We start from the raw sequence: 40,907 nt of genomic DNA on the forward strand, positions 1-40,907 counted from the left end.
AAGAGGGCCCGCTGCACCAGTTGGAGAAAGACCGAAGGGTAGAAAAACAGCAGAAGCGAGCAGAGAGCGGTGACGCTCAGCGGCAACAGGCAGTAAAGGGGCGCCTCGCGGATGCCGCCGGTGGCCTCCCCAGCCGGGGCCGGGGCGAAGAAACCCCGGTAGACAATGGGGAAAAAGTAGGCCGCGTTGAGCAGCGAGCTGCCGAGCAGCACCGCCACCAGAACCATCTGTTCGGCCTCTACCGCCCCGAGCAGAAGGTTCCACTTGCTGAGGAAGCCACCCAGGGGCGGCATGCCGATAATCGAAAGTGCGCCGAGAAAGAAGGCCGCATAGGTGACCGGCATTTTTCGGCCCAGACCATCCATCTCCGAGATGTATTTCTTGTGGCTGGCTACATAGATCGCCCCGGCGCAGAAAAAGAGGGTGATCTTGCCGAAGGCATGCATGGCGATGTGCAGCACGCCGCCGGTCATCCCCGCTGCGGAGACCATGCCGGCGCCGAGAATCATGTAGGAGAGCTGGCCGATGGTCGAATAGGCGAGCCGCCGCTTGAGATTGTCCTGGGTCAGGGCGACCAGGGAGGCGAACAGGATGGTGATGGAGACGAAGTAGGTCAGGGCCACGCCGAGGTCAAGACTCCGCAGCAGGTCGGGACCGAAAATATCGAAGATCACCCGCAGGATCGAGAAAACCCCGACCTTGACCACCGCCACGCCGTGCAAAAAGGAACTCACCGGCGTCGGTGCCACCATCGCCGCCGGCAGCCAGCCATGAAACGGCATCACCCCGGCCTTGGCGAAACCGAGCACGAACAGCAGCAGCAACAGGCTCAGGGTTGCCGGCGAGGCCTTGCCGGCAAGAATCCCGCCGTGGGTGAAGTCAAGGGTTCCGGTCAGCTGGTAAACGATCAGCATCGCCGGCAGCACCAGGCCGATGGAGGTGCCGAGGATGTAGGTCAGATACTTGCGCCCCGAGGCTCGCGCCTCGGCGTTCTGCTCGTGGGTGACCAGCGGATAGGTCGACAGCGAAAGGACCTCGTAGAAGAGGTACAGGGTCAGCAGGTTGGCGGAAAAGGCGACGCCGATGGTGGCGGCGATGGCGACAGCGAAGGAGGCGAAGTAACGGGTCTGGTCGTGCTCCTTGAGGGCCCGCATGTAGCCGATGGAATAGATGGAGGTGAAGATCCAGAGAAACGAGGCGACCAGCGCGAAAAACATCCCCAGGGCATCGACCCGCAACTGGATGGGCACGCCTGGCAACACCTCAGCCAGGGTGAGGACGAAACCACCACCAGCCAGCACTGCCGGCAACATCGAGGCGACTATAGTGAACATGCCGACGCCTGCCAGCAGTGTCCAGCTCTCACGCAGATTGGGAGTGCGTCCGGAGAGCATGATCGGCACGGTAGCGAGCAAGGGGAGCATGACGGCCGCCAGCGGCCAGAAGGAATGGGCGTAGACCATGATTTATCCAGCATCCATTAGGAAAGACATCAAGGGGAGCGTTATTACGGCCCTCCCCTGCAAGGCAGGCTAGAACCCTCCAGGAATCGCCATCCGGATCACCCCGCTGACCAGTGGCCCGGAGCCGAAACCGACCGCGATCAGAGCAAGCGCCGCCAGCACGACCGGTGCGAGCATCAGCAGCGGCGCTTCCTCAACCTGGAGCGCCGCATGCCCGTGGTCATGGCCGTGGCCGTGGCCCGCCTCGCCGGTGCGGAAGTAGGCGATCTCGATGATGCGGAAAAACAGCACCGCGTTCACCAGGCTGCTGAACAGCAAGGCCGCCACATATCCCCACTGCCCTGCCTCGATGCCGCCCAGCAGCAGGTACCATTTGCTGAAAAAACCGGCCGTCGGCGGTACCCCGATCATCGAAAAGGCGCCGACGGTGAAGGCGGCCATGGTAATCGGCATCCGCCGGTACAACCCCTTGAGGCGGCCAAACTCGAGACTGCCGGTGCGATAGGCGATGGCCGCGGCGGCCAGGAAGAGGCAGAGGGTCATCAAGGCATCGTTGACGATGTGCAGGATGGCTCCGGTCATTCCCTGGGTGTTGGCGAGCCAGACCCCGCCGACCATGTAGCCGACCTCGGCCACGATGATATAGGTCAGCATCCGCTTCAAATCCCGCTGGGCCAGGGCCAGGGCCGATGCGCAGACGATCCCCAGGGCCGCGGCCCAGACGATGAGCGATTGCACACCGGCATGCTGGACGAACTCGTATTCCGGGGAGAAGATGGAAAACATCACCCGGATCATCAGGAAGACCGTGACCTTGGTCATCAGCGGTGCGATCATCACACCGGCCCCGGATGGCGCCAGGGAATAGGCGTTGGGGAGCCAGCCGTGCAGGGGGAAGAAACCCATCTTGATCCACAGCCCGACCAGGATGAAGGCGAAGGCGGTGGCGAGGGCGGCGCCCGCCGGCATACCGGCAAGGATGCGGGCAATGTCCGCCATGTTCAGAGAGCCGGTGAGCAGATAGAGGTAGCCGACCCCCAGCAGATAAAAGCAGGCGCCAATCGAGCCCATGATGATGTAGTTGAAACTCGCCAGCGGCGCCCGGCCCCGGCCGATGCCGATCAGCCCGTAGGTGGTGATGGAGGTGATCTCCAGCAGGACGTAGAGATTGAAGGCGTCGCCGGTCAGCGCCAGCCCATTAAGGCCGGCGATGAGGATCAGGTACATGGTGAAGAAGAGATACTCGCGTCCCGGCAGCTCGCGCTCAACGCTCGGCAGGGCGGAGCAAGTCGCAGTCATGGCGACCGCCGAGATGAGGAGCAACATCAGGGCGCCAAGGGGATCGACCACCAATTCGATGCCGTAGGGTGCCCGCCAGCCGCCGACCACATAGTGCAGCGTTCCCTCGCGTAAGATCCGGGCCAGAACGAAGAAGGCGCCAATGGTGGAGAAGGCCAGGGAGCCGAGCACGATGGGCGCTATCCAGGTGCGGGAGGAACGCCCCAGAATGTTGACGAAGAAGGCGGCCAGCAGAGGCACCGCCATAACGAAAACGTGCAGGTTCTGTCCGCTCATCGGCCGACCTTCTCCAGGATCTCGTCTTCCTCCAGTGTCCCATACTCGCGATAGATACGCAGGAGCATGGCGAGGGCGACGCCGGTAACGCTCACCCCGACGACGATGGCGGTCAGCATCAGCACGTGCGGCAGGGGGTTGACGATCGTGGCCGGGTCCACCCCGTACTTCAAAGCTGTATATTTGTCGAGGATCGGAATGGCCCCGCCCCGTTTCACCCCGGTGGAGACATAGAACAAGATGATGGCGGTCTGGAAAATGTTCAGCCCGATCAGCTTCTTTACCAGGTTGCGCTTGCCGATCATGGCGTAGAAGCCGATCATCATCAGCACCACGTAGATCCAGTAGTTGTACTTGGCGACGATCTCCGCCACGATCCCGTCCATCTCAGAGTCCCTCATCCATGTTGCCGGCTGAACCGAGATCCCAGAAAAGGGATACCATGATGCTCATGACCGCCAGGCCCACGCCCAGTTCGACGATGAATACCCCAAGCGAGCGCCATTCCGCCGCTTCCATGGGGATGAGGACGGTAAAGGCGGTGTAATCGAGGAAGAGCCCGCCAAGGATGGCAGTCAAGGCCGCGGTTCCACAGTAGATGAGCACGCCGATATTGCCGACAATGGCGTTGGCGCGCTCGGAAAAACGGCCAAAGGAGGCGTCCAGACCGAAGACCAAGGCGTACAGGATGAAGGAGGCGCCGAGGGCCACCCCCCCCTGGAAACCACCGCCGGGGCTGTAATGCCCGTGGGCGATGACGTAAAGGCCGAAGAGCTGGATGAAAGGGACCATCAGCCGCACCGACATCTGGGTGATAAGGCTTTCGCCGATCAACTTCCCGCCGCGGCGTTCCTGCACGACTTTCACGTTTTCGACCTCCGCAGCACGCTGATCACAACCAGGCCGGCGCAGTAGATGACCACCGTCTCGAACATGGTGTCGTAGCCGCGGTAATCGGCCACCACCGCGGTAACGATGTTGGGGACGTGCGTTTCCGGCACCGTCTGCTGGATATAGTAAGGGGAAAGGTGGCGGTTGGGAGGAGACTCCGGATCTCCCCAGGCGGCAAAATCCTGCGTGCCGTAGAGGAGGATTGCCCCGGTGACGAGGGTTGCCAAAAGGGCCAGCGCTTTCAATCCTTGCTCCTTCGCGTGGTGCGCAGAATGGCGCCGATGAACAACACGGTACTGACTCCGGCACCGACCGTGGCCTCGGTAAAGGCGACGTCGACCGCCCCCATTTCCGCCCACAGCAGGCACATAAGGAAGCTGTAGACGCCGAAGATGACGGTGGCCGAAAGCAGGTCCCGCACGGAGATTGCGGCCACCGCGCAGATTACGACCAGAACCAGAATGAGCAGATCCAGTTGCCAGGTCATTTGGTCTTCTTCTCCTTGGTCCAAGGTTGAACCCCGCGGCTCAGCGCCGCCTCGGTGAGGGCGTGCGTAGCGGTGGGACTGGCGACAAAGATGAAGCCGGCGATCGCCAGAATCTTGATGCTGACCAGGACGTTGGCCAGGGTCAGCGGCTGCAGGTTGTAGAGGGCGATCCCGAACAGGACCAGGACCGCCGCCAGCGAGTCGCATTTGCCGGCGGCCTGCATCCGGGTGTAGAAATCCGGCAGGCGCAGCACCCCCAGTACCCCGGCGGCGAAAAAGAAGAGCCCCAGCACGATCAGGACGACAGCAATAGTGGTCATGCCTGACCCCCTTCACTCTCGTCTTCCAGGTGGACCGCCTTGCGCCTGAGGAAATACTTGGTCGCGCCGAGAGTGGCGATGAAATTGAGCAGCGCGTAAGCGATGGCGATGTCAACGAACATGCCGACATTGTTGTAGAGCAGGCCGATCAGCAGCAGCAGCACGGTGGTCTTGGTGCCGATCATGTTGCCGCCGAGGATCCGGTCGAGGACCGTCGGTCCGCCGACCGCCCGCACCAGGCAGAGAAGCATCAGCAGCAGCAGGACCAGGCCGGCGGCGAGGAAGAAATTCGGCATCAGACGCTCCTCTCCAGTGCCCGGGCCACTCGCTGCTCCATCTCGCCGGGCAACGACTCGGCCGAGCTGCGGGTCAGGGCATAGACGGTGAATTCGTCATCGTCGATGCTGACGGTGATGGTGGCCGGGGTCAGGGTGATCGACTGGGCGAAGGTAACCTTGGAGATGGGACGTTTCAGGGTGGTTTTGAAACGGATCAGGGAGGGATCGATCAGGTCGAGCATCCTGGGATGGAGCACGACGTAGGCCACATGAAGATTGGCCAGAACGATTTCCTTGAACAGATAAGGGAGATAGAGGAGGATTCCGACCAGGTCGCGTGTCCAGGTGCGTGCTTCGCCTTCCTTGAAGAGCAGGTCATGGCTGAAATGGGCCACCAGCAGACAGGAGAGGACGCCCAGGGAAAGATGAAAGGCGTCGAACATCCCCGACATGACCACCCAGAAGACAAGCATGACCAAAAAAGTGGCAACCCTGGCCATCACCGCAACCCTCGCAAAATAGATTAAAACAACGCTTTATCCCGCCGCGGAACAGTGTGCACTCGAAACGAGCGCCGACAGCGGTTAAGCGAATGAAGCCTCCAGCAAAATCGGGACCGGGCCCGCATGGCAGAAATAAAACGCCCGAGTTTTTTAGCATGCCTTGCCGAAAGAGGTCAAGCAAATCCGGCACGGCCGGTAGCCCTTGCCTCGATGCCCCCGCTACCGTATAATCGGACGCGCTTCGGGCACTTGCGGCCTGTGATTTTTTCAGAACGTTATTTTACCGAATCGAAAGTGGGGTTCTGATGGAGCGGAAAATTTGTGCGGCGACGGTGCAGTTCAACATCAGCATGGGAGGAATCGACCAGAACCTGCAGAAGGCCCTGGCGGGGATTCGCCGGGTTCGGGAAAAGGATGCCCGGCTGGCCGTCCTGCCGGAGATGTGGAGCACCGGCTACGACTACAAGCGCCTGGCGGCGCTGGCCGAGGAAACGCCGCGGGTGATTGCCGCCCTAGGTCAACTTACTGCCGAACTGGAAATGGTGGTGGTCGGCAGCCTGCCGGAGAAGGTCGATGGGACCATCTATAACACCGCCTGGGTCATCGACCGCGGCAAAGTCGCCGGCAGCTACCGCAAGCTCCACCTCTTCTCCACCATGGGCGAAGACCGTTTTCTCGGCGCCGGCGACCGGACTCTGGTCGTCCCTACGTCGGTGGGCCGGCTCGGGGTCGCCATCTGCTACGATCTACGCTTTCCCGAACTGTTCCGTAAACTGGCCCTCGAAGGGGCCGAAATCCTCTGCCTCCCCGCCGAGTGGCCGAAACCACGGCAGGAGCATTGGCGCACCCTGCTGCGGGCGCGGGCGATCGAGAACCAGTTTTTCGTCGCTGCCGCCAATTGCTGCGGTCTCCAGGGGAAGCTCGATTTCTTCGGCATGAGCCTGCTGATCTCCCCCCGCGGCGAAATCCTGGCAGAAGGCGGCGAGAGCGAAACCGAGCTCACCGCCCTTTTCGATTTCGAGGAGATGGCCTCCTACCGCTTCCAGATTCCCTGCTTCCGCGACCGCCGTCCCGAGGTCTACGGTACCCTGCCCTGAAGTCACGCCCCTGTTGGACACGAAGGCCCCGTTGGCCAAGCCAGCGGGGCCTTCATCTGTTCTGACCAAAACCTGTTTTGAAAACATTCATGTTGGTGAGCGTCGACACGTCTCTTCGGGACTATCCCTGTCCCGATCTTTGCCGAAAGCTTCGCCACAGGGAAATCGCCAGAGTCAATAGAGTCAGAGGGATCACGAACCCGGTCATCGCCTGGGTGAGCATCGAAAGCCCGTGATGCTGCATCGCCGTCAGTGCTATAAAAAGGGTGTAGGCGAGATAATAACCGAGGAAAAGCCCCCCTTCCCAGCGGGCGATGCGGTAGCCGGCAAGAAAGATGGGGAGACAGGCGACCGCGACGGCAATCATGACCGGCAGGTCAAAGGTCAGGGCGGTTGGCGGAACGGGCACCCCTTCGGGGGTCAGGGCAGCCGTCAGGCCGAGCACCGACAGAATATTGAAGATATTGCTCCCCACCACGTTGCCGACGGCAATATCCCGTTGGCCGCGCAGGCTCGCCAGCACCGAGGTGGCCAGCTCGGGCAACGAGGTCCCCACCGCCACCACGGTCAGGCCGATCACCAGATCGCTCACCCCGAAGAACGTCGCCACCGACACCGCTCCGTCGACGAGCCATTTCGAGCCGACCCCCAGCAGCACCAGCCCCCCCAGTATCTGAAGGATCTGCGCCCCTCGTCCCGAACGGCCGCCGGCCGGCGGGGCCGCCTCCGGGGACGCCTGCTCGCGGAGCTCCCGCCGGCTGCGGCGCACGGTCCAGACGGTGTAAACGATGATGCCGGCGAAAAGCAGCCCGCCCTCCGCCCGGCCGATGGCGCCGTCCAGGGCGAAGAGCGTCAGCAGCAGCGACACGCCGATCATGATCGGTACCTCCAGGCGCACCACCTGACGGGAAACGACCAGGGGTGCAACCAAAGCCGAGAGGCCGAGGATCAGCAGCACGTTGCAGATGTTGCTCCCCACGACGTTGCCGAGGGCGATTCCGGCTTGACCGCTCTGTGCGGAGAGAACGCTGACCGCCAACTCGGGGGCACTGGTGCCGAAGGCCACCACCGTCAGGCCGACGACGAGAGGGGAGATTCCGCAGTCGGTTGCCAGTTGCGACGCCCCGCGGACCAGCAGTTCGGCGCCGCCGATCAGCAGCGCGAAGCCGGCCAGCAGCAGAATAGCCATCCAGAGGCTCATGGTCTTTCCTTTCCTGTCGCCCGCATCAACGGGATATCCCTTGCCGGGCCAGGGATTCGAGTCGGGCGATGCGCTCCTCCATCGGCGGATGGGTCGAGAAGAGGGTGCGCAGGCCGCCGCCCGTGAGGGGGTTGACGATGAAGAGATGCGCCGAGGCGGGCCGCGCCTCCTGCATCGGAACGGCGTGGGCGGCGTTGTGCAGCTTGCGCAGGGCGCCGGCCAGGGCCAGGGGGTTGCCGCAGATCCTGGCGCCGGCGGCATCGGCCAGATACTCGCGGGAGCGGGAAACCGCCATCTGGATGAGCATGGCGGCCAGCGGGGCGACGATGGCCATCACCAGGGCGCCGATCATGCCGCCGCCCCCCTCCTCCTCGTCGTTGCCGCGGCCGGCGCCGAGAAGGGCGCCCCACTGCAGCATGCTGCCGATCATCGAAATGGCGCCGGCGAAGGTGGCGGCGATGGTGGAGACCAGAATATCGCGATTCTGCACATGCGCCAGTTCATGTGCCATCACCCCTTCGATCTCTTCGGCGCTGAGGATGCGCAGGATCCCTTCGGTGGCGGCGACGGCGGCGTGCCGCGGGTTGCGGCCGGTGGCGAAGGCGTTGGGACTCTCCGAGGGGATGATGTAGACGCGGGGCATGGGCAGTCGCGCCTGCATCGCCAGCCGCTCGACCATGCCGTAGAAGGCCGGGGCATCGTTCGGGCCGACCTCGCGGGCGCCGTACATGCGCAGGACGATCTTGTCGGAAAACCAGTAGGAGAAGAAGTTCATGCCGGCGGCCATCAGGAAGGCGAGCACCATTCCGGTCTTGCCGCCGAGGGCGCCGCCCATGAGGACCATGAGCACGGTGAGCAGGGAGAGAAGCAGGGTGGTCTTGAGCCGGTTGAGCATCATGTCTGTTACCTCCGACGATGGTGGTTATCGTCACAGGTAAAGAAAAAGACCTTTACCCATGACGTCGTGCGTCTGGATAAAGGTCTTGCTGACGATCTCTCGTCCCCTGCCCGGGCCTGGCGGCCGTACTGACGGACACGGGGCCGGCCTGTTCGGCGGCCGGTAGCTACTCCCCTTTATGTGAAAACCAAAATACGGGAAAGGCCAGGGGCCTGTCAAGAGGTTATTTTTCCAGTCGCTGGGCATCCTTGCGGAAGGCGGCGGGGACCTCCTCGAGGCGGTCGACCATGTGCAGTTCGCCCTGCCCGTCGACATAGAGGTAGCGGGGATTGCTCGCCCCGGCCGACGGAACCGGACCAGGCTTGGCGGGAACGGATTTTTTCTCCAGGGGGGGAAACGCAGGCTCGGCCGTCTTCGGTTTTTCAGGAACGGCCTTGGGCCGGGCAGGGGCGGGAGCTTTTTTCCCGGGGTCTACCGGCTTGGCCGGCAGGCGGTGCCCCAGCCGCAGCAGCCGGCTGCGGAAATCGACGTAGAACGCCCGCACCTCGGCCAGCACCGGCACCGGCATTTCGACCCGCACCAGCAGCTGGTCGAGGCCAAGACAGACGACCAGGAAGAGAAAACTCCAGAAGAGAAAAGAGCTCAGCCGTTTCATGGATGCCTAATGATGATGGTGGTCGGGGCCATGGTCGTGGTCATGTCCGCCATGGCCGTGAGTGCAGAGGCTGGAGCGGCGCTCCCGATGCTTGAGCTGCTGGATGACCGGGCCGGTGACGCAACGCGAGCATTCCCCCTGCAGGGTGGTGTGAGTGATGTGGTAGTCGTGGTCGAGCATCTGCTCGATCTCGCCGATGATCTCCCCCTGGCGCAGCCGGTAGTCGGGCAGGATGTCGATATGCGCCGACAGCGCCGTGATGTGCGAGCAGATCGACCAGACGTGCAGGTGGTGGATGTCGTTGACCCCGGCGACGGCACGCAGCTTCGCCACCAGTTCGTCCAACCTCACATGCGGGGGAACCCCCTCCAGCAGGATGTGCCCTGCCTCGCGCAGGATGCGGACCGATCCCCAGGCGATGACCAGGGCGATGCCCGCGGAGATGAGGGCGTCGACGACGTACCAGCCGGTGAAGAGCATGATCACACCGCCGGCAATGACACCCACCGAGGCGATGGCGTCGCCGATCACGTGCAGAAAAGCGCTGCGCACGTTGAGGTCGTCGTGCGAGTGGGAATGCAGGCGGCTGGCGGCGACCAGGTTCATCACCAGGCCGACGGTGGCGATGATGAACATCTCCTTGCTCTTGACCGCCTCGGGATGGAAGAAGCGCTCCCAGGCCTCGAAGAGGATGCCGGCGGCGATGACCAGAAGGGTGGCGCCGTTGATCAGCGAGGCGAAGATCTCCGCCCGGTGCCAGCCGTAGGTGCGCCGGTCGGTGGCGGGAAAGTTGGCCAGAACGATGGCCGACAAGGAGAGGACCAGGGCGAAGAGGTCCATGAATACGTGGGCGGCGTCGGAGAGCAGGGCCAGAGAGTTGGTCCAGAAGCCGCCCGCCACCTCGGCCACCAGGGTCACCGCGGTCAGGACAATGGCAAAACGGAAGCCGCGGGTGATGCTGCGGTCGAGGTGGTTGCCTTCGGTCATCCGTCGTTTCCTTCCTTTGCTGGGCTAAGGCCATGATAGCCAGAGCCGGCGGGAATGGCAAGGGGCTTGTCCGCGCCCGGGCCCCTCGCATTCGCTTAAAAAGCGGTGGTCGCCGGTTCCCTTTTGCGCCACCCTGTGCTATGTTTGCCTCCATTTCAGCGTTCAGGAGAGCAGCGCATGCCCGAAAAAGTCTACGACGTCCTCATCATCGGCGGCGGCCCGGCCGGCCTGACCGCCGGCCTCTACACCTCCCGCGCCAAGCTCGACACCCTGCTGGTGGAGCGGATGATCATGGGCGGCCAGGTCATGACCACCACCAAGGTGGAGAACTACCCCGGCTTCCCCGGCGGCATCGACGGCCCCGACCTGATGGTCCGCTTCCAGGAGCATTGCCAGGAGTTCGGCCTGCAGGTGGAGTACGGTGAGGTGGAAAACCTGATCGACCACGGCGCCGAAAAGGTGGTCGTGGTCGACGGCCGCGAGGTGCGGGCTCGCTGCGTCATCGTCACCACCGGCGCCGAGCCGCGCAAGTTGGGGATTCCCGGCGAGCAGGAGCTGACCGGCCGCGGCGTCTCCTACTGCGCCACCTGCGACGGCGCCTTCTTCCGGGGCGTCCCGGTCGCCATCGTCGGCGGCGGCGACACGGCCGCCGAGGAGGCGCTCTTTCTCACCCGCTTCGCCAGCAAGGTTTTCCTCATTCACCGCCGCGACCAGCTGCGCGCCACCAAGGTGCTGCAGGACCGGCTGGCGGCCAACGAGAAGATCGAGATCCTCTGGAACACTCTCGTCGAACGGGTCGAAGGGGATGCCTCGGGACTGAAGGCGGCCGAGATCAAAAACCTGGTCAGCGGGGAGCGGTGTCCCCTGCCCCTCGAAGGGCTCTTCGTCGCCGTCGGCGTCACCCCCAAGGCGCACTTCCTGGCCGACGTGCTCACCCTGGATGCGGACGGCTACATCCTGACCGACGCCGAGTGCCGCACCTCGATACCCGGAGTCTTTGCCGCCGGCGACGTGCGCAAGAAGATTCTCAAGCAGATCGCCACCGCCGTCGGCGACGGCGCGGTGGCCGCCATCATGGCCGAGAAGTACCTGGAGGACCTGGAGGGATAATTGCTGCCGGGCAACGCCCGGCACGCAGACAAGGAGGGGGGAAGCATGCTGGCCAAGGTACTGTCCGGAGCGTTGATCGGAATCGACGCCTACCCGGTGGAAGTGGAAGTCGATATCGCCCAGGGGCTGCCGCAGTTCTCGACAGTGGGCCTGCCGGAGGGGGCGGTCAAGGAGAGCAAGGACCGGGTCAAGTCGGCGATCAAGAACTCGGGCTACGAGTTTCCGGCCCGCCGGATCACCATCAATCTCGCCCCGGCCGACATCCGCAAGGATGGCGCCGCCTTCGACCTGCCGATGGCGGTGGGGCTGCTCACCGCCACCGGGGCGCTCAAGCCGGCCCGCCCCGGGCGCTACGTGCTGATGGGAGAACTCTCCCTAGACGGCCGGGTCAAGCCGGTCAAGGGTGCCCTGCCGGTGGCGGTCGCCGCCCGAAACTGGGGCGTCGCCGGCCTCATCCTCCCCGAGGAGAACGCCGCCGAAGGGGCGATCGTCGATGCGCTGCCGGTCTACGGCGTACGCGACCTGGGGGAGGCAGTCGCCTTCCTCAGCGGCGAAAAGGAGCTCGACCCCTGCCGGGTCAACGCCCTCGAGCTCTTCTCCCGGGCCGCCGTCCACTGCGAGGATTTCGCCGAGGTCCGCGGCCAGGAGCACGTCAAGCGGGCCCTCGAGGTGGCCGCGGCCGGCGGGCACAATCTCCTGATGGTCGGCCCGCCCGGCAGCGGCAAGACGATGCTCGCCCGAAGGCTCCCCAGCATCCTCCCCGCCCTCTCCTTCCCCGAATCACTGGAGACGACCAAGATCCACTCCATTGTCGGCCTGCTGCCGCGCCAGAACGCCCTGGTTGCGGTGCGCCCTTTCCGCAGCCCGCACCACACCGTCTCCGACGCCGGCCTGATCGGCGGCGGCACCCTCCCCCGTCCCGGCGAGGTGTCGCTCGCGCACAACGGCGTCCTCTTCCTCGACGAGCTTCCCGAGTTCAAGAAAAACGTCCTGGAAATGCTGCGCCAGCCCCTGGAGGACGGTCAGGTCACCATCAGCCGCGCCGTCCAAAGCCTCACCTACCCCGCCTCCTTCATGCTGGTGGCGGCGATGAACCCCTGCCCCTGCGGTTTTCTCGGCGACAGCCAGCACGCCTGCTCCTGCACTCCGCCGCTGCTTCAGCGCTACCGCACCCGCCTCTCCGGCCCCCTGCTCGACCGCATCGACCTGCACGTCGAGGTTCCGCGCGTCCCCCATAGGGACCTGGCCGACCCGCGCGACGGCGAGCCGAGCGAAAGAATCCGCGCGCGGGTCGAGGCCGCCCGGGCCATCCAGTCCGAGCGCCTCGCCCCCTTCGGCCTGCACGCCAACGCCCGCATGGCCTCCCGCCATATCCGCAAGTTCTGCCCGCTCGACGCCGCGGGGCAAAAGCTGCTGGAGGTGGTCACCGACCGTCTGGGACTTTCCGCCCGCACCTACACCCGCATCCTCAAGGTCGCCCGGACCATCGCCGATCTGGCCGGCAGCGAGGCGATCCAGCAGGCGCACCTGGCCGAGGCGATCCAGTACCGCAGCCTTGATCGGCGGGTGCAGTAAGGACAGCGGTAGCAGCCTTCCATCGCACAGGAAAAGCGCGCCCTCCATATCGACGGAGTGCACGCTTTTTCTGCTTGCTTCGGCTATTCATTGATTTCCTCTTTGAACTTCTCGCCAGTCGAAGAGCCGGAGGATAGCCCCTGGCCGCATCCAGATAAGCATGAGCGTCTGGAAAGGAGCGATGCCTGACGAGAAGTGGCGTCACCGCCCCTCCCCCCCGTTCGCCCGCCGAAGACCTCGGTGCGTCGGACTACCTCCATTTCCAGGTTTTCGTTCAGCAGGCGCAGCCGCTCCTCACTTTCCCGAAGTTTGCAGGTCGCCATCCGCCCCGAGAAACTGTTTCCAGAAAAATTGCAGGGTACCCTTGGGCTGCTGACGCAGGGGCGCCGAATCAAGGCTGTTGGCCAGTGACTCGATGGCGAGAGACGATCTCCCCCCGGGATAAAGCTCGACCACTGTTTTTTGCCGGCGCAGCGCTTCGGGCATCCGTTTGTCGGCGGTGATACAGCCCAGAAAATCGATGGAGATGTCCAGGTAGCGATGAGATACCATGGTCAGCTTCTGGAACACCTCGAGCCCCTCCTCGCTGCTGCCGGCAAAGTTGACGACCAGGTAAAACTGCTTCTGGTCATAACGGGTGGAGAGCAGTTTCATCAGGGTGTAGGCGTCGGTGATGGCCGTCGGATCGGGCGTGGTCACCACCAGAATGTCCTGGGCGGCGGCGTTGAAATAGGTGACGTTTTCGGAAATCCCCGACTCGGTATCGATGAGCACTACGTCGAATTCCCCGTGCAGAGTGCCGAGCTCTTCGAGGAAATGCATTTTCATCCCGGCATCGAGATGGGTGAAACGCTGGATACCGGAGCCGGCCGGCAGAATCTTGATTCCCCGCGGGCCGTCGGCGATGATCCCCCGCAGGCTCTGCTCGCCGTTGAAGAAATTGTTGAGGTTATAGCGGGGGGCGAGCCCGAAGATGACATCGATGTTCGCCAGACCCAGGTCGGCATCGATGACCAGCACCTTCTTGCCCTTTTTCGCCAGAACCATGGCCAAGTTGGAAACGATAGCCGTTTTCCCCACCCCCCCCTTGCCGCTGGTCACGGAAAACACCCGGGTGAACCGCTTTTTCTCTTGCCTCTCCTGCGAGCCATCAGCGGGACGACCGCGACGGGAGCGGAGGGTTTGGGCCTGGTCTTGATGTTCAATTGGCACATTCATGACAACACCCTTTATGCGTGGACCATTGCGTAGTCGACCGTCAGTCTGGCCAAGGTGGAAGTCTTGCCGCCCCCCCATCTCCCCGTTGCGAAGAGTGCGGGTGGACAGGGTCAGGGCATCGGCCCCAACGTTTTCTTGACCATTTTCAGGGCCGAGGACATTTCCTCCGCTTCGAACACTTTCACCAGAATGGACATTCACCGTTCCCAGAGATCGGACTTTCAGGTTGGCAGCGATTTCATTGTGCTCGAGAACCACCAGGCTGGGCAGGTAGCGCTCGGTCAACTATTTGACATGGGGTCAGATTGTTGGCGTGCACAGCAACTCCGGAGACCTCCCGCCGCTGAACTTCTGCATCCCCGCCCTCAAGCGGACGAACTCGATTAACAGCTCAGGATCGCGGGTGGCGGGAGCCCAGCCTGCCAGGGTCTCGAGGATTGTCCGGATATCCCGGATGGAGACGTGCTCGCGTAAGAGATTCTGCAGTTCTCGCAAGATGGTTCCCAGCGACATGAGCTCCTTGACCCGCATCGGATAGCCCTTGGAAACGTTATCCAGCAAGTTTTGGGCCTCTTGTCGCCCGATCAGCTCAATAGCGTTTTTTTGATGATTACGCTGGAGACCAAAACCCGGCTCCCTCTGGTTTTGATACTTGCCGACCAAGGGTGTGATCCGCAACGCAGCGGGGTAGCGCCTTGGAACCGACGAGCCTCGGATTTCAGGATGACGCCAGGGTGTTCCTGCAGGACAGGGAGGTAAGAGGGATTTTTCTGGTCATGCGTGAGGTGACGGAGGGAGAATTTGCCACCCCCATGAGGGATCCGGTCCGCAGCCAGGGAGGGCCTGGCGTTTTGTAGATGTGGCTACAGGGTGATTTCGAGCTGCTTCTTCTTGATCTTCTCCAGCAAGGTGGTGCGATTGAGGCTTAGCAGCAGGGCCGCCTCCTTCTTGTTGCCGCCAGTCACTTCCAGCGCCTGAAGAATAAGGCGTGCCTCGAACTCTTCCACCAGGGCATTGAAATCTATTCTGCCCCCCTGCTGAAGGAGGTACACCTCGGGGGGCACGGAGTTTTCTTCGTTAGCAGGCGTTGCCGGCACCGGACGGTCCATATGGGCGACGTACTTCTCAGGCAGGTCCTGCAGAGTGGCCATGGCGCCACCATGCAGAATGGCCATGCGCTGCACCAGATTTTCCAGTTCCCGCACGTTCCCCGGCCACGAATAGTTTATCAATCCCTCCAGGGCTTGCGGTTCAAACCCCAGAAATGCGTTCTGCCGGTTTCGGTTGAAGGCCTGAACGAACTTGTCGATCAGCAGGTGGATATCTTCCTTGCGTTCCCGCAGTGGTGGGATATGCAAAGGCATGACACTGAGGCGGTAATAAAGATCCTCCCGGAAGGTCCCATCGGCCACCGCCTTCTCCAGATCGCGGTGGGTGGCGGCGATGACCCGCACGTCGACCGGTACCGGCTTGACGCCGCCGAGCGGTTCGAACTCCTTTTCCTGCAGCACGCGCAGCAGCTTCGCCTGCAGGGAAGGCTTCATGTCGCCGATCTCGTCGAGGAAAAGTGTTCCGCCATCGGCATACTGTACCCGCCCGATTTTGGAGGCGGTGGCGCCGGTAAACGCCCCCTTGACATAGCCGAAGAGCTCGCTCTCCAGAAGTTCGTCGGGGATGGCGGCGCAATTGACGGGGACCAGGTTCTTTCCCTGTCGCGGTCCGCGACCATGAATGGCTCGGGCAACCAGTTCTTTGCCGGTGCCGGTTTCCCCCTGGATCAACACAGTACTGCGATCGTCTTCGGCCACTTTTTCGATGATGTCGAACAGCCTCCGCATCGGTGCCGAAACACCGAGGATGCCGTGGCAGCCTTCCGACTTGCGGAATTTCCGACCCTGCTGCGCCCGGTGAACGAGCAGATCATAAAACTGCAAGCCCCGAGCAGCAGAAATGACCACCTCAGTCAGGTCGTAGGGCTCTTTGATGGTCGAAAACGCGCCGTTCCGCATGGCCTCGACGCCGGCTTCCCATGCCCCCTCGGGAACACAGACGATAGTAGCCGTCTCCGGATTGAGTTGACGGGTTGCCCGCTGCAGGTCAAGCCCTTTTTTTTCCGGCAGAAAGAGGTCGGTTATCAACAGACAGACCGGTTCCTTCTTCAGCATCACCTGGGCGCTGGCAGGGTTTTCCGCCTCCAGCACCACGCACTCGATTTCCTGGCGCAGGAGAGCGGCCAGGCGCTCCCGCACATGCTTATCGGCCTTGACTATCAGGATAGAGCGCATCGCCATTGATTATCTTTCTGCTCCGGAAGAAGGCTTAAATATGAGTCGATTCTTCAAATCTCTATTTTAGGGGGATTTAATTTAACTGCATTTTGCTGAAAAAACAAGGATGGAGCGCAGACGAACGGCTCAACCGGCCTGCCCCAGTCTTGTCTCCGTTTCGGCAGCGATGCGCCGGCTCAGCTCTGCCAGCGCCCGGCCCATCGCCTCGACCGTCCCGCCCGCTCCCCCGCCGCGAACCGGCTCGACGATGGCTTCCTTACCCACCGACAGGAGTTCCCCCTTCTGCTTGCCGTGCAGCGTCCAGAAGACGTCGAGCACCACCGTCTGCTGGTCGGTCCCCTCGAACCGCAGGACCGAAACCTGGACCCGGCCATCGGCGCGGGCCGTCGCTTCCCACGGGAGCACCAGGTACCCTTCCTGGCCGAGCAGGGCGGCGAGGTTGTCGACGAGAGCCCGGGCGAGGTCCCTCTGCAGCGAGCCGGCCCAGCGGTCGACCTCCAGCAGGGCTATGCTCGTCGCTCCGTCGCGCCGGACGATCTGGGGCCGGTCGAGGTAGTCGGCGATCTCGACCGGGCCGACGGCGATGATCCCCCGCCGCTCTGCCACCTCCTTCGCCGCGGAACTTTCTCCCGCCGGCACCGAGGGCAGGGAGTGATAGCGGACCGCCGGGCTGCTGCCGCAGGCGGCAAGGCCGAGCAGCAACACGGCGCAGAGGGCCGTGAACTGGGGATATGAACAGCGCAGCATCTCCTACTCTCCTTTCAGGGCACCCTTGCCCCGCAGCAGGGCCTCGGGATGCCGCTCGAGGTAATCGACCAGGGTATTGACCGCGCGGGCCGCCGCCGCCGTCTCCTGCAACGCCCGCTGAAGCTGGTAGGTCGACCGCTCGTCCGATGCCGTCTGCCGCACCGCCTCGAGGGCCTCCTGGGTTTTGTCGAAAGTGGCGCGGGCCTCGACCAGGGTCTCGTTGATATTTCTGGCCATCTCGCCCGTGGCCCCTTCCTCCATCGTCAGGAATTTCTCCATCTGGTTGAGGGCTTTGGTGGCGGCTGCCGTCGTCCTGCGGCCTTCCTGCCCCAGAGCCCTGATTTCCCCATCCAGCGTGCGGACCACCTCCTGCACCTCCCTTGCCGTGGTGCCCAGGGAGCTGACGGCCGCATGCAGTTCGGGGGAGTTGGCCAGGCGGTCGACCCCCTCCATGGCCGAGTGCATCTTTTCGACCAGCTCCTCCAGGGGGAGTTCGGCAAGGGTCTTCTGCAGCTCTTCGGTCTTGGAGAGGATAGAGGGAATTTCCGGGCGCGCCGACTCCTTGCCCCGCAGCACCACGGGGGAACCGGGAAAGAAGTCGAGATAGACGGCAAGCTGGCCGGTGACGATGCTCTGCATCTGCAATTGCGCCCGCAGCCCCTTCGCGATCAGTTCCTGGAGATATTTCCGGTCCATTCCCTCCCCCTGGAACGTATCCTTCTCGACGTCGATGATGATCGGGATGATTACCACCATCTGCTGTGGGTCGAAGGCGATCTGGATGTCGGTGACCGTACCGATCTTCACCCCCCGGAACATGACCGGCGAGCCGACGCTGAGCCCCTTGACCGAGCCTTCGAAGTAGACCACGAATTTCCAGGTGTCGGCGAAGAGCTTGCCCGAACCGAAGATCAGCACCCCGACCACCAGCAGGACGAGCGCTCCCAGGACAAAGGCTCCGATGACCACCTTGTTCGCTTTGCCGTTCATCTTCTCCGTCCAGCCTCCCATGGTTTGCGCACACGATTATCCCTACAGCGAACCGCCCGGAGCCGGCGGGATCGGCCGGCCGGCGGCTGCCCCGCGCGTCAGGAAATTCCTCACCTTCGGGTCGTCGGTCTCCGCGAGGAGTTTTTTCGGGTCGCCCGCGGCGATCATCGTCCTGGTCTCCGGGTCGAGAAAGACCGAGTTGGTGCCGATGGCGAAGATGCTCGCCAGTTCGTGGGTAACCACCACGACCGTCGCTCCCAGGCTCGCCCGCAGCTCGAGAATGAGGTCGTCGAGCAGGTGCGCGCTGATCGGGTCGAGGCCGGCAGAGGGCTCGTCGAAGAAGAGGATGTCGGGATCGAGGGCCATCGCCCGCGCCAGTCCGGCCCGCTTCTTCATGCCGCCGCTCAGTTCGCTGGGATAGTAGTCTTCGAACCCCGCCAGCCCCACCAGCGCGAGCTTGAGGGAGACCCGCTCGCGGATCTCCTCCCGCGGCAACAAGGTGTATTCCTCCAGCGGCAGAGCCACGTTCTCGGCCAGGGTCATCGAGCTCCAGAGGGCGCCGCCCTGGTAGAGGACGCCGAAGCGGCGCAGGATCTCCCGTTGCCGCTCCGGCGCCGCCGCCCAGAAATCCTCTCCCCCGTAGAGCACCTGCCCCTGTGCCGGCGGCATCAGGCCGACGAGGTGCCGCAGCAGGGTGCTCTTGCCGCAGCCGCTTCCCCCCATGATGATGAAGATGTCCCCGCGGTCGACGGTGAAGCTGAGGTCCCGCTGGATGACCTCGGGGCCATAGGCCATGGTCAGGTCCCGCACCGCGATGCAGGGAGATCCCTTGTCGATTTCAACGGTCATCCACATGTCCTGTAGGCCTTATTTGTCCCATGAGTCCCATGTCATATCCCCAGCACGTTGCACATCAGGGTGATGACACCGGTCGCGACAACGATGCTGACGATGCCGGAGACGACGGCCGAAGTCGTGGCGGCGCCCACGGCCGAAGCGCTGCGGCCGCACTGCATGCCGCGCAGGCAGCCGCACAGTGCCACCAGCACCCCGAAGACGGCACTGTGAAACAGGCCGACCCAGAAGTCCTTCAACCGCACCGTGGCCTGCGTCATGTTGACGTATTCCATGACGTTGAGGTCGAGCATGAAGACCCCGACAAAGAGGCCGCCGAGGATTCCCATGAGATCGGCGTAGAGGCAGAGCAGCGGCATCATCAGGCTGAGGGCGAGCAGGCGGGGAAGGACCAGGAACTCGAAGGGGGAGAAGCCCATGGTCGCCAGGGCGTCGATCTCCTCGTTCACCTGCATGGTGCCGAGCTCGGCGGCAAAGGCGGCGCCGGTGCGGCCGGCCATGATGATTCCGGTCATGATCGCCCCCATGACCCGGACGACGGCGATGCCGACCAGGCTGGCGACGTAGATCTCGGCACCGAACATGCTCAGCTGGACCGCCCCGACGAAGGCCAGGATCAGGCCGACCAGGACGCTGATCAGCGAAACGATGGGCAGGGCATGCGAACCACAGTCGCGCATGATGGTGAAGAGGTCGGCCCGGCGGAACCGCGCCCGCCCGGTCAGCAGCCGGCCGAAGGCGACGGCCGCCTCACCGATAAAGGCGGCCATCGCCAGGTTCTGCTGCCAGGCACCGACGGCGAGGTCTCCCAGGTGCTCGAGAAAGGGGACGGGCGCCGGCTTCTGGTGCGCCCCGACGTGCTCGGGAACCGCCGTGGCGAGGGCAATCAGCCGCCGCACCCCCTCCGGGAGTTCCGTCTCGTCGACTGCAACCTGCCGCTCGGCGCAGACCTTTCCGACCATCAGCACGAAGGTGAGCAGGCCGCTGTCCCAGGCGCCGAGCTGCCGGGCATCGAAGGTGAGACGGCGGACGGCGGGCGCCGCCGCCAGCTCCTGCCGCAGTTGGTCGGCCGTCACCGGCCGGCGGCAGCCGGTCCAGGCACCCGCCAGCTGCAGGCGCAGTTCACCCGCGACAGGGCGGCTGAAGACCGAACCGTCTTCGGCCCCTCCCCTTTCCGGCATCTCCCGGCGACTCGCCGCTTTTCCTTGTCTCATCGGCTATCCGTCATCCCGGCCGGCGAGGACGTCTTTCCGCGCCCATCGTCGAACCGCTGGCTGAACCGCCTGGCAATGCCCGGGTCCTCTTCAGACTCGGCCACCTTTCCGGTTTCAGGTTGCAGGGTAAATAATTTACTTTTTAATTAACTTTTGCAATCCCTGATATCAGATGGCGGTGGATTGTCAATCGCCCTGCTCCCCAGGGGTGACCCCTCGCCTGCCCGGCTGGGGCCAAAGCCCTGGAGAAACTGAGCGCCGCTGGCAAATGCTTCCGGGCACGCTTGAAACCGCAAGGCAATGATTTATAGTGATAAGAATTTTCTAAACGCTCAAGCAAAAAATAGAGCGACTGCATCTGCCCTGCCCGATAGCTGACACCTGAATAGGTCCGGACCAAACAGAGGAGGTAACGATGGGAGCGAAAGTTGCGATCAACGGCTTTGGCAGGATCGGCCGACTGGTGCTGATGGCCATGGCCGAGCAGGGACTCATCGGCAGAGAGATCGATCTCGTCGCGGTGGTCGACGTCAGCACCGATGCGCAGTACTTCGCCTATCAACTCAAGTACGACTCGGTGCACGGCCGTTTCCAGGGGGAACTGGCCACGGCGAAGAGTGGTCCCTCCCTGGCGGAGGACGACCTGCTGATGGTGAACGGCCACCGCATCCGCTGCGTGGCGGCGGCCAAATCGCCCGATCTCCTCCCCTGGCGGCAACTGGGAGTCGACTTCGTGGTCGAAGCAACCGGGCTGTTTACCGACTCCGCCACGGCCGGTCTGCACCTTGCGGCCGGGGCGAAAAAAGTCATCATCAGCGCCCCCGGGAAAGGGGAGGTGAAGACCCTGGTGATGGGGGTGAACGAAGGGGAGTACGATCCGGGGAGCCACCACGTCGTCTCCAACGCCTCCTGCACGACCAACTGCCTGGCCCCGCTGGTGCACGTGCTGCTCAAGGAGGGGCTCGGCATCGAAACCGGGCTGATGACCACCATCCATTCCTATACGGCGACGCAGAAAACCGTCGACGGCCCCTCGAAGAAAGACTGGCGCGGCGGCCGGGCGGCGGCCATCAACATCATCCCCTCGACCACGGGGGCGGCCAAGGCGGTGGGGGAGGTGCTGCCGGCGGTGAAGGGGAAGCTGACGGGAATGTCCTTTCGCGTCCCCACCCCCGACGTCTCGGTGGTCGACCTGACCTTCCGCACGGTGCGGGAGACCTCCATCGAGGAGATCGACGCCCTGATGAAGAAGGCGGCAGAAACCTACCTCAAGGGCTACCTCGAATATGCACAGGAAGAACTGGTCTCCACCGACTTCATCCACTCGGCCAGCTCCTCCATCTACGACTCCCTCGCCACCGTGCAGAACAACCTCAAAGGCGAGAAGCGATTCTTCAAGATCGTCTCCTGGTACGACAACGAATGGGGCTACTCGCACCGGGTGGTCGATCTGCTGCGGTACATGATCGCCAGGCAAAACTGAAGCCCAAGGTGTTCTTGGTTGACAGCGCGGCGGAAACGGCGGGCTGTCGACCGAGAGCAACCCTTCCTTCTCCAATTTCGCTCGACCGGATGACCGCCTCCACGCTCTCCGCCATGACGGTTCCGCCGATCTCCATTTCGAGCAGGCCCGACCAGATCAGCTGAACGGCGACTCGATCGCGCCCGGCCGGTTCATCCAGTGCCCCCCAAGCTGCAAATCAGCAACCGACCTGCATGTCACGCTGGCAGCCTGGCCGGCTCAGTCTTCAACCTCGAACTGCCGGAACTGGGTGTTCAGCATCCGCACCAGCTCGTACTCGAAGGGGGAGCCGGTGCCGTGGTAGCGGAAGGGAATCCGCTTGCGCTTGTCGACGGCGTACATAATGTTGAATGGAACCTCGTACGGCTCATTATGGTCGAAGTTGAGGGGGTCGATGGCGTTGAAAGCGACCGCGTCGACGACCAGCCCGGCCGTGTCGCGGATGTTGCTCGGCCCGGCAACCGGCAGCACCACGTAAGCGCCGGTGCCCACCCCGTAGTGGCCGAGGGTCTGGCCGAAGTCCTCCTCCTGACGGAGCAATCCCCAGCTTGTGGCCGGGTCCCAGAGGCCGGCGATGCCGACCGTGGAGTTGACGACGAATCTGGCCGCGGTAATGCCGGTCTTCTTGAGCTTGAATTGCAGCAGGCTGTTGGTAAAGGTCCCGATTTCATAAATGTTGTCGTAGAAGTTCGAGACCCTCTGCTCGGCGTAGTCCGGCATGATGAAAGCGTACCCCTTGACCACCGGCAGAAAAAGGTACTTGTCGAAGTAGTAGTTGAAGCGGTAGGTGCCGCGGTTGAAGCCCTCCATCGGGTCGTTCATCAGCAGCATCGGCGGCTGCCCCGGGGGGATCTTGACCACCTCCTCATAGCGCCGCAGCGGCGCCTGGCTGTCAGGACCGGTCACCGGGACGGTGCTGCAGCCGGCAAGAAGCGAAAGTGCAGACAGGAGCAGAGCGGCCAGCAGCGTGCGTTTCGTCTTGGCCATGGTCACTGCTCCTTTCCGGTCAGAAAATCCGTCATGAACCGCACCACGTCCGGGTGATTGACGTTGCCGAGATGGCCCCCAGTGGGGAAGATCTTCGCCCGGTCGCCGAAGACCTCCTGCAGGTACTCGATCTCCCCGGGCATCAGGGTGACGTCGTCCTCGTTCCCCACCAGGCCGATTTTCTCGGCGCTGCGCAGGTAGGGCTCGATGCTGCGCAGGCTCAGCCGCTCGATCAGCGCCGGCTCGGTCAGGTCTGGCTCCCGCCGCTGGAGGTAGGGGAAGAGATATTCGTGGAAATAGTCGACGAAGCTGGTGCGGAAGGCGACCATCGCGTAGGGAGTGAGCGAGGTCGAGTTGTTCAGCTGCACCTGCGTCGGCAAGATGTAGCCGCCACCGTTCATCACATCGGCGGTGAAGATCATGTTGGCCGAGTCCATCCGGAAGGAGAGGCCGATCAAAGCCTTCAAATTCTCTTCGATAGGAGGCTGGCGCTTGTAGGCCTGGTAGAGGAACTCGCCGGTCAGTTCCACATACCCCATCTCCCTGGAGACGGCGGCGACGTTGAGCAGGACCGACTGGAACCAGCGGTTGAAGTTCTCCTCCCCACCGGGGATGTTTTCGACCAGCAGCCGGTCGAGGGCGCTGACCGAGTTGAAGAGGCTGACCGGCGGATTGAGCAGGAGCACCTTGCGGAAGTCGAAGAGCTTCTTCTCCTCGTCCAGCATCGAGACGAAGGCGGCCTGGGTGCCGCCGAGGCTGTAGCCGGCCAGGGCGAAGCTCGAGACCTCGACCTCGCTGCGCACCTTTTTCCAGGCCTGTTGCATGACCCGGTAGAGGTCGCGGGCATCCTCCCGCAGGTCGCCCGGCATGAAGCTTTCGGAGGCGTTGACGACGAAATTCATGTGCGTCGGCGAAGTGATCGAGACGACATGAAAGCCCGCCTGGTAGTAGGCCCGCTGCAGCTTGAGCATGATCGGCGAGTTGAAGCGCGAGCCGGTGCCGGCGATGACGAAGATCAGCGGCGCCCGCTGCGGCTGCGGCGCCAGCGAGCAGTAGAGCCCGTCTTCGTACCAGAAAACGTCCGGGGTCCTGCGCTTGGGAAAAACCTTCAGTTTGAACACCTTGGTCGGCACCTCTGCCGGCAGCTCGGCCAGGTAGACCGCCGGCAGGTCCATGACGGTCGCTTCGTAGGGGCTGACGAAGGGATAGAAGTAGGGCTGGACCGCAGCTCCGGCGGCTTCGCCGCCGAACACCAGTGCCAGCGGCAACACCAGCAGCAGGATCATTTTCCGCATCGGTTCCTCCCAAGGATCGCGTTCGCCGCGGTGAACAAGGCCGCAGCGGCCGGCAGCGTGAGCATCATTGCAGCAGCCCCGCCTCGCGCAGGTAGTCCTGCGCCCCGGGGTGCAGCGACAGCACCGGCACCGCGGCCATCTCCGGCGCCTCCAGTGCGGAGATGGCCAGATGCTGGCGGCGGAAGCGGTCGAGATTCTCCAACACCGTCCGCACCAGCAGGCGGACCGTCGCCTCGTCCAGGTCGGCGCGAGCGAAGAGGACGGCCTTCACACCGATGCTCGGCACCGGTTCGCGTCGCTCCAGCCCGGGATAGTGCTCCACCGGAATGGTGACGGGGTGGAGAAGGTTCCGGCTGGCAATGAAGGCCTCGACCATCTCCGGAGGCAGCGGCACCAGTTGCACTTTGCGCTCGCCGGAGCTCGCTTCGCGGACCGACAGGTTGGGATGGCCGACGGTGTAGAAGTAGGCGTCTATCTCGCCCGCCTGCAGCAGGTCGGAGGCGAGGGCGGCCGGCTCCTTGCGCAGTTGGACATCCTCCGGCCCGACGCCGACCAACTCCAGCAGCTGTTGCGCATTCTCGTTGTCGGCGGAGCCGGGGGCGCCGATGTTGACCCGCTTCCCCTTGAGGTCAGCGAGACCGGTAATTCCCGCGTCGTCGGCGGCAACCAGCGTCAACGCCTCGCTGTGCAGGGCGAGAATGCCGCGCAGGTCGGCCTGCGGGTGACCCTCCCAGGGGCCGAGTCCGTTCGCCGCCTTGAACAGCATGTCGGCCTGGGCCAGGCCGAAGGCGACCTTCCCCTGCAGCACGTCGTCGATGTTCTGTTCCGAACCCTGTGACGGCTGGTTGATCAGGTACAGGCCGGTGTCCGGGCTGTGGCGGTTGACCACCTTGGCCAGGGCGGCGGCAGCGGCGTAGTAGACGCCTGCGGTATTGCCCGAGCCGATGGCCAGTTTTTTCACCTCGCCGGCCCAGCCGGTGACCGGCCTGGCGAACGTGGCCGCCAGCAGCAATGCCAGGATGATCCCGCGCAGAAGACTGCACCTTCCCATGAAGCCTCCTCAACTCAAGAGAATCGGCAATGCCGGCAGAATGCCAATGCCCGGATTTGCCTGATGACTGCGCTGCAACAGCCGGAATCATTGACTCTCCGCCGGCGACCGCGGATCGGGCACCCCCGCGCGGACGCGGGCGGAGAAGAGCAGGTCCTGGTCGGCGGGCATCCGAATCCGGTCCAGGTAGAGCTGCTCGCCACGGTGGCTGGTGTGCAACCGCGCCACGTCCCGAGACGTCCCCGCTCGCTCCCTGAGCGAAAAGGGCCCCACAGCGATGCACTGCCTGACTATTCGCTCGCCTGCCCTACGTCCCCCTCGATCCAGGCGGTCAGCAGGGTATAGCTGACCGCCAGCAGCACCGGGCCAATGAACAGCCCGATGATGCCGAAGGCGATCAGGCCGCCGATGCTGCCGGCGAGAATAAGCAGCATCGGCAGGTCGACCCCCTTCCTGATCAGGATGGGACGCAGGACGTTGTCGAGATTGGCGGCAACGACAGTCCAGACCAGCAGCAGAGTGCCGGCGAATGGATGCCCGCTCCAGTAGAGCCATCCCACCGCCGGGAGCAGCACGGGGATCGGGCCGACCTGGATGAGCGACGAAATGAACATCACTGCGGTCAGCACCGACACGAACGGTACCCCGGCGACGGCGAGACCGACTCCCCCCAACACCGCCTGCACCATGGCGGTGACGACCACACCGAGGGCGACACCGCGGACCGCGCGGCCGGCGAGTATGATGGCATCCTCCCCCCGACGGCCGGCCAGGCGACGGGCAAACCGGCAAACCCCGTCGGCGGCTCTCTCACCACCGGCATAGAGGAGGGCAGCGAGAAGCACGGTCATCAGGAACTCGACGAACAGCATCCCGAGGCTGCCGGCCTGGGCAACGAACCAGGCGACGAATTTTCCGGCATACGGGGCCAGGCGAGCGGTCACTGCTTCGTGCCCCGAGACTGCCAACTCCTGCCATTGCTCGACCAGCCGGCGGCCAACGGCCGGGATTTTGCCGAGCCATTCCGGCGGCGGCCCGAGGGTGGCGGTTCCCAGGGATCTGGCCCACTCGATGATCTCGTCGGCGTTCTGAACGATCGCGGCGATGGCGAGGGTGAAGGGGACGAAGAAAACCAGCAGCAGCGCCAGCGTCATGACCGCTACGGCGAGGCCACGCCGGCCCCAGAGCCGGGCCTGCGCGCCGAGCATCAACGGCCACGTGGCGACGACGATCATCGTTGCCCAGAGCAGCGGCAGCAGGAAGGGGCGCAGGATCCAGATGCAGGCGGCAATGAGCATGCCGATGAACAGGACGGCCAGAGTGGTGCGGGTGAGGTCGCGGGTGGGCGAGGTCGACATCGGTGATGAACTCCTGCTGGCGGCGAGATGCGAAAACCGTGCGGGGCGTCGGCGCGCACCCTTCCGCACGGCGCTAACGCTAAACTGACGGGCCGGTCCCGGGGGGCGAGCCACTCTTTTCGGCACCGCGCTCCGCCCGCCGGACCGGAGTGGCCCGGTCGAGGTGCACGTCGAGCTGCGGGAAGGCCATGACGATGCCGGCTTCGCCGAAGCGGTGGTCGAGCATGTGCCGGTAGTCGCTCTCTATGATGCGATAATCGTAGCTCGGGCTGACCTGCGCCCAGAAATAGGCGCTGAAGATCAGGGCACTGTCGCCGAAATCCTCGAACAGGACCACCGGTTCCGGCTGCTTAAGGATCCGGCCGTGCTCGGCCATCGCTTCGGACATGATCTGTACCACCTCCCGGGTCGGCGAGCCGTAAGCTACCCCGACCCGCACCTTGAGGCGAATGAGCTCGTCCGCCAGGGTCAGGTTGATGACGCTCTTCTGCAGAAACTCGCTGTTCGGCACCAGCATGTCGAAACCGTCGAAGCGTCGCACCTGTGAGCAGCGGGCGCCGATCTCGATCACCCGGCCACGGTTGCCATCGACCTCGATCACATCCCCAACCTTGATCGGCCGCTCGAACAGCAGAATCATCCCGCTGATGAAGTTGTTGATCAGGTTCTGCGCACCGAAGCCGACGCCGATGGCGAGGGCACCTCCCATGAAGGCGAAAATCGTCAGCGGAATCTTCACCGTAATCAGGGCAAAGACGAAAACCGCGATGACGACCAGTGCCGTCAGTATTTTTTCGACGAGGACCGCCGTCCCCACCTCAAGCTTCAGGAACCTGGCTGCCAGCCCACGGACTCGGTCCCGAATCAGAAAAACCAGCCACAGCCCAACCACCAGGATCGCCAGCGCCACCGCTACCTTGCCGATGGTTACCGGTCGCTCCTTGGTCACTGCCTGACCGTTGACCAGAATGGTGTCCTCGACGACGAACAGCTCGTAGCTCCAGGACCGGCGGACCAGCTCCCAGGCGCGGGCAGCAGTTCCCTGCAGCTGCTGTTCGCCGCTGGTCTGCTGCCGACGCTCCTGGACCTCGTCGATTAAGTGATTTTGCAGCCGCAGGATGTCGTCGACGGTCCCCAGCGCCTTGAGCAGAAAATCGCTCCGCTCGACATAATTGTCGAGCTGCTGCTGCACCGGCTCCCGCGCCGCAGCCCCTGGCCCCAGGTCGGCCAGCCGCTGCCGCTGGTTGAGGGCCAGGTTCTGTGCCAGCTTCAAGCTCGAATCAAGGTAGGAGCGGTACTCTTCCGCCCGGCGTTGGGCGCCCTGCAACCGCTCCGCGAGCTTCTCCAGTTCGGCACTGTCGACCCCCCGAACCACCCGGTAGCGTTCCCCCCAGATCGACTTCTCGTACCTCAGGACGACGTCACGGATCTTGTAGAACTCGGCCTTCAGGGCGAGGTTGTCGGATTGTGCCTGGCGCAGCTCAAGGGTCTCCTGCAACTGTTCGATTTCGGCCTGGCCGACGGCGGCGGCACGAGCGCGCTGCAGCTCCTGTCGCGCCTGTTGCAACCGCTCCTGACCCAGGGAGCTCTCCCGGCCGACCCGGAGCTGCTCGGCTTCGAGCTGCTGCTGCTCCGTGGCCACGGCAGCGAGCTTTTTTTCCAGCTCCGCCTGGCTGAAAACGGCCGGGGTGGCGTTCGCCACCCGCAGTTGCCGCTCGAGAAAGGCGAGCTTGTCGTTGTGCAGGGCCAGCGCCATCTCGGTCATCTTCTGCCTGGCACCGGCCGAAAGGATCTCCGCCTGCGCTGAGGCCTCGGCCAGCCGGGCAAGGTCGTCCAGCCATTCCTGGCGCAGTTGGTCTCCCGCTAGCGCCGGCTTTTCGAGCAGCTCCGCCACCTGGCGCCGGCGCTGCTGTGCCTCCTTCAGCGTCTGGCGCGCCCGGTCGAGGTCCTGCTGAGCGAAGGACTGAAGAATTCTGTCCTTCTTGATCAAGATATTCTGGGCGCCAATCGAATCGCGAAGCTCGTCGAGGAGGCTGAGCGGATAGGGTGGTGCGATGCCGAACCCCTCCCAGCCCGCCATCTTGGCCGCCAGGTCCTGGTTGGCCAGGCGCATTTCCGCCAACTCGCGCAGAGCGAGGATGTGATGGTCGTAAGCCCGCGCCTGCCGATCGAGAAGAACCATTTTTTGCGCGGCCTCTTCATCGGTCGCACCGAACTGCTGCGCCGGCGTCGCCTCGAGCAGTGCCTGGAAGCTCTGCAGCTGCTCTCGGGTAGCCGTCAGAGCCTGCTCGAGCATTTCGGGAGAGGGGGGAGCGGCTTCGCCCCCTTCGGTCTGGGCAACAGGCGGCTCCTTTGTCCCAAGCCCGGGCAGTTCCGCCCAGGCGGCGGACGCCAGGGCGACGAGGAGCCAGAGCCCGGCGGCCAAGAGCTGCAGCGGCGTGGGGCGAGGCGGCATGGCTGTGCGCCTCATCATCGGGTCGCCCCCAAGTTGTAGAGGTCCTTGATGTACGAGTGGGTCGGGGTGCTGTCGAGGTGGAAATAGTGCTCCTTGACATCCTCGCCGGTGTTCCCCTCACCTGCCGTTGGCAGCTTGCCATGCTCGACGGTCATTTTATCGGATGGCATGTCCTCTTCACCTGCAATTGATTTACCCAAGGCGTGGCTGGGTGGAAGCCAGCGGTGACCGGGCCTGAGAACAAGCCGATACTAATGGAAAATATTAACAGGTCACAAGGGTTCTGCCAGCATGCCCCCCCTGGAAGGATTCCCGTGGCCGTCGAAAGGTTTGACTTTTGCCCGGCCGCGGGCAAAATATCCTCGTATATGCACTGCAGAAAGGAGAACAGATGCTGGTTCTGGCAGGGGACATCGGGGGGACGACGACGCGGCTCGCTTTTTTCCGCGACGCCGGCAACGGACTCGAAACGGTGGCGGCGGGACACTATGCGAGCCGCGAGCGCGGCAGCCTGGCCGCCATCCTGCAGGCCTTCGTTGCCGAACACGGCCTGGCCCCCGAACGTGTCTGCCTCGGTATCGCCGGACCGGTGTGTGAGGGCCGGGTGCTGACCCCCAATCTCCCCTGGCTCGTCGACGCCGGGGAACTGGCCGGGCTGCTGGGCCTGACACGGGTCTCCCTGATCAACGACCTGCAGGCCAACGCCTACGGCATTCCCCTGCTGGGCGAGGAGGATTTTGCGGTCCTCAGCCCGGGGCGGCCCGACCCCTCGGGGCCCATCGCCGTCATCTCCGCCGGCACCGGGCTCGGCGAGTCGATGGCGGTCTGGGACGGCACCGCCCACCGTCCCCTGCCGACCGAGGGGGGGCATGCCGACTTCGCCCCCCGCAACGAACTGGAGACAGAACTGCTCCTCTATCTGCGGGCCGAATTCGGCCGGGTGAGTTACGAACGGGTCCTCTCCGGACCCGGCCTGGGCAACATCTACCGCTTCCTGCGCGACAGCCGCAACCTCGCCGAGGACCCCGCGATAGTCATGGAAATGGGCCAGGGCGACGCGGCGGCTGCCATCGCCCGGGCCGCCCTGGCGGGGAGTTGTCCCCTGTGCGGACAGGCCCTCGACCTCTTCGTCTCCCTCTACGGCGCCGAGGCCGGCAACCTCGCCCTGCGCACCCTCGCCACCGGCGGCGTCTACCTCGGCGGCGGCATCGCCCCGAAAATCATCGACCGGCTCCAGGGCCCGGCCTTCATGCTCGCCTTCACCGCCAAGGGGCGCCTCAGCCCGCTGCTCGAAACCATCCCGGTGCGGGTCATCCTCAACGAGCGCACGGCCCTGCTCGGCGCCGGCCGCTGCGCCCTGCTCGGTCCCGCCTGATTCAGCTGCGCCGGGGTCCGAAGGGTCCAGCCCAGCCACGAAAGTGCGGGGTGGGGGGATGACTTGACGGGTCAAAAAATCGGGATAGAGTGAATCCGTAATCGAATAGTCGATCCCGAAAAGCCAAACCTGCCGCGAGGCGGGGACGGAAAGCGATGGGTCCGCCGAAGCCGAGGCGAAGGCGGATGGCCGAGCTGCCGAAGGATGTCACATCCTTGAGAGGTGGTTCGGCCTTTAATTTTCCAGCGAAAGGAGTCCCATCCATGAATTACACGGAACTGCTCAACCCACAGAACTCCGCCGTCGTCTTCATCGACTTCCAGCCGCAGATGGTCTTCGGTGTGGCTAACATCGACCGGCAGACCCTCTTCAACAACGTCCTGCTGCTGGCCAAGGCGGCCAAAATCTTCAAGGTGCCGACTATTCTGACCACGGTGGAGTCGAAAGGCTTCTCCGGCAACATGTGGCCGCAGCTGCTCGACCTCTTCCCCGGCCAGGAGCCGATCGAGCGCAGCTCCATGAACTCGTGGGAGGATGCGAAGTTCGTCGCCGCGGTGCAGGCCACCGGGCGCAAGAAGCTGGTCATGGCGGCCCTCTGGACCGAGGTCTGTCTGGCCTTCCCGGCCCTGGAGGCAATCAAGGCGGGCTATGAAGTCTATGCCGTCGAGGATGCCTCCGGCGGCACCACCGTCACCGCCCACAACGCCGCCATGCGCCGCGTCGAGCAGGCGGGCGCGGTGCCGATGACCGCCCTGCAGGTCCTCCTCGAGTACCAGCGCGACTGGGCCCGCAAGGAAACCTACGACGCCGTGATCGAGGCGGTGAAGGAACACTGCGGCGCCTACGGCCAGGGAGTGGAGTACGCCTATACCATGGTGCACGGGGCGCCTCCCAGCCGCAAAGGCGCGGGCCGTTGAGGACATGGAAGGTCCCGAACGGGAAGGCGGCCCGCTAACGGTCGTCGTCACTTGGCGGGTCCGGCTGGGATGCGAAGAGGCGTTCGAGGCGTGGCGCCGGGAGATTGCGGCCGCTGCCCTGGAATTCCCCGGCCACATGGGGATCGACGTGATTCGTCCGGGCGCCACCCCGGGCGAATATGTGGTCATCTTCCGCTTCGATACCTACGAGCACCTGCGGGCATGGCAGGAGTCGGATATCCGCCGGAAGCTGCTGAAGAAGGCCGAGTCGTTTCGGGAGAGTGAACCGTCCTACCGCTTGGAAAGCGGTCTGGAGTTCTGGTTTGCGCCGCCGGGCGTGCCGGCCTCGCCGCCCCGCTGGAAGATGGCCCTGGTCACGGTCATCGGCGTCTGGCCGGCGAGCCTGCTGGTCCCCCGGCTGCTGCATCCTTTCACCGGCAACCTGCCTGCGCCCCTTAAGGCCCTGCTGATTGCCGTGGGCATCGTGATTCTTCTCACCTGGGCGATCATGCCGCTGCTGGTGCGAATTCTTCGTCCCTGGCTGCATCGGCGCGGATAAGGGAGAGCGATATGAAAGCACCCGAACTGATACTGCATAATGGAGCGATTACCACCCTCGATGATTCGCATCCCCAAGTCTCGGCCGTTGCCATTACCGGCGGACGGATAACGGCCACCGGCGGAGAGGAGCTGCTCGCCGCGGCCGACGACAAGACGCAGCGGATCGATCTGAAGGGACGGCGGGTCATTCCGGGGCTCAACGACTCCCACATCCACGTGATCCGGGGAGGGCTCAACTTCAACATGGAGCTGCGCTGGGACGGAGTACCATCGCTGTCACTGGCGCTGGAGATGCTCCGCGAGCAGGCCCGACGCACGCCGCCGCCCCAGTGGGTGCGCGTGATCGGCGGCTGGACGGAATTCCAGTTTGCCGAGCGGCGGCTGCCGACCCTGGAGGAGATCAACGACGCCGCGCCCGACACGCCGGTGTTCGTCCTGCATCTGTACGACCGGGCACTGGTCAACGGGGCGGCGCTCCGGGCGCTCGGCTACGCGCGGGAGACCCCCGATCCCCCCGGCGGGGTGATCGAGCGGGACAAGGCGGGGAATCCGACCGGGCTTCTCATCGCCAAGCCGAACGCCCTGATTCTCTACGCGAGTCTCGCCAAGGGGCCGAAGCTCGGTTTCGACGACCAGGTCAACTCGACCCGCCACTTCCTGCGCGAACTGAACCGGCTGGGGATCACCAGCTGCATCGACGCCGGCGGCGGTTTCCAGAACTATCCCGACGACTACCGGGTCGTCGAGCAGTTGGAGGGAAGGGGTGAGCTGACCCTGCGGATCGCCTACAACCTCTTCACCCAGAGGCCGAAAGAGGAGTACGACGACTTTGCCCGCTGGATCGGCATGACCGAACCGGGGAAGGGGAGTGACGTCTACAGGATGAACGGCGCCGGCGAGATGCTGGTCTTCTCCGCCGCCGACTTCGAGGACTTCCTGGAGCCGCGCCCCGACCTTCTGCCGGGGATGGAAGCGGAGCTGAAGAAGGTGGTCGGCCTGCTGGCGGCGAAGCGCTGGCCGTTCCGCCTGCACGCCACCTACAACGAATCGATCTCCCGCTTCCTCGACGTCTTCGAGGCGGTCGACCGGGAGATTCCGTTCCAGGGGCTGCGCTGGTTTTTCGACCATGCCGAGACCATCTCGGAGAAAAGCATGGAGCGGGTGCGGCGCCTCGGCGGCGGGATTGCCATCCAGGACCGGATGGCGTTCCAGGGAGAATACTTCGTGGCCCGCTACGGGGCCGAGGCGGCCAGGCGGACCCCGCCCATCAGCCGGATGCTGGAGATGGGCATTCCGGTCGGCGCCGGGACGGACGCCACGCGGGTATCGAGCTACAACCCCTGGGTCGCACTCTACTGGCTCGTGAGCGGCAGGACCGCGGGAGGTCTGCCGCTGTATGACGAGAAGAACCGCCTCGACCGAACCGCGGCGCTCAGGCTCTACACGGTCGGCAGCTCCTGGTTCTCCGGCGACGAGGGGAAAAAGGGGGGGATTGCGGCGGGGCAGCTTGCCGACCTGGCGGTGCTGTCGGCGGACTACTTCACCGTCCCCGAAGAGGAGATCAAGGGGATCGAGGCGGTGCTGACCGTCATGGGGGGGAAGATCGTCCATGGCAGCGGCGATTTTGGTCCCCTGGCGCCTCCACTGCCGCCGGTGAGTCCCGACTGGTCGCCGGTAGCCAGTTATGGCGGCTACCACCGTGGAAGTATCTCATCAGGCCTGCATCGTCAGGGATGCGCCTGCCACAGCCATCGGCTAGTCCGGTCGCCGAAAGAGTTCCGCTTCTGGGGTATCGGCTGCGACTGCTTCGCTTTCTGATCTAATCAGCGCTTCGACCTGTTCCACGAACCCCGTACGTGAACGGAGGGTCGGGGACGTAGGTAACTTGTGTAACTTTTGCAGCTGAAGGCGAATAAGTTACATAAGTTACCAGCGTCCCCTGGGACCGGCAAGGCCCCTTAGCATGCCTGGGCAGGAAGATGACCAAAAGCGTGGAGTGCAACAAGATGGCAATGGAATACTTCTACGAACTCTTCGAAGAACTGCCCCGACAGGGACCGGGTTGCAGGGAAGCCACCCTTAGGGCGCTTGGTCTGCTGAAGGATCTGCCATCAAAACCCAGAGTGCTGGATATCGGCTGCGGGTGCGGTATGCAGACGCAGATCCTCGCTCAGGAACTGAAGACGAAAATCCTGGCGATCGACAACCACCGGCCCCTGCTGGATCGCTTGGACCGGGCCGCCGCACGGAAGGGTTTGGACATCGAAACGCGCGAACTGTCCATGATCGACATGCCCTTTGACGCAGAGAGCTTCGACCTGCTCTGGGCCGAGGGCTCCATTTTCATCATCGGACTTGCGCGCGGGCTGCAGGACTTCAGGGCCTACCTCAAGACAGGCGGCTATCTGGCCTTCACCGAGTTGTGCTGGTTCGAGAGCGAGCCTCCGGCCGAGGCCAGGACCTACTTCGACAACGTCTATCCGGACATCAGAACCGCGGACGAAGTGCGCCGGTTGGCGGCCGCCAGCGGCTACAAAGTGATCGAAAGCTTCAATCTGCCCGACAGCGCATGGTGGGACGACTACTACACGCCGATGCTCGAGCGCATGAAGGAACTGAGGTTCAAGAACGCCGGTGTGGCCGAGGCAGAAGCGGTCTGCGCCGGGTGCGAGGCCGAGATCGAGATGTTCCGGCGGCATTCGAAGAGCTACGGCTACGCCTTCTTCGTGCTGCAAAGGATCTGACCCCTCAGGCGCGCTCTGGTTCTCCGGCGATGAGAAGGAGCGACACAACCCTTCAAACCTCAATTTCACCTCAAGGTCAAAACCTGCACGCGGATAACATCTGATCCAATCGGATATTCGCGGGTCAGGTGTCAGGTCTACACATTGACAGGTAATTGTCAATGTGTAGACCTGACACCTCCATTCCCCTCAACCCGCAGCCCTCCCCCCCCTCATTGTCAATCCGTTCGACCATCAGCTCCTGAGCTCCGATGCCCTACGCATCGAATACGCGCCTCCGAGCCGACGGCTTGAATGGTCGTGAAATGGGGATAAAGTGAAACGGGAAGCCTGCCGATTCCGACCGAGCCGAACCTGCCGAAAGGCAGGGGCGGAAAGCGATGGGAAGGGTGGTCATCATGAGAACAACCCTGCTGGCGATGGTCGTGGCGGGACTGGTGATGGGATGCGCCGCCATGGGCAGCAAGATCGATCCCGCCGGTCTCGAAACGACTAGGAGAGGAGAAGCCGAGATGGAGACGATATTGCCCTCCCGGACCTTGAGTGTATCCATCCGCTGCAGTCCCGACAAAGCGTATGAATTCGTCACCAACCCGCAGAATCTGCCGAAGTGGGCACAGGGACTGGGCCGGTCGGTGAGGAAACAGGGCTCCGATTGGATGGTCGACACGCCGCAGGGGCCCATGAAAATCCGCTTCGCCGACCAGAACCGATTCGGCGTGATGGACCATTATGTGACCACGCCATCCGGGGTCGAGGTCTATGTCCCCATGCGCGTTCTCGCCAACGGTTCCGGCAGCGAGGTCATCTTCACCCTGTTCCGGCTGCCCGACATGTCGGATGCGAGGTACGCCGAGGATATGCAACTGGTCGAGCGCGATCTGCGGACGCTGAAGAATTTGCTGGAAAAATGACCGCCCAAAGACCCGGGTCGCAAGGGGCACTGCCGGCAGGAATAACCAGGTCTATGCAAGCGGCATGAGAAGGAGAAGAAACATGGCCACAGGAAAAAGTCCCGCCACGGGGTCAGCAGGATCGGAGCTCGTCATCACCCGCGTCTTCAAGGCGCCGCGCGATCTCGTGTGGCAGGCATGGACCGAACCCGAGACGATGAAGCGCTGGTGGGGGCCGAAAGGCTTCACGGCCCCAGTCTGCAGGATCGATCTGCGCGTGGGCGGGGTCTATCACAACTGCATGCGTTCGCCCGAGGGTCAGGACTTCTGGAGCACCGGCATCTATCGCGAGATCGTGCCGTCGGAGCGACTGGTCTGCACGGATTCATTCGCGGACGCACAGGGCAACGTCGTCCCGGCTACGCACTACGGCATGAGTGCCGACTTCCCCCTGGAATTGCTGGTGACGGTGACCTTCGAGGAACTGGATGGGCAGACCAGGCTCACCCTGAAGCACGTCGGCCTGCCGCCCGGCAAGGACCTGGACGACTGCCGGGACGGCTGGAGCGAATCGTTCGACAAGCTGGCCGAAGTTCTGGCGAAGGCATGAGGTGAGCCTCCCGCGCCCCTTTCGCCAGGCGGATCGAGGAAGGCACGCTCTTGCGGCAAAAGGAGAAAGCCAAAATGGAATGGCTTAACTACGACGCCCGTCGATTCTTTCTCTGCGGCATGCGGCTCTTTTTCGGGGTGTGGCTGCTCTACGTCGGTCTCTATAAATGGGTCGCCATGGGGCCGGAGGTGTTCGTCGGCTACATCACTGCCGAGTTCGACAAGACCTGGTCGCCGCACCTGCTGAATGTGCTGCTCGCCTGGCTGATCCTGATCGCCGAGCCGCTTCTGGCGGCACTGATTCTTTCCGGCAGGAAGGCGCGCCTCTTCTGGACGCTGACGGCGCTGCTCATGTTCCTTTTGACCCTCGGCCAGACCATCCTGCTGAAGCCGGATGTGATCGCCAACTGGCAATACCTCGTGCTGACCCTGGCCTGCGCCGCCCTGAGCGATCCGGAAAAAACCGGCAGCGGCGGGTCGACCCATTGACAAGGCTCCGGCCGGTCACCGAGTGACCCCCGCCATGGTCGTTGAAATTCGTCCGCCAGGTGCTATTGTCGGAGCAGGAAGGAGGCGGCTACCTGGCGCGGGGGGCGGCCGGAAGTTGAAAGCACGGCTTTTCAACGGGGAGACGCGAAGCCCGCAGAGAACGCCCTGTTGGCCTTCCTTTGCGATCTCTGCGCCGTTAGTGCGGGGAGCGAACGCACATGGGCGTGGGTTTGCGTTGACTTCAGGCTGTTAACTCGAACTTTTCAAGGAAGAGAGGACTCCCATGGCAAAAACAACCCCGGAAGGCTTTCACAGCGTTACCCCGATGTTCATGTTCAAGGACGCCCGCAAGGCCATAGATTTCTATAAACGGGCCTTCGGCGCCCAGGAGCTGTTCGTCATGCCGGGACCCGACGGCAAGGGGGTGATGCACGCCGAGATCCGGATCGGCAACTCGATCATCATGCTGGGCGAAGAGCATCCCCAGGAGGCCTGCAAAAGCGCGGAGACCTTCGGCGGCTCGCCGGTCAGCTTCTACCTTTACCTGGAGAACGTCGACGAGGCCTTCAGAGTCGCGGTCGCCGCCGGCGCCGAGGCCCGGATGCCGGTCCAGGAGATGTTCTGGGGGGACCGGGTAGGGACCGTGCAGGACCCCTTCGGCTACAGCTGGAGCCTCGCCACCCATACCAGGGATTTGACGCCGGAGGAAATCCGGCAGGGCGCGCAGGCCTTTTTCGCCCAGATGAAGAAGAAATAGGCCGTTTCGGCAAAGCAGCGAGTACTGTAATTGAGGCACGAAAGCCCGCAGCAGAGCGGGCTTTGCTTTTTTGGGGGACGCCGGAAGAGGTGGTATCGAGCCGGAAGTATCCGGCCAGGAGCGGCGAGGCCGGAAATATGGGAGTCCCGGCAACGCGGCAGGCTGCGAGTCAGCGCCTGCCGGTGCGTCAGTGGGGGATATTCGCGGCAGCCTGCTGCAGGGAGAAATAGAAGGCACTGCCTTTTCCCAGTGTGCTTTCGACCCAGATTCGGTCGCCGTGATTCTCCACGATGCGGCGCACCATCGTCAGGCCCAGGCCGGCGCCGCACGTTTTTCGGGTTTCGGGCCGGTCCACCCGGAAAGATTTTTCGAAGATGCTCTCCAGGCTCTCCTCCGGAATACCCAATCCTTCGTCCTGCACGGAGACCACCACGCGATCACCACTTCGCCATGCCGAAAGAAGCACCGCCCCCCCTTCGGGAGAATATTTCAGCGCATTGGCGACCAGATTGCGCAGGACAAGGTCGAGCTTCGGCCTGTCCCCCTGGACCGGCGGCAAGTCATCCGCGAGGGAGACCTGGAGATCATACTTCGGGGAGATGTTCCGGAATCGGGCGGCTGTCTGCAGGAGCAGATCGGGGACCTGAATGATCGAGAAGGTCATCCTCGACAGCCAGGTTCCAGCGTCCTCGTGGCAAACCATTTTCGCTATGTAATATTTTTTTCCAAATAAATGAAACACCCGCTTGCCAAGAGCCCCTCTTTGCGGTATACGAAATAATGTCTGGCGAAAAATCTCAAAAAATACTCTATGTGTTTGAGCGGGGATGATTGCTTCGGTTATTTCGGACGCAGCCCATTGGCAGGTCGGACAGGGTTGTTCGCTTTCCAGGGAGGGCCGGAACATGAATACGGAACAGGCAACCGGCTGCAGGCCGATCGCGCATGGACGTCTGATCACCCTGTCCCAGTGGGACGGTTCAGCCTTCCTGTCCCCTGGGCTGAGCAGTCTTCCGGCCGCGGAGAGCGAAGATGGAACGACCGTTACCGAGAGGCCTGGCAGCGAGGGGACGGCCCCGGCGACAGCCTGAGACAGCGGGTACCACAAACGGAGCAGGAGGAAATAACCCGGAGGTTTTTCAAGCGAACCTCCCCGGCGGATCAAGGAGGCTACTCATGGAAGGGAAAGGACTGGTGACGATTCTGATGTTCGGTTCTCTTTACAGCTTCCGGCAGGAGAGGGGACTTGCGCCGGCGCTGGAGTTGCCGCTGCCGCCGGGAGGGAAGCGGGCCCTGGACATCGCCGGGGAGCTTGGCCTCCCCCTCGACGCCATCGGCGCCATCTACTGCAATCATCGGCCCGCCGGCCTTCAGCGGCTGATCCATCCGGGGGACCGGATAGCCTTTGTGCCCAAAAGCATCCCCGGACCGCACAACGGCCCGCTGGGCTTCCCCATTCTCGATAGCGACGAAGCTCTGCGCCAGGTCGCCCGGGGGTAAGGCCGACCGCAGCGAAATCGGCCCCTGGGGCGCATGTATCGGGCTGGGGCTTTGTGACGGGGCAAGGGCGGTCGCTGCGCAGGGCCGGGCCTAATGCAGGGTCCTGAATTCTTCGGCGGTGAAAACCAGCACCCGCGTCGTTTTGCCATCAGGGTTGATCTGCAACTCGGTGATGTCCATCATCTTGTCCGAGAGCCACGCCTCGGTGACAATGGCCAGGAGAACTGCCTCAGGCTCATATTTCGGACCCGTCAGTCTGGCGTTCTTCAGGAATTCGACGACTCTCTCCCTGTTCGACCAAACCGGCAATGAAACCCCCCTGTCGTCAATTTCCTCGGCGTAGATGTTTTTGTAGATGCTTCTTGCCACCCATACCTGCCCGCTTGCTGCGACTTCGTCACGGAATATTTTCTCGCCAAGATATTCGATGCTCATCGCTTCTCAGCTTTCCGGCGGCCGATGGGGTCTGAGGTCCGGGCCGCCTCCCGAGGGGTGCCCTTTTGATTAAAATCTATCACAGGCTAATGGTTTCTGTCATGTTTTGCCCTCGGCAAAAGGGGACCGACCTGTTTTCTCGAAGATAGCACCCCGACGCCTTGCCCGCTGCGCGGGTTCCCTCCGCGAGGCGGCGAAGGGAGGCTCAGGGCAAGAGAAATGGGAGGGAAAGCGGGCGGGATTGCAGAATGGCGGGCTGGCTAGAACCGCGCCGCATCCTCCGGCCGGGAAAGGTTCAGCACCTCGGCCCTGGCCCCCTTCCGGTCGAGAAAGCGGGTGAGGATCTTGTAGCTGTCGAGGTCGAAGGGGAGCAGGTTCGGCTGCTTGAGCTGGCTGCGGACGGCCCGGCCGACGGTTTCGGCGGGCAGCTCGTCGCGGATTTTCTGGACGAACTCCCGGATGAGCCGGGCATCGCCGAGCGCCCGGTGGCGGTTCTGGGCGCCGAGGGCGTGCCGCTCGACGAGGGCGTCGAGGTTGTGCCGGCGGTGCTCGGGGAAGAGGGCGCGGGAGAGCTTGACGGTGCAGAGGGCCTTTTCCTGAAAGGCGATCCCCTGGCGGCGGAATTCGTTCTTCAGAAAGCCGTAGTCGAAGCGGGCGTTGTGGGCGACGAGGACCTTGCCGGCGAGCCGGTCGAACAGCTCTTCGGCGATCTGGTCGAAGGTGGGCGCCTCGGTCACCATGCCGTTGGCGATGCCGGTGAGCTGCTCGATAAAGGGGGAGAAGCTCTTCTCCGGATTGACCAGGGTCGACCATTCCCGGTCGGGCTGGCCGTCCGCCACCTCGCAGAGGCCGATTTCGATGATCCGGTCGTGCAGGGGATTGGTGCCGGTGGTTTCAAGGTCGAGGAACACGAGATTCTGCGGAAGCATCGGCTGAATGACTCAAGAGGGAATGGCGGAGGGGCGCTGGAGGCTTTCGCTAAGGATAAGGGAATCGGGTGGACCGGGTCAACCCCGCCTCCCCTTCGTCCTCCCGCCCGGAGTTGGGGATGCTGGCGAAATCCGTCAGGCATCGTATACTCATAATTAGAAAAAACAGCGAGCGGCCCCCAACCCAACGAATGAAAGGAGCACCTCATGCTCAGCAAAGCGATGGTCAAGCAGTTGAACGAACACGTCACGCTCGAATTCTACTCCTCCAATCTCTACCTGCAGATGAGCGCCTGGGCCGATCTCAAGGGGCTCGAAGGGTGCACCGCGTTTCTGCGGGCCCACGCCCAGGAGGAGATGGGACACATGCACAAGCTCTTCAACTATGTCAACGAAACCGGCGCCATGGCGGTCATCGGCGAGATCAAGGCGCCGCCCAGCGACTACAGTTCGGTCGGCGAGCTCTTCCAGAAGGTCTACGAGCACGAGTGCTTCATTACCGGCAAGATCAACCAGCTGGTCGCCGCCGCCTTGAAGGAACAGGACTTCTCGACCTTCAATTTCCTGCAGTGGTACGTGGCCGAGCAGCACGAGGAGGAATACCTCTTCCAGCAGGTCCTCGACAAGATCAAGATCATTGGCGAGAAAGGGAGCGGGGTCTTCTTCATCGATCGGGCG

At 63.5% G+C, this 40,907-nt stretch carries 46 protein-coding genes and 2 riboswitches; of the genes, 16 read left to right on the forward strand and 30 right to left on the reverse strand.

Annotated elements, in window-relative coordinates; all coding sequences use genetic code 11:
• From VD811_01075 to VD811_01115, 9 genes are all read right to left on the reverse strand, one after another.
• On the reverse strand, positions 1-1,463 hold a 1,463-nt coding region (locus VD811_01075; GenBank protein HXV19564.1), incomplete at its 3' end, for a monovalent cation/H+ antiporter subunit D family protein.
• 69 nt (positions 1,464-1,532) lie between these two features.
• Positions 1,533-3,038: a proton-conducting transporter membrane subunit gene (locus VD811_01080; protein HXV19565.1), complete on the reverse strand. Its 1,506-nt coding sequence runs from the start codon at positions 3,036-3,038 to the stop codon at positions 1,533-1,535.
• Complete coding sequence (locus VD811_01085; GenBank protein ID HXV19566.1) at positions 3,035-3,424, reverse strand: cation:proton antiporter subunit C; 390 nt, start codon at positions 3,422-3,424, stop codon at positions 3,035-3,037. Before VD811_01085 ends, VD811_01080 begins: the two co-directional genes overlap by 4 nt.
• 1 nt (position 3,425) lies before the next feature.
• Positions 3,426-3,905 (reverse strand): Na(+)/H(+) antiporter subunit B, encoded by a 480-nt coding sequence (locus VD811_01090; protein ID HXV19567.1) that lies wholly within the window; start codon positions 3,903-3,905, stop codon positions 3,426-3,428.
• A complete protein-coding gene (gene mbhE / locus VD811_01095; protein HXV19568.1) occupies positions 3,902-4,174 on the reverse strand; it encodes a hydrogen gas-evolving membrane-bound hydrogenase subunit E in 273 nt (90 codons plus the stop codon). Before mbhE ends, VD811_01090 begins: the two co-directional genes overlap by 4 nt.
• Positions 4,171-4,416: a hydrogenase subunit MbhD domain-containing protein gene (locus tag VD811_01100; GenBank protein ID HXV19569.1), complete on the reverse strand. Its 246-nt coding sequence runs from the start codon at positions 4,414-4,416 to the stop codon at positions 4,171-4,173. The genes mbhE and VD811_01100 overlap by 4 nt, the downstream gene beginning before the upstream one ends.
• Complete coding sequence (gene mnhG, locus VD811_01105) at positions 4,413-4,736, reverse strand: monovalent cation/H(+) antiporter subunit G (protein ID HXV19570.1); 324 nt, start codon at positions 4,734-4,736, stop codon at positions 4,413-4,415. The genes VD811_01100 and mnhG overlap by 4 nt, the downstream gene beginning before the upstream one ends.
• Positions 4,733-5,032 (reverse strand): monovalent cation/H+ antiporter complex subunit F, encoded by a 300-nt coding sequence (locus VD811_01110; protein ID HXV19571.1) that lies wholly within the window; start codon positions 5,030-5,032, stop codon positions 4,733-4,735. Before VD811_01110 ends, mnhG begins: the two co-directional genes overlap by 4 nt.
• Entirely contained in the window at positions 5,032-5,514 is a 483-nt protein-coding gene (locus tag VD811_01115) for a Na+/H+ antiporter subunit E (GenBank protein HXV19572.1), read from the reverse strand. The genes VD811_01110 and VD811_01115 overlap by 1 nt, the downstream gene beginning before the upstream one ends.
• Before the next feature lie 308 nt (positions 5,515-5,822).
• Between VD811_01115 and VD811_01120 the strand changes: the two genes are divergently transcribed.
• On the forward strand, positions 5,823-6,614 hold the full coding sequence (locus VD811_01120; protein ID HXV19573.1) for a carbon-nitrogen family hydrolase: 792 nt from the start codon (positions 5,823-5,825) through the stop codon (positions 6,612-6,614).
• Positions 6,615-6,735: 121 nt separating this feature from the next.
• On the opposite strand, the gene VD811_01125 is transcribed toward VD811_01120, so the two are convergent.
• From VD811_01125 to VD811_01140, 4 genes are all read right to left on the reverse strand, one after another.
• Positions 6,736-7,815, reverse strand: coding sequence for a calcium/sodium antiporter (locus tag VD811_01125; GenBank protein HXV19574.1), 1,080 nt, complete (start codon positions 7,813-7,815; stop codon positions 6,736-6,738).
• Positions 7,816-7,840: 25 nt separating this feature from the next.
• Positions 7,841-8,713: a zinc metalloprotease HtpX gene (gene htpX / locus VD811_01130; GenBank protein HXV19575.1), complete on the reverse strand. Its 873-nt coding sequence runs from the start codon at positions 8,711-8,713 to the stop codon at positions 7,841-7,843.
• Positions 8,714-8,936: 223 nt separating this feature from the next.
• Positions 8,937-9,368, reverse strand: a complete 432-nt coding sequence (locus tag VD811_01135) for a hypothetical protein (protein ID HXV19576.1) — start codon at positions 9,366-9,368, stop codon at positions 8,937-8,939.
• Positions 9,369-9,374: 6 nt separating this feature from the next.
• Entirely contained in the window at positions 9,375-10,355 is a 981-nt protein-coding gene (locus tag VD811_01140; GenBank protein HXV19577.1) for a cation diffusion facilitator family transporter, read from the reverse strand.
• Between the two features lie 177 nt (positions 10,356-10,532).
• Here VD811_01140 and trxB point away from each other — a divergent pair, with 177 nt between their 5' ends.
• On the forward strand, positions 10,533-11,465 hold the full coding sequence (gene trxB, locus VD811_01145) for a thioredoxin-disulfide reductase (protein HXV19578.1): 933 nt from the start codon (positions 10,533-10,535) through the stop codon (positions 11,463-11,465).
• Between the two features lie 45 nt (positions 11,466-11,510).
• Positions 11,511-13,040: a YifB family Mg chelatase-like AAA ATPase gene (locus tag VD811_01150; protein ID HXV19579.1), complete on the forward strand. Its 1,530-nt coding sequence runs from the start codon at positions 11,511-11,513 to the stop codon at positions 13,038-13,040.
• Between the two features lie 294 nt (positions 13,041-13,334).
• Here the strand turns inward: VD811_01150 and VD811_01155 are convergent, their stop codons facing one another.
• The 7 genes from VD811_01155 to VD811_01185 form a co-directional block, all read right to left on the reverse strand.
• Complete coding sequence (locus VD811_01155; protein HXV19580.1) at positions 13,335-14,258, reverse strand: MinD/ParA family protein; 924 nt, start codon at positions 14,256-14,258, stop codon at positions 13,335-13,337.
• A 300-nt stretch (positions 14,259-14,558) separates the two neighbouring features.
• Positions 14,559-14,921, reverse strand: coding sequence for an FHIPEP family type III secretion protein (locus VD811_01160; protein ID HXV19581.1), 363 nt, complete (start codon positions 14,919-14,921; stop codon positions 14,559-14,561).
• 200 nt (positions 14,922-15,121) lie between these two features.
• A complete protein-coding gene (locus VD811_01165; protein HXV19582.1) occupies positions 15,122-16,549 on the reverse strand; it encodes a sigma-54 dependent transcriptional regulator in 1,428 nt (475 codons plus the stop codon).
• A gap of 123 nt (positions 16,550-16,672) precedes the next feature.
• Positions 16,673-17,293 carry a PqiC family protein gene (locus VD811_01170; protein ID HXV19583.1) on the reverse strand — a complete coding sequence of 207 codons (621 nt, stop codon included), beginning with the start codon at positions 17,291-17,293 and terminating at the stop codon, positions 16,673-16,675.
• A gap of 3 nt (positions 17,294-17,296) precedes the next feature.
• On the reverse strand, positions 17,297-18,283 hold the full coding sequence (locus tag VD811_01175) for an MlaD family protein (protein ID HXV19584.1): 987 nt from the start codon (positions 18,281-18,283) through the stop codon (positions 17,297-17,299).
• Between the two features lie 42 nt (positions 18,284-18,325).
• Positions 18,326-19,132, reverse strand: coding sequence for an ATP-binding cassette domain-containing protein (locus tag VD811_01180; GenBank protein HXV19585.1), 807 nt, complete (start codon positions 19,130-19,132; stop codon positions 18,326-18,328).
• A 41-nt stretch (positions 19,133-19,173) separates the two neighbouring features.
• Positions 19,174-20,352, reverse strand: a complete 1,179-nt coding sequence (locus VD811_01185) for an ABC transporter permease (GenBank protein HXV19586.1) — start codon at positions 20,350-20,352, stop codon at positions 19,174-19,176.
• Between the two features lie 415 nt (positions 20,353-20,767).
• Here VD811_01185 and gap point away from each other — a divergent pair, with 415 nt between their 5' ends.
• A complete protein-coding gene (gene gap / locus VD811_01190) occupies positions 20,768-21,835 on the forward strand; it encodes a type I glyceraldehyde-3-phosphate dehydrogenase (protein HXV19587.1) in 1,068 nt (355 codons plus the stop codon).
• A 258-nt stretch (positions 21,836-22,093) separates the two neighbouring features.
• Here the strand turns inward: gap and VD811_01195 are convergent, their stop codons facing one another.
• The 7 genes from VD811_01195 to VD811_01225 form a co-directional block, all read right to left on the reverse strand.
• Positions 22,094-22,861 (reverse strand): VacJ family lipoprotein, encoded by a 768-nt coding sequence (locus VD811_01195; protein ID HXV19588.1) that lies wholly within the window; start codon positions 22,859-22,861, stop codon positions 22,094-22,096.
• A gap of 2 nt (positions 22,862-22,863) precedes the next feature.
• The gene (locus VD811_01200; GenBank protein ID HXV19589.1) at positions 22,864-24,156 is read right to left on the reverse strand and encodes an alpha/beta hydrolase; all 1,293 of its coding nucleotides are present in this window, start codon (positions 24,154-24,156) and stop codon (positions 22,864-22,866) included.
• Positions 24,157-24,220: 64 nt separating this feature from the next.
• Complete coding sequence (locus tag VD811_01205) at positions 24,221-25,207, reverse strand: TAXI family TRAP transporter solute-binding subunit (GenBank protein HXV19590.1); 987 nt, start codon at positions 25,205-25,207, stop codon at positions 24,221-24,223.
• Positions 25,208-25,294: 87 nt separating this feature from the next.
• On the reverse strand, positions 25,295-25,435 hold the full coding sequence (locus VD811_01210) for a hypothetical protein (protein HXV19591.1): 141 nt from the start codon (positions 25,433-25,435) through the stop codon (positions 25,295-25,297).
• A 62-nt stretch (positions 25,436-25,497) separates the two neighbouring features.
• Positions 25,498-26,565, reverse strand: coding sequence for an AI-2E family transporter YdiK (gene ydiK / locus VD811_01215; protein HXV19592.1), 1,068 nt, complete (start codon positions 26,563-26,565; stop codon positions 25,498-25,500).
• Positions 26,566-26,644: 79 nt separating this feature from the next.
• The gene (locus VD811_01220) at positions 26,645-29,038 is read right to left on the reverse strand and encodes a mechanosensitive ion channel domain-containing protein (protein ID HXV19593.1); all 2,394 of its coding nucleotides are present in this window, start codon (positions 29,036-29,038) and stop codon (positions 26,645-26,647) included.
• Positions 29,035-29,190: a hypothetical protein gene (locus VD811_01225; protein ID HXV19594.1), complete on the reverse strand. Its 156-nt coding sequence runs from the start codon at positions 29,188-29,190 to the stop codon at positions 29,035-29,037. Before VD811_01225 ends, VD811_01220 begins: the two co-directional genes overlap by 4 nt.
• Positions 29,191-29,411: 221 nt before the next feature.
• Here VD811_01225 and glk point away from each other — a divergent pair, with 221 nt between their 5' ends.
• The 9 genes from glk (at position 29,412) to VD811_01270 (ending at position 37,365) form a co-directional block, all read left to right on the forward strand.
• Entirely contained in the window at positions 29,412-30,395 is a 984-nt protein-coding gene (gene glk, locus VD811_01230) for a glucokinase (protein ID HXV19595.1), read from the forward strand.
• A gap of 112 nt (positions 30,396-30,507) precedes the next feature.
• Positions 30,508-30,597, forward strand: a riboswitch (cyclic di-GMP riboswitch).
• Between the two features lie 61 nt (positions 30,598-30,658).
• Entirely contained in the window at positions 30,659-31,312 is a 654-nt protein-coding gene (locus tag VD811_01235; protein ID HXV19596.1) for an isochorismatase family protein, read from the forward strand.
• A gap of 4 nt (positions 31,313-31,316) precedes the next feature.
• A complete protein-coding gene (locus tag VD811_01240; GenBank protein HXV19597.1) occupies positions 31,317-31,871 on the forward strand; it encodes an antibiotic biosynthesis monooxygenase in 555 nt (184 codons plus the stop codon).
• 11 nt (positions 31,872-31,882) lie between these two features.
• On the forward strand, positions 31,883-33,691 hold the full coding sequence (locus VD811_01245) for an amidohydrolase (GenBank protein HXV19598.1): 1,809 nt from the start codon (positions 31,883-31,885) through the stop codon (positions 33,689-33,691).
• Between the two features lie 161 nt (positions 33,692-33,852).
• On the forward strand, positions 33,853-34,617 hold the full coding sequence (locus VD811_01250) for a class I SAM-dependent methyltransferase (GenBank protein HXV19599.1): 765 nt from the start codon (positions 33,853-33,855) through the stop codon (positions 34,615-34,617).
• A 337-nt stretch (positions 34,618-34,954) separates the two neighbouring features.
• Positions 34,955-35,038, forward strand: a riboswitch (cyclic di-GMP riboswitch).
• Positions 35,016-35,531: a hypothetical protein gene (locus tag VD811_01255; protein ID HXV19600.1), complete on the forward strand. Its 516-nt coding sequence runs from the start codon at positions 35,016-35,018 to the stop codon at positions 35,529-35,531. It overlaps the preceding riboswitch by 23 nt.
• Before the next feature lie 82 nt (positions 35,532-35,613).
• Positions 35,614-36,120, forward strand: coding sequence for an SRPBCC domain-containing protein (locus tag VD811_01260; GenBank protein HXV19601.1), 507 nt, complete (start codon positions 35,614-35,616; stop codon positions 36,118-36,120).
• 74 nt (positions 36,121-36,194) lie between these two features.
• On the forward strand, positions 36,195-36,608 hold the full coding sequence (locus VD811_01265) for a hypothetical protein (GenBank protein ID HXV19602.1): 414 nt from the start codon (positions 36,195-36,197) through the stop codon (positions 36,606-36,608).
• Between the two features lie 283 nt (positions 36,609-36,891).
• Complete coding sequence (locus tag VD811_01270) at positions 36,892-37,365, forward strand: VOC family protein (GenBank protein HXV19603.1); 474 nt, start codon at positions 36,892-36,894, stop codon at positions 37,363-37,365.
• Positions 37,366-37,552: 187 nt separating this feature from the next.
• Here the strand turns inward: VD811_01270 and VD811_01275 are convergent, their stop codons facing one another.
• Complete coding sequence (locus VD811_01275; protein HXV19604.1) at positions 37,553-38,272, reverse strand: ATP-binding protein; 720 nt, start codon at positions 38,270-38,272, stop codon at positions 37,553-37,555.
• Here VD811_01275 and VD811_01280 point away from each other — a divergent pair.
• Both VD811_01280 and VD811_01285 read left to right on the forward strand, forming a co-directional pair.
• Positions 38,271-38,456, forward strand: coding sequence for a hypothetical protein (locus tag VD811_01280; protein HXV19605.1), 186 nt, complete (start codon positions 38,271-38,273; stop codon positions 38,454-38,456). The two genes, VD811_01275 and VD811_01280, sit on opposite strands and share 2 nt — an antisense overlap.
• Before the next feature lie 85 nt (positions 38,457-38,541).
• On the forward strand, positions 38,542-38,865 hold the full coding sequence (locus VD811_01285; GenBank protein HXV19606.1) for a MoaD/ThiS family protein: 324 nt from the start codon (positions 38,542-38,544) through the stop codon (positions 38,863-38,865).
• A gap of 90 nt (positions 38,866-38,955) precedes the next feature.
• Here the strand turns inward: VD811_01285 and VD811_01290 are convergent, their stop codons facing one another.
• Positions 38,956-39,300, reverse strand: a complete 345-nt coding sequence (locus tag VD811_01290; GenBank protein ID HXV19607.1) for a hypothetical protein — start codon at positions 39,298-39,300, stop codon at positions 38,956-38,958.
• A gap of 260 nt (positions 39,301-39,560) precedes the next feature.
• Complete coding sequence (locus tag VD811_01295) at positions 39,561-40,229, reverse strand: 3'-5' exonuclease (protein ID HXV19608.1); 669 nt, start codon at positions 40,227-40,229, stop codon at positions 39,561-39,563.
• A gap of 207 nt (positions 40,230-40,436) precedes the next feature.
• Between VD811_01295 and ftnA the strand changes: the two genes are divergently transcribed.
• The coding region (ftnA, locus tag VD811_01300; protein HXV19609.1) for a non-heme ferritin at positions 40,437-40,907 on the forward strand (471 nt) is incomplete at its 3' end.

The organism is Desulfuromonadales bacterium, assembly GCA_035620395.1.
Classification (GTDB): Bacteria; Desulfobacterota; Desulfuromonadia; order Desulfuromonadales; family DASPGW01; genus DASPGW01.

Bases quoted from the DNA above. Each gene is read 5' to 3' on its own strand.
- VD811_01080 (HXV19565.1), bottom strand. From the start codon at position 3,038: ATGAGCGGACAGAACCTGCACGTTTTCGTTATGGCGGTGCCTCTGCTG.
- VD811_01085 (HXV19566.1), bottom strand. From the start codon at position 3,424: ATGGACGGGATCGTGGCGGAGATCGTCGCCAAGTACAACTACTGGATC.
- VD811_01100 (HXV19569.1), bottom strand. From the start codon at position 4,416: ATGACCTGGCAACTGGATCTGCTCATTCTGGTTCTGGTCGTAATCTGC.
- mnhG (HXV19570.1), bottom strand. From the start codon at position 4,736: ATGACCACTATTGCTGTCGTCCTGATCGTGCTGGGGCTCTTCTTTTTC.
- VD811_01110 (HXV19571.1), bottom strand. From the start codon at position 5,032: ATGCCGAATTTCTTCCTCGCCGCCGGCCTGGTCCTGCTGCTGCTGATG.
- VD811_01115 (HXV19572.1), bottom strand. From the start codon at position 5,514: ATGGCCAGGGTTGCCACTTTTTTGGTCATGCTTGTCTTCTGGGTGGTC.
- VD811_01120 (HXV19573.1), top strand. From the start codon at position 5,823: ATGGAGCGGAAAATTTGTGCGGCGACGGTGCAGTTCAACATCAGCATG.
- VD811_01125 (HXV19574.1), bottom strand. From the start codon at position 7,815: ATGAGCCTCTGGATGGCTATTCTGCTGCTGGCCGGCTTCGCGCTGCTG.
- htpX (HXV19575.1), bottom strand. From the start codon at position 8,713: ATGATGCTCAACCGGCTCAAGACCACCCTGCTTCTCTCCCTGCTCACC.
- VD811_01135 (HXV19576.1), bottom strand. From the start codon at position 9,368: ATGAAACGGCTGAGCTCTTTTCTCTTCTGGAGTTTTCTCTTCCTGGTC.
- VD811_01140 (HXV19577.1), bottom strand. From the start codon at position 10,355: ATGACCGAAGGCAACCACCTCGACCGCAGCATCACCCGCGGCTTCCGT.
- trxB (HXV19578.1), top strand. From the start codon at position 10,533: ATGCCCGAAAAAGTCTACGACGTCCTCATCATCGGCGGCGGCCCGGCC.
- VD811_01150 (HXV19579.1), top strand. From the start codon at position 11,511: ATGCTGGCCAAGGTACTGTCCGGAGCGTTGATCGGAATCGACGCCTAC.
- VD811_01155 (HXV19580.1), bottom strand. From the start codon at position 14,258: ATGAATGTGCCAATTGAACATCAAGACCAGGCCCAAACCCTCCGCTCC.
- VD811_01165 (HXV19582.1), bottom strand. From the start codon at position 16,549: ATGGCGATGCGCTCTATCCTGATAGTCAAGGCCGATAAGCATGTGCGG.
- VD811_01170 (HXV19583.1), bottom strand. From the start codon at position 17,293: ATGCTGCGCTGTTCATATCCCCAGTTCACGGCCCTCTGCGCCGTGTTG.
- VD811_01175 (HXV19584.1), bottom strand. From the start codon at position 18,283: ATGAACGGCAAAGCGAACAAGGTGGTCATCGGAGCCTTTGTCCTGGGA.
- VD811_01180 (HXV19585.1), bottom strand. From the start codon at position 19,132: ATGACCGTTGAAATCGACAAGGGATCTCCCTGCATCGCGGTGCGGGAC.
- VD811_01185 (HXV19586.1), bottom strand. From the start codon at position 20,352: ATGAGACAAGGAAAAGCGGCGAGTCGCCGGGAGATGCCGGAAAGGGGA.
- gap (HXV19587.1), top strand. From the start codon at position 20,768: ATGGGAGCGAAAGTTGCGATCAACGGCTTTGGCAGGATCGGCCGACTG.
- VD811_01195 (HXV19588.1), bottom strand. From the start codon at position 22,861: ATGGCCAAGACGAAACGCACGCTGCTGGCCGCTCTGCTCCTGTCTGCA.
- VD811_01200 (HXV19589.1), bottom strand. From the start codon at position 24,156: ATGCGGAAAATGATCCTGCTGCTGGTGTTGCCGCTGGCACTGGTGTTC.
- VD811_01205 (HXV19590.1), bottom strand. From the start codon at position 25,207: ATGGGAAGGTGCAGTCTTCTGCGCGGGATCATCCTGGCATTGCTGCTG.
- ydiK (HXV19592.1), bottom strand. From the start codon at position 26,565: ATGTCGACCTCGCCCACCCGCGACCTCACCCGCACCACTCTGGCCGTC.
- VD811_01220 (HXV19593.1), bottom strand. From the start codon at position 29,038: ATGATGAGGCGCACAGCCATGCCGCCTCGCCCCACGCCGCTGCAGCTC.
- VD811_01225 (HXV19594.1), bottom strand. From the start codon at position 29,190: ATGCCATCCGATAAAATGACCGTCGAGCATGGCAAGCTGCCAACGGCA.
- glk (HXV19595.1), top strand. From the start codon at position 29,412: ATGCTGGTTCTGGCAGGGGACATCGGGGGGACGACGACGCGGCTCGCT.
- VD811_01235 (HXV19596.1), top strand. From the start codon at position 30,659: ATGAATTACACGGAACTGCTCAACCCACAGAACTCCGCCGTCGTCTTC.
- VD811_01240 (HXV19597.1), top strand. From the start codon at position 31,317: ATGGAAGGTCCCGAACGGGAAGGCGGCCCGCTAACGGTCGTCGTCACT.
- VD811_01245 (HXV19598.1), top strand. From the start codon at position 31,883: ATGAAAGCACCCGAACTGATACTGCATAATGGAGCGATTACCACCCTC.
- VD811_01250 (HXV19599.1), top strand. From the start codon at position 33,853: ATGACCAAAAGCGTGGAGTGCAACAAGATGGCAATGGAATACTTCTAC.
- VD811_01255 (HXV19600.1), top strand. From the start codon at position 35,016: ATGAGAACAACCCTGCTGGCGATGGTCGTGGCGGGACTGGTGATGGGA.
- VD811_01260 (HXV19601.1), top strand. From the start codon at position 35,614: ATGGCCACAGGAAAAAGTCCCGCCACGGGGTCAGCAGGATCGGAGCTC.
- VD811_01265 (HXV19602.1), top strand. From the start codon at position 36,195: ATGGAATGGCTTAACTACGACGCCCGTCGATTCTTTCTCTGCGGCATG.
- VD811_01270 (HXV19603.1), top strand. From the start codon at position 36,892: ATGGCAAAAACAACCCCGGAAGGCTTTCACAGCGTTACCCCGATGTTC.
- VD811_01280 (HXV19605.1), top strand. From the start codon at position 38,271: ATGAATACGGAACAGGCAACCGGCTGCAGGCCGATCGCGCATGGACGT.
- VD811_01275 (HXV19604.1), bottom strand. From the start codon at position 38,272: ATGTTCCGGCCCTCCCTGGAAAGCGAACAACCCTGTCCGACCTGCCAA.
- VD811_01285 (HXV19606.1), top strand. From the start codon at position 38,542: ATGGAAGGGAAAGGACTGGTGACGATTCTGATGTTCGGTTCTCTTTAC.
- VD811_01290 (HXV19607.1), bottom strand. From the start codon at position 39,300: ATGAGCATCGAATATCTTGGCGAGAAAATATTCCGTGACGAAGTCGCA.
- VD811_01295 (HXV19608.1), bottom strand. From the start codon at position 40,229: ATGCTTCCGCAGAATCTCGTGTTCCTCGACCTTGAAACCACCGGCACC.